The following is a 53,013-nucleotide window of genomic DNA, read 5'->3' on the forward strand; positions in this document are numbered from 1 at the left end:
CCCCTACCTCACAATGATCCTGATCCATCGGTGTCTCTTTGGTCTCCCCTATTACTGTCTTCCGCTCGTTGCGGGTCCAAGTATGCCCTCTGTTCTCTGAAAGGAAGTGGTTCAGAGTGGGAGTGGAGAGGAGAATAGGGCAAATTTAGGAGAGTGGGAAGGGAGGGGGGGGGGAGCTAGATAGAGTTATATTTCTAGCTACACCTCATAGAAGTGATGCAAAGTTTAATCAAACTTCACTCAGTAAAGGAGGAAAGGTTGTGAATGTGTATGATCCAAGGGATTTGGTTTAGAGTTTTTTTGGCAAAAGTGATATAAAAAGTTTGAATCCATTTTCTTTAAAAAGCAAAAGAAATTTAAAATTTTATCCTAATATCAAGCCTTTTAGTGCTCAAAGCTTTTTTAATTTTTAAGTCTATATTATCCTTTATTGGATATAACTTAACTTTAAAAAAGGAGCTTGTATTGGTTTTTAATAAAAAACAATTTCTTAAATCTGAAATTACTAGACTGGCTAATAAGGGAATGATTGAAAGAGTTCAAGAACAAACAATTTTAGAGAGTTATAATCTTAAAGAAAACTCTAAATTCTCCCTGTTTTTAAGCTTTTCTTTGCTTTTTATTGGACTTTCCTTTATTTTACTCATTGCTCATAATTGGAAAGAAATTCCCAATATCCTTAAAACCCTTTTACTCCTTGTTGCACTTTTTGGCACACACTATGGTATTTTTTATACCAAGAGCTCAAGTGTTAAGCAAAGTTTTGGGATTTTAAGTGGTTTTGTCTTACTTGGAAATATTGCTTTACTTTCACAAATCTACCATTTAGGTGATGACACTGCCCTAGCATTTTTAAGTGTTGGGATTGTGCTTTTAGTGCTTGCTTTTTCTCTTAAATCCTTTGTTATTTATCTACAAGCATATATCTTTGCAGGAATTGGATATCTTTTGGATTATCGCTTTGGCATTAACTTTGAAACCTTGAAACTCAATTTGGCTAACTCATTAATTTTTCTAATTTTGCTAGGTTTTATTGCCCAAAGTGGTATCTTTTTTAAGCTCTCACGCATTGGCTCTAGACTACTTGCTCTTATGAATTTTATATTATTAGAGATTTATGCTGCTAAATTTTTAGGCTCATTTAGTGCAGTTTGGATTCCTTTGATATTTTTAGGATTTCATGTAAAGACTTATGAACTCTATGCTTACTTATTCTTAGCTTTTGGTTTAGTATTATTTATGCTTAATCCTACTCCTATAGATCCGTGGATAATTTGTGCTCAAATTTTCTTAGCTTTATTATGTGCTGCAAATCTTTACCTTAAGCATTATTTCCTAGGTATTGTAACTCTAGGTATTTTAATTTGGTATGGATTTGTTGGTTATGCAGGGTTTGAACTTCTTAAAAATCTCCATTTGATTTTCTTACTCTTCTTAGGGATTTATTGTATTAAAGAAAACTATAAAATCTTAGGAGTCCTTATCTTAGTCATAAGCATTGTTTATACCTATATTGAATTGATTGAAAATTACATAACCACAAGTGTAATTTTCTTACTTTTTGGGTTAGGGTTGCTTTATTATTCAAGGAAAAAAAATGCTAAAAACGCTTAAGATAAAATGGCCTTTTGTCGCTTGTGTATTACAATTTGCTTTAATTGGAGCAATGTTTGCTTGGGCTTATGCACCAATAGCCTTTGGAGTAGAGGTTAAAGTTATTGCTCAAGGCTATGATCCTAAAGATTTACTTGCTGGAGATTTTGTGCGACTAGACTATGGAGTAAAATCTCCCCCTAATTTTAATTTAGAGGATTTTACACAAGGAGTTTTTGTATGCCTTAAAGAGGCAGAATCTCATCTCTTTACGTTTGATGAAGTTTTACCCAAATTGCCTAAAAATAAACTTTGCATCAAAATAAAACCCCCTCAATATCATAGAGATTTTATTCCTTTGGTAGAGATAGAAAAATACTTCGCTCCAAAAAAAGAAGCTCAAGAAATTCAAAATTTACTTACCAATCCCAACAATCGAGCTATTGTAACTTTAAAAATCTTTCAAGAAAAGGCAAGAATTATAGATTTAAAAGTAGAATCTATAAAGAAGTGATTAATGACAAATGTTAGAGAGACTAGAATTATTTCTCTTGGCTTTTAATCTTCATCATAAGACAATTTGTGCCATTGCTTATATGCTTGTTTGATTTTGAAGAAGAGAATTAATAGATTATAAAACTTACACTCAAATTCATTAAAGAAATCTCCCCCTAAGATTGGCAATCAATCACAATTTATGTTGTGGATCAAAATTCTTATAGAGATTTCTTTTTTAAAAAAGGTTTTTCCTTACTTTTTTATTGCTTGGACTTTGTGCTAGATGTGTAAATGGATTTTCTCCTACTTTGCACCCCTATAGAGAAACTTTTAAAAATATCTATTTCTTCCCAAAACAATATATTTTTGTTGTGTAGTGCTTGGCTTTGAAATGATTAAATGTATGCTTGAAATTTTCAGATTGCCCTACTTTTAAAGATGTTTTAAACTCATATTTAAGCGTATAAAGTGGGAAGAAAAAGTTTAAAATTTTATTTTTAGGAATTTTAGGATTACGATAAGCCTCAATAACATAGATACACTTGCCTATCTCCCTGTGTCCAATATTTGTAACCACACCATCGACAAAAAAAGCGGGAGCATATTCTAATGGCTTATTTATCGCATAAGAAACAGAGGTTTTATAAAGATACTCCGAGGAGTAATAATACATCAATACAGGAATAACAAAAAAGATAATCAAAGCAATAAATTTTATAAATTGAGGGATAAAAAACCTTGCCCTCATACTTAAACATCCTAAGAAATACACACAAATAAAAACAATATAAAGCACACCAAAGACTAAAAATTCATAATAAGTCAAAACTGAAAACATGCCAAGAAAAAATTCCTTGGCATTAGCAATTGCTTGGTGTAAGATTTCCAATTCTTTATCCTATTGGCTACTTGCCCTTTTCTTATCCTTACCATCAATCCAAAGATTTGGCACTACACCACTGGGTGTAAGAAAAATTTGTGCATCCTTATTCACCTTAAGAGCTTCATTAAATTTGCCTTGAACTTCAATTTGCCTAAGCTCTAAAAGCCTTTGTGTTAAACTGTCTGCAATTGTTTTATTTGCCTTACTTTGAGCATTTGCCTCAATCAAAATCGCATCTGCCACACCTTGAGCTTTTACACGATTAGCTTCTGCCTCTCCTCGTGCAAGAGCCGCAACTTTTTCAGCCTCTTGTTTAGCTTTTTCTACCTCATATCTCACACGTTCAGATTCTTGGCGAGCAATTTGAACTTTTTCAATTTGCTCTTTAATATTTCCTGGCAATACAATTTCACGCAATTGCACAGAATCAAGTCTTACAGGAGAGTTTGGAAGACGTGAAATCTCCTCTTGAATATTTGTGCTAATAAGCTGAGCAATTTCATTTCTCTTGATTGGAAGCTCTTCAGCTGGATAGCGACCCACAACACTTCTAACCACATCTCGCACTACAGGGTTAATAATCTTTTGTTCCCAAGAAAGTCCATAGGTTGCAATTGTTTGAGGGACTTGAGCAGGATTGAGTGAATACTGCACAGTAAGCTCAATAGAAACTGAAAGGCCTCTTGAATCCATTACAGAGATCGCATCATTGCGGATAATTCCTTGATTTCTTCCTACAATCCCCATATCCTCAGTGCGAGAAAAATTAATAATCCTTACACGTGTATCTACAATAATTACATCTTGCAAAATTGGCACAAAGAAATGAAATCCTGGTTGAAGTGGCGTATCATCGTATTTTCCAGCTGTAACTTTAATCCCCACTTCTCCTGATTTGATCACTACAAAAGGACGAGCAAGAAGCAAGATTAAAACCACGATAATTCCTACAATCCCCCATACAATCCCCTTACTGTTTAAAAATCCACCATGGTTGTTATTATGAGATTGTTTAGGTTGGATTCTTGGAGATTCTCCTTGAGAATTTTTAGATCTTTTCTTTAAATGTTCATTTAAATCAATTGGCATTTTTTACTCCTTAATATAAGTTAAATAATGACTGAATCGCTCATCTTCCCCATGCACAAGTGCAAAAAACTTGTCTTGCAAATAGGGGGTGATATGTCTTTGTTTTCCAATCTTTCTAAAATCAAGCTCATTGATAGGCACAATCTCAGCAGCAGTTCCTACAAAAAATGCTTCATCAGCACTATAGATTTCATCGCGTGTAATATGACGTTGTCTCACTTCAATCCCTTCAGACTTTGCTAAAGCCATTACACTCTCTTGCGTAATAGATTTAAGTGTATTGTCCCAAGGTGGAGTAATTAAAACATCATTTTTCACAATAAAAATACACTCTCCACTTCCCTCAGCGACCATTCCACTTTCATCAAGCAATAAGCACTCTTGAAATCCACACATATGTGCCTCATAACGAGCCATTTGGGAATTAAGATAATTTGCAGCAACTTTAGCCTTAGATAGAGATGAGTTGATACTATTGCGTCTAAAAGAACTGGTTTTCACTCTAATTCCCTGCTCTAAACTATCTCCTCCTAAGTAATTCCCCCACTCCCAACAGGCTACAATCACATGGACAGGTGCATTCCAATGAGCAATTCCCATACTTCCATAACCTAAATAAATCAAAGGACGCAAATACACACTTATTTTTCCATCAAATGCATTTGCATTAAGAATATCAATCTGGGCATTATTTAGCTCATCAGCATCAAAGGGGCAATCAATTGCAACAATCTTTGCAGAATCAAGTAATCTTTGTGTATGGTCTTTAAGTCGAAAAATTGCTAAACCTCTTTTTGTCGGATATGCTCTTACTCCCTCAAATACAGAATTTCCATAATGTAATGTATGACTTAGAACATGTGTGGTTGCATCTTTCCAAGCAACTAATTCTCCATCTTTCCATATCCATTGTGATTCATTCATTTTTTCACCTATTTACTTTTTTAGAAATTTTATCAAAACTCTTTAAGCTCTTCACTTTTTTGCAAAAGTTCAAAATATTGCTCCATCTTAAGCTCATACTCTTTTTTATATTCTTCAAGTTCATTAGCAATACACACAATCCCTCTTTGTTCATAAATCTTTGGATCACTTAATTCTAGTTCAAGCTTTGCAATCACTGCTTCAAGTCCTTCAATCTGACTTGGCAAACTCTCTAATGCTCTTTGATCTTTATAACTAAGTTTAGTTTGAGTTTTGATCTTTTTTTCTTTATTCTCTTTTTGGATTTCTTTTTCTATCAAACTATACTCTAAGAGCTCTTGTTTCTCTTCTAACAATTGGCTATAACTTTCATAACGCTCAACAACTCTTCCCTCTCCTTCAAAAACAAAAAGCTTTTGAGCAATCTTGTCTACAAAATAACGATCGTGACTCACAAAAAGAATGCATCCCTCAAAACTATTAAGATACTCTTCTAAAATATTAATAGTATTGATGTCCAAGTCATTAGTAGGCTCATCTAAAATCAAACAATCATACTCTTTGGTAAAAAGTAATGCTAAAGCTACTCTATTCTTCTCTCCACCGCTAAGTTCTGAGATTTTTTGAGTTAAAAACTCTTTAGGAAAAAGAAAGTTTTTAAGATAACCATAGATATGCATATTTTTTCCTCACACATCTACCCTATCTCCACCATTGGGACAAAACGTTTCTAAAAGATCTTTACTTTCATCTAGCATAGCTCGATGCTGATCAAAATATCCCACTCTAATCTCGCCCCTCTTAAGCTCACCGCTATCACACTTACTCTCTCCAAGCAATACTTTAAGCAAAGAACTTTTTCCACTTCCATTTTTCCCCACAATAGCAATTTTGTCTTTTTGTCGGATTATAAAGCTTAAATTATGAAAGAGTTTCTTATTTCCCAAGGTCTTACTGATATGATGTGCTTCAAAAAGTATTTTTTTATGATTTTTGCCCTCTTCTTGATTGAATGTCTTTCTTTCTCTCTCTAACTCCAAACGCATTTTATGGATAATAGAAGGATTGCTTTTAGCCTCCTCTCTCATTTGTATAATTCGCTTTTTTCTTCCCTCATTGCGCTTTAGTCTTGCCTTTACCCCTCGTCTTAACCACTCTTCTTCATTTTTTAAAAGCTTAAGAAGTACTTCATGCTCTTTGCTTAAAGCCCTAAGAAGCTCTTCTTTTTTAGTCAAATAAGAGCTATATCCACCCTCAAAGCTACTAAGCTTTGCATTTTCAACCTCCACAACCCTTGTAGCAAGATTTTCAATAAAATAGCGATCATGGCTGATAAAGACTAAAGAGCTCTTAAGAGCTAAGAGTTTTTGCTCTAAAAACTCTACCATTTCTACATCAAGATGATTGGTTGGTTCATCAAGAAGCAAAATATCACATTGTTTAAAAAGGATTGTTGAGAGAGCTACACGTTTTTGCTCTCCTCCACTGAGCGAATGCACATCGCGTGAAACAAGTTCTTCAAGCCCAAAATGCTCAATCACCTCTTTTACTCTTGCTTGCAAGTCCCACGCATTATGCCTATCAATATAGGCACTAAGACTTGCATACTCATCAAGAAGTTTTTTATCCTGAGGGGATTTTTGCAATAAAATACCAATCTCTTCAAAACGAGTATGAGCACTTTTAAGCTTATGCAAACTTAGCTCAATAGCTTCATAAACACTAAGATTGTGAGGAAAACTAGGAATCTGAGGTAAATAAGAAATGAGTGTATTGCCCTCAATCACCCTCTCTCCACTGTCTTGCTCACACTGTGCGCAAATAAGCTTGAGTAAAGTGCTTTTTCCACTCCCATTTTTCCCCACAATAGCTATACGTTCCCCCTCTTTAATACTTAAAGAAATTTGATGAAGAATATGTTTATGCTCATAAGTTTTACTCACCTCAAGAAGAGAAAGAAGTGCCATTAGGGATTAAGCTCCTTGTAATGTTTCTTATAAACCTCTTGCATTTGCACCTGAATGCTTTCATACCAATCACTTCCCTTCTCTGGTGTAAAAGCTTCAAGTGCAATGACTTTTGCTTTTTTAGCACAGCTTTGGAAAGGTGAAGTGCTATAAATCTTAGCAGAGTTGACCAAAACAATAGGCTGAACTTTGAGATTAAATTTTTCAGTAATGAGCTTTGCACCACTTTTAAAAGGTAAGAATTTGCTCTCATCTTTACATCTTGTTCCCTCTGGAAAAATCACTAAAGGACGATTTTGTGCAAGTTTTATCTTAGCCTCTTTAAGGAGATAGATTAAACTGCTTTTATCTTCTCGATCAATTAAAATCATCTCAGGTCCTCTCAGGGCATAACCATAAAATGGAATTTCTCCAAGTTGTTTTTTAGCAATCCAGCAAATATTTCTAGGGTGTAAGGACTCCAAAAAAATAATATCTGCAACAGATTGATGATTGAGCATTAAAATATCTGCACTCTCATCAAATGCCCCCATAACCTCAATTTCAAAACGATTGAAAGGAAAAAATAAGCGACACCAAGTGCGAGCAAGTCTAGCATTATCTTTCTTATGAAAAAATTTTATAAAAAACACGATCACTGCTAAGCCAACCGCAATTGTAATCGTGGCGTAGATCCCTCTTAATTTATTGACAAGCATCTTTTTTAATCCATCCTATTCTCATATTTCCTAAATCAATCTTATAAAACTCTCCACGTTCACCAATGACTTTCACTCTTGAATTTTTAGCAAGATTTTCCATTATTGTTGAATTTGATGTAGGCAAAATCGCAATGGGACTATCTTGCACAAGAGTAAGTGTTTTTTTATTTTCAAACTCTAACAAGATATACATCACAATCCCCAATACAAAAAGAAATAAAATATAAAACACAATCCTGTTTTTTCTAAAATAGAATGCCATAAGCAACAAAATTAGAGCAATCAATGCTAAAAGAATATTGCTAAAAATCAAAAATGTATTCTTAGGCACCAAATCTGATTGAGTGCTGACACGATCCATTTTTACACTAATAGGAAAGGAAATCTCCTCATAGCGTAAATCTTGAAGATTAAAATAAGTTACCTTAAGTCTTGGAATAGCATTAGGAATCACGGCATAATACATTCCGCTTTGCACCTCGCCACTATTGATATCTCCATTAAACCCTTGCTTAATCGCTTGGGGGATATTAAAATCTTCAATATTCCCTCCTCGAACACCTAAATCAAAAACAACAATATTATTCCATTCATCATATTTTTTAGCTTTGACATTACTGATAGTCAGTTTCTTAGCAACCACATCACTATAAAATTCCCCCCCAAGCTCAATAGCCTCAAACCCAATACCCCTAGCAATCCCCTCATCTGTATAACTCCCATCATCAGAGAGTGCTAAAATTTTAAGCGTAGGGAGTGTAAATTGTGGGGATTTGATTTTAAATATAAAAGTATTCTCATAAGCATCACTGTCCCCTTTTTGCCAAGGAGATTGGGGGTTTAAAAGCTCAACTCCCTTTGCAAGTTTTATATTTGTATTAGGGATAAACTCAACCTCAAGTAAAGAGGCATTATCAAAAAGCAAAAGCTCATATTTAACCTCTAATTTTTCTCCAACATAAATTCCTCGATCTTGGATTTTGGGTGGAATAAGCTTAAGATAGATAATTTTTGGATGCCCTGCTCCCCAAAGTATTGCCAAAAATAAAGAGAAGATAAAAAAGACTCTCACAGCAATGCTCCAAGCATAGCTAGTCCATCTACTCCACCCACAATATATTCTATAGCTCTTTCAGGATGAGGCATAAGACCAAAAATATTTTTACCCTTATTGCAAATCCCAGCAATTCTATCCACAGAACCATTGACATCATAGGTATAGCGCAAAAGGATTTGATCATTATCTTGCAATCTTTTTAACCCCTCTTGATTGATAAAATAATTTCCATCAGCATGAGCAATAGGGAGGGTAATTTTCTCTCCAACCTTATAGGAGGAAAGAAAGTCATTTTGTGTGCTGACTACTTCAAGCTCTATATTTTTTGCAATAAATCTCAATCCCTTATTGCGATGGAGTACCCCATCAAGCAATCCTGCCTCTGTAAGGATTTGAAACCCATTACAAATGCCTAGCACTTTCCCCCCTTTATCAGCAAAATCTCTAACTGCCCCCATAATATTTGCAACTTTTGCAATTGCACCACTTCTAAGATAGTCCCCATAGCTAAATCCCCCTGCAAAAACTACAAGATCTACACCTTGAGGCAAAGATGTATCACTGTGCCAGACATATTCAACCTTTGCACCTAATTTTTCATAAGCATATCCCATATCCAAATCACAATTTGTCCCTGGGAATCGTAATATTGCAACACTCATAACTTAATCACATAATCTTCAATCACGGTATTGGCTAAAAGCTCTTCACACATTCTCTCAACCTTTGCTCTAATCTCTTGGGTATCATTTTCAGAAAATTCAAGAAAAATACTTTTTCCCATTTTAATCTCTGTAAGTGTATCAAACCCCATTGTATGCAGAGCTTGAGTGATCGCCTTAGCTTGAGGATCAAGCACTCCATTTTTTAGCATAATTTGTACTTCTACCCTCATTGCTTGCCTCCTCTAATACGATAAAGAACTTCTTCATAGGCACTTTTAACATCACCTAAATCTTGACGAAAAACATCTTTATCTAGCTTTTTTCCTGTATGTTTATCCCATAATCTAAGATTATCAGGGCTAAGTTCATCACCCAAAATAATCTCCCCCCTCTCATCAAATCCAAACTCTAACTTGAAATCTACAAGCACCAAATCTCTTTGTATAAAATACTCACTTAAAATTCTATTAATACTCTTACCTAGTTCTCTCAGAGTTTCTAATACTTCTTTATTTTGCACAGCACCTAAAATCAAGCAATGATCATCATTGAGCAATGGGTCTCCCAGTGCATCATCTTTATAATAAAACTCCACGATTGCAAAAGGCAAAGTCTTACCTTCCTCTATTCCAAGCCTTTGACTCAAAGATCCTGTAGCAATATTTCGCACAACAACTTCTAAGGGAATCATTTTCATTTTTCTACAAAGCATAATATGATTTTCTATAAGCTTAATATAATGTGTGGCAATTCCCTTGTCTTCGAGCAAGGTAAATAATGCTTGAGAAATCAAACAATTAAGTTCCCCCTTACCTTTTTGTTCCCCCTTTTTTAAAGCGTTAAATGCAGTTAAATCATCTTTAAACTCTGCTAGAACACAACCTTCCTCATTAGCCTTATAAAGCTTCTTTCCTTTTCCTTCATAAATGAGCATACCTTCTCCTTAATACTCTTAGGACCTATTGTTTGATAACACTCCATGCCTTTAGGGTATCAATCCCTACTTTAAGTTGATTGTCGTTATTAATATCCTCCTGTGTAATGGTTTTTTCTTTGCTGGGAGACTTTTGTTTATCTTTCTTATTTTCTTTTTGATCAATTTTTTCTAGCTCATTTTCAAGATGCACCCTTAAGTCAGATTCTTTAATTTCAAATCCACTCTTTTGGGATTGGGGAACCTTTCCATAAGAAGCTTGAATATCAGGTTTTACGCCCACAGCCTGAATTGTTCTTCCACTAGGTAAATAATATTTTGCTGTTGTAAGTTTGAGAGCATCAGTTTTTCCAAGCTCAAGCACAATTTGCACACTTCCTTTTCCAAAACTCTGCTCCCCCACAAGCACTGCTCGCTTATGATCTTGCAGTGCCCCTGCAACAATCTCACTTGCACTTGCACTTCCACCATTAATCAATACAACAAGTGGGATCGTAGCATAAGGAGCTTTTCCATCCACTTTAAACTCAATATTTTCATTTTTATTTCTTCCCTTTTGAGAAACAACAACACCTTCTTTAATAAAAAGTTCAGAGAGTGCAACAGCTTGATTGAGTAAACCTCCAGGATTATTTCTAAGATCAAGAATAATCCCATCAATCTTTCCAGCTTTTTTAAGAAATTTTTGCACGCTTGAAGCTACATTCTTATCAAAGGAAGTTACACGTAAATAATAAAAATTCGTCCCATCAATCTTGCGTCCAAATACAGAATCAATCTTAATATTATCTCTCTTGAGGTTAAAAATAAGTGGCTTACTCTCATTTTTACGATAAATTGTAAGTTCAAGAGAAGTTCCAGCTTTTCCTCTCATAATATTTACTGCATCATCAATACTCATATTTAAAGTATTTTTATCATTAATTTTTAAAATTACATCCCCTGCTTTAATCCCTACTTTATCTGCTGGAGAATCATCAAGCGGTGCAATAACTGTCAAGGCTCCATCTTTCATCCCAAGAGTAATTCCAATTCCACCAAACTCACCATTAGTTTGAGTTTGCAAATCTCTAAATTTTTTCTCATCAAGATAAGCTGAATGTGCATCAAGATTGTTCAATAAACCTTCAATAGCTTTATCTACGATTTTATCAAGCTCAACCTCATCGACATAACTTGTCTCGACAAGATTAATGACCTTGCGCAATTTCTTATAAGGCTCAAGTCGATTTTGAGATTGTTGCTCTTTTTGATCTTTTTGCTCTACTGCATATAATCCTACAGCAATGCACAATGCTAAAATTAGGCTTCCAAATCCTAAAAACTTTAAATGATTTTTCATTTTTCCCTCATCATTAAAAATGTTAATCGATTAATTTTACACTAAAAAAGTCAGTAAACTCCACTTCAATCATTGAGATCTGTGATTAAAACAACTCTGCATTAAAATCTCATAAATTCATACTTATTTCTTGTGTTGCTTAGTCTAAAAGATAGACCAACTCAATATTTATTTTTCTAATGTTTTATATTTTTAATCAAAATAAATACAAGGAATATAGGTTTAAATTCTAAACTCTTAGCGAAATATTATAAGGTAAATTTATAGTAAATAACTAAACTTATATAATGCCAAAATTATTAGAGTATAAAAATTTTAGCACTCAGATAATTTAAATGAAAAAAGGAGAAATTATGAATATTTTTGAAAAAATGACTAATCAACTCAGAGAGACTCTTGATTCTTCATTTCTTCTTGCGTTACATGCCAAAAATCAAGAGATTGTCCCTCTTCACCTTATCTGGTCACTTGTAGTTAATCATCAATCTATTCTTAATCAAGCATTTAATAAAATGGATTTTGACAAAACTGCATTAGAACTAGAACTTAAAAGCGCAGTAGATAGACTTCCTAAAAGCTCAAATGTAAGCAAAGAAACCCTTCAAATCTCAAGAGAACTCAGTAATAGCTTAGATACAGCTTTAGCACTAGCAACACAACAAGGGGATCAATTCCTTTCTGTGGATACCTATATCATCTCCACATTACAAAACGATGAGAAGATTAAATCTCTTTTTTCTGCCTATCTTGATATCTTAGAAGTGAAAAAAACATTAGAAAGTATTCGTGGAGGGACAAAAATTCAAAATCAAAATGATGATGAACTCTTAGAATCATTGCAAAAATTTGGAATTGATCTTACACAAAAAGCATTGGAAAACACTTTAGATCCCGTCATTGGAAGAGATGAAGAGATTCAAAGAATGATGCAAATCCTCATTAGAAAAACCAAAAATAATCCTATTCTTCTAGGAGAGCCAGGGGTAGGAAAAACTGCTGTAGTCGAAGGATTAGCACAAAGAATAGTGAGTAATGATGTGCCTACAAGCCTACAAAATAAACGTGTGATTTCACTTGATATGAGCACTCTTGTTGCAGGTGCAAAATATCGGGGAGAGTTTGAAGAGCGTCTTAAAAAAGTCATTGAAGAGGTTAAAAAAGCAGGAAACATTATTCTTTTTATTGATGAAATTCACACTATTGTAGGAGCAGGAGCAAGTGAAGGAAGTATGGATGCAGCTAATATTTTAAAACCTGCTCTTGCAAGAGGAGAACTTCATACCATTGGTGCCACAACACTTAAAGAATATAGAAAATATTTTGAAAAAGACGCAGCACTTGTAAGGAGATTTCAACCCATTGATGTAGCTGAACCCAGTGTCAATGAGGCATTACAAATCCTAAGAGGAATCAAGGAAAAGTTAGAAGCCCATCACAATGTGAGCATTACTGATAGTGCACTTGTAGCTGCTGCAAAACTTTCAGACCGTTATATCTCTAATCGCTTCTTGCCTGATAAGGCGATTGATCTTATTGATGAGGGAGCAGCGGAATTAAAAATGCAAATTGAATCTGAACCCAATGAGCTTAGTAAGGTTAAACGCAACATCCAACGCTTAGAGGTAGAAAAACAGGCCCTCAATATGGAAGGGGGGAATACTGAACGATTGGCAGAAATACAAAAGGAACTTAGTAATGAGCAAGAGAAACAAACTTTGCTTCAAAGTCAATTTGATAATGAAAAAGCAGTATTTAAAGAGATTGCAACTCTAAGAAGCCAAATTGATAGCCTTAAACGCGAATCTGAACTTGCCAAAAGAAATGGTGACTACAACAAAGCAGCAGAAATTGATTATGGAAAAGTGCCAGAATGTGAGGAGAAAATCAAATCCTTAGAACTCAAATGGAAAGGAATGCAAGAGAATGGGACTTTACTTAAAAATGCTGTAAGTGAAGAGGTCATTGCAGGGATTGTAAGTCGATGGAGCGGAATTCCTGTGCAAAAGATGCTCCAAAGTGAAAAAGAAAAGATTCTTAAAGTCCAAGAAGAATTGCAAAAGAGTGTAGTAGGACAAGAAGAAGCACTTAGAGCAATCTCTCGTGTCATTAAACGCAATAAAGCAGGATTAAGTGAGCTTAATCGCCCTATTGGAAGCTTTCTCTTCTTAGGAAGCACAGGGGTAGGAAAAACCCAAAGTGCTAAATCACTTGCAAAATTTCTCTTTGATAGTGAAAAAAATCTTATCCGTATTGATATGAGTGAGTATATGGAAAAACACGCTGTCTCTCGTCTAGTTGGAGCACCTCCAGGGTATGTAGGATATGAAGAAGGAGGGCAACTCACAGAAGCCGTGCGACGCAAACCCTATAGTGTTGTACTTTTTGATGAGATCGAAAAAGCACATCCTGATGTTTTCAATCTTTTGCTTCAAGTCCTTGATGATGGACGATTAACTGATAACAAAGGAGTTGTGGTTGATTTTAGAAATACAATCATCATTCTTACAAGCAATATTGGAAGCGATAAGATTATAGAAATCACCAATAAGGCAGAGAGGGAAAAGGCCGTCCAAGAGTGTCTTAAATCCTACTTTAAGCCTGAATTTCTCAATCGATTAGATGATATTGTGATTTTTAATCCTTTAGATTTGCAAGGGATTGTCAAAATTGTAGATATTATGTTTGCTCAAGTGGCTAAAAAAGCTCAAGAGAGGGGAATTTATATTGAGCTTACACAAGAAGCAAAGGAGCAAATTGCTCAAGCAGGATTTGATCCAATCTATGGTGCTAGACCCCTTAAAAGAGCTGTATATGAAAGGGTTGAAGACAAGCTTGCAGAACTTATTTTAGAAGACAAGGTTAAAGAAGGAAATAAGGTAATTTTCAAAAGTAATGGAGAGGTGGAGGTGGAGTAAAAACCCTAATCTCTCACCATTATTTTGAGTTTTTTAAGGATTCTAAAGATTTTGGGATAATAATAAGTGAGCCTAGAAGTTCGAGGAAGGTTATTTGTATAATTCAGCAGCAAAGAATAAGGTTCTCCTACATTTTTAGATCCTCTCAAAAGCACATCTTCCAAAGACATAAATAGTGTGTCTTTTAATCATTGACTTAAGAATCTTTTCATCTCATTGCTCAAATCTTTTTGTTGCATAAACTCATCTATTCTGAAATCATCATTGCACAAGAGCAACCAAAGCGACAGTATTTCACCTTTAAAGCATCTCCTCATTGAAAGCTTTGAGCAAATGTTACTAATAGAATAGGTGCCATCTTCTAATCACTTTTAAAATATTCTTTTGCTATTTTAAGGCTCTCATCCGTACTTCTATCATCTACCAAAATAATTTATAAATTTGATAAGTTTGATTGATAACAGAATTAAAGCAATCTCTCAAATAAGGCTTTGATTTCAATGGAGGGAGAAATTAAGGGGCTGTATTTCTTTTCCTTTAATTCTTGATTATAAGTTATAGCTTAGCCTCATTCCATTAAAATCTCTGAGAGAAATTATTTCAAGAACTCTTTGTAAATATCTTTTAATCTTGGAGAAAAGGCGATAAAGAAATTATTTTTTAGATCTTCTTTTCCATAACGTAAAATCTCTTGAGTTTTGGTATCGTATAGAAATCCACCAACACTACGTAATATCGCATCTCCTGCGGCAGTATCCCACTCTTTTGATCCATTAAATCTTGGATAAATATCTGCAATCCCTAAGCTCAAAGCACAAAACTTTATACTTGAACCAATAGCCATTTTTCTAAGTTGATATTGTTTAAAAAAATTCACCCCAGTATCAGTACTATGAAATTTACTATCACAGCCAATAAATTGCGATCGTGGATATTGATGATAATAAAATCTCTGAAGCTTTTCCCATGCAGGAGAGAGAGAGAAATATTTTATCTCCTCTCCTTTTAACCCCCAAAATCCAATCTCTCCTCCTGCATAAAGCTTCTTCATCGCAGGAATATAAATAACACCAAAAATTGGAATATCTTTTTTCATCAATGCTATATTGACACTAAAGTGATTATTTTGCGCAATAAAATCCTTTGTCCCATCTAGGGGGTCTACTAGCCAATAGTATTCACCTCTCTGTCTCTCTTGTAGTGAAATAAACCTTTCTTCACTGCACACAGGAAAAGTAGATTTTAGAGATTCTAAAATAAAGTCATTGCTTTCTAAATCTGCTTGAGTGATTGGAGAAAAATCATTCTTGAGTACATAATCTATATTTGTCTTATAGTATTTGAGTATTTTCTCTCCAGCAATTATAGCAATAGCAATAGTTTCAGCAAATAATTTTTTCATTTTCCATAATCTCTAAATCTTTGACACAATCTATTTCACCCCATTCTCCATAAATAAATACAGGCTGAGCATTATTGAAACGATAAATAAGGTGTTGTAGAAAGCTTGTCATATACATTTTTTCAAAATTACATCCATCATAGATTGCCTCTCTATTCATTGCCTCATATTCTTTAATAACTCTTTTTAAAAAAGTATGAGAAAACTTAAAAAGACCAATATATTGCCCCTCCACTTCTTTAATACTTTTGGGTTTCTTTCCTAGCTCAATAATTTTTCCATCAACAACTTTAAGTGTTTCTGCATCATTGAGTGGATTTTCAAATCTTTTCTCCCATAGCCTCTGCCAATCCAAATCTACAACAACACAAAATTCACCTTGTGCTTGAGATAATTTTTTCACAATGTTAGGATGATAAATAATATCTGCATAAGAAATAATCAAATCTTGACCCTCTTTTATACAAGAATGCAAAAAATCCAATGCACAAAAAAAAGTGCTCACCATATTTGTGGTTACATATTTCTCATTGTAGTAAATATCAACTATATTCTGATTTGCAAGATGAGAGGCAAGCACATCAAAAAGATAACCACCAACAACTGCAATTTTTTTTATTCCTGCTTCTTTCAAAGATTCAATCTCATAATCAATAATTTTCTTTCCATTACATTCCACCATACATTTGGGCTTATTTTGTGTCAATGGCATTAATCTTGATCCAAAACCTGCTGCCAGTATCAATGCATTCATTTTATATTCTCCAAAAATTTTTTAAACACTCTTGAGGTCGAGTTTGTCATTTCTTTTTCTCGCTCTAAATGCCACATCATTCCAAAAATAGGTAGAGCTTTGTGTGAAAAGGCCTCAATTCCGCCATCCTTGCTAATTGCCTGACTTTCTAACTCATCTCCAAGATATGAGATTTTATAATGATGATAGGAATTTACTCTATCATATCCTCCATCACTCCACATAATACTATGTTCCCTCATATGCCCATCAGTCTTAAAAAGTATAGAATTAAAATAATGTGCAATCATTTGTGCTCCGCGACAAACCCCCAAAAGTGGAATAGCACAAGAAGAGCAAAACTCTATTACCTCTTTCTCATAATTATCACGAATCAAAGAGCTAGATTCATCACTAAAAAGACTCAAATCATTCCCACCACTTAAAATTACTCCATTTAAGATTGGGGCATACTCGCTCAATGGAATTGCATAGCTCAAGGGAATGGGAAGAATATTTCTTTTTTTAAAAAACTCACCCCAATCACAAGCTAAAATCTCACGTCTTTCTTTATAACTCTCTTGGATTGCAAGCCGCTGGGTAATAGCAATAATTCTTTTTTTCATCTAAAAAATAGGGAAGATTTTTTGATTAAGACAATCAATGTGAAGACGTTTTGCTTTTTTATAAATTGCAAATTTTTCTTCCCCTACTCCAATGACTGCAGGAAGTCCAAGTTCTGAGCAGCGAATAGCCATATGCGAATTTGCCCCACCATAGCAGGTTACAAGCCCTGCAATCCCTTTAGTAAAAAGATAGTCATAACCAGGATCTGCTGCATCAATTAATACAATCTTGCCTTGCAATTCCCTATCAAAAGCCACATCTGCAACAATTGTTTCAAATGTGACAAAGTTGGGTAAAACTACAGAAGTAGAAAAGCAAAATACATCATCACCTCTAAGAATAAGAGGTGGGAGCTTGATTGCACAAGTTGCAAGATAATCTTGTTCATTACTTTTAATTTGATGCAAAAAACGTTCTCTTGGATTTTCTTTATAAAGTGTAGAGTGCAGACTTAAAATCTCTTTAATATCAAGATGCGCCATTTTCCCTAATGGAATCTGATAATATCCACCAATCTCTCCAATAATCTCAATTGCTTTTGAAAGCATCTTTGTAAATTCAAATTTTGAACTCTCTCTTCCTTCAATTGCTGTTCTCATAAAAACAAACAAATCATTTGCAGTAATTCGAAGGCCATTTTTTTCTAATGCCAAATCGATTTTCTTGATTTGCCCCTCTTCAAAAATAATTCCACCCATCTTAGAATTTGGAGCTTCAACTTCAAAATCTCCAAAATATTTTTCAAAATCCTCATCATAACGAGGGGATAAAATATCATAAGTCCCTGCACGCAAATGTCCATATTTTTGTAAAAACTCTTCTTTGCTTAATCTTGCTCTATCATATGAGAGTTGTTTGCTAATAGTATTGAGTGATTCTAAAAATTGCTTTTTTTGCTCAGAGCAAATCAAGCCCTCCACAACCATGGAATTCAAAATCTGCATTGCTACAAATGCTGCCCTTGCTATCCCTGCAAAAGGGAGTGTTCCAAATCTTTTGCAATCTTCAATCAACCAATAAAGTAAATCTAACTTACTCATATCAGTCTCTATAAGCTTACAATATCGCTTTTGCAAAATCTCAATCTTCTTCATATCCTCAAGATACAAGCCTGATGTAGAAGAGATGATATTGTTTGTCAAATCAAGCAGTGCATTTTTGAGAGTAGAAATCTCTTGATGGTTAAAACCTTGTTCTAGCAAACCCTCAAGTTTATATTCACTGGAAAAATCAAAACAAGAAAAAACAATTTCAAACTCAACTTTATCATGTAAATATGGAGATTTCTCAAGCAGTAATAAATAATAATTGGCAAGTTTTGAGGCAAGAGTGTCATTAATTTTTGCAGGAATGAAAGAATTAAAAGAAAGCTGAACATCAATATAGGGAATCCCAAAAAATGAATGCATTAATTGATGGGAATGTAAATCTCTGTAACCATAATTTTTTCTCTGATAAGCCCAAATATTGTCTGTGATAATTTCTTTATATAAACTTAATGCCAATCGCTTGGGTCGTAAGCCAATAATTTCTGCAGGATTCCAATCTGGCATCACACCAAAAATTTTTTTCTCACCCAATACACCATGATTGATCTTTGAAAGCATATTAATCCGTTTTGAAAGCCTATCTAAATCATTTTTACTAATCTGATGAAATAAATCCATCTTATTAGCAATAACCAATGGTCTCACTTGAAGACAATAGAGGTTTTCTACCCCTTCTTCATTGAGAGCAAAAGCAAATTCGACATCCAAGAATGAATATTCATAAATCTCTTCAAGTTCTCTAATCATTTGAATAATTTGACTGAGATGATTAACTGAGGTAAACTCATAATCCCTAAAAATAAAAGAAGATACACTTTCTGTATTTTCACCAGCAGTAATAGAGGAAGTCGATCCACTTCTATCGTATTCGATACAAAAATAAGGTGAGAGGTTTTCTTTATCTACGCTAAATGCCACTCCACAAGAGCAAATATTTGAGAGCATAGGCTGAATAAGAATCTCACCCCCATCTCCACTCTCCTCATTGGTCATTGAAGATGCAACCCTACTGATGGCTTCTTGTAATTGAGCAGTATCGCCTGTATTAATATGAGGTAAACTTAAAAATGCTCCAGCATTTGAACAATTTTGAGTATCTTCAGCATTTGAAGAGCTTCGAATAATCACCTCTTCTCCCAAAGCTGTAATGTCTTGAAGTCTCTTTTGCCAATCTTGAGATACTTTTAAAACTACGCTAGGTAAAACTCTAGCAGATTGAAGGAGTCCATATAAATTGACTAGATTCTGTGCTTTTGTTCCAAATTGGAGTTTCATTTTGCCCTTTTTACAGTCCAAGCTCTGATTTTATAAGGAACAATAATTTTATCCATAGTAGAAATTTTCTCTTGAATCATTTTTAAAATTTTCCTCCATCTTTCATCTCCTGCCTGAGCTTGAATATCATTAACAGAATGCCAAGCACCTAAGTAACGCTCTTTACTCATTACTTCTTGATAATCACATTCCATAAAAAAGCAATCTTTAAAATCACCAGTAGAGATTAAAATCTCTTCCCATTTCTTGACGTTTTGTTTTCCACTACTTACTCTTGAGAGCTCGGGTACAATACTTTTAATCTCTTTTTCAATCTCATCAAAAATAGATCCTTCTTCAATATGGCGAGGATTCCAAATTGCCGTAAAATATCCACCACTTTTTAGAATTCGTGCAAACTCGGGGAGAGATTTTTTGGGATCTGTCCAATGAAAAGAACTTGCCATTATCACCCAATCCGCACAACCATCAGGTAGAAAAGTTTCCTCACCACTTCCTTTTTTCCAATCTACAGACAAACCTTTTGTATAGGCAATTCCCTCATTTCTCATATTATCATTAGGTTCAACTGCAGTAACAGAAAGTCCCAATTGTCCCAACATGGCAGTCATTTTTCCAGTTCCTGCACCTACTTCAATAACTTTCAGGGGGGGGGGGATATTCCCATCACTAACACATAAAATTAATTTCTCTAAAAGCATCTGACTGTATGCTGGTCTATTGTGGTAGTGTTTTGCTACCTGTGTAAAATCACCTTGCTTCACCTAAATCTCCTAAATTTCTACTATTCTCTTCGTTGCGCACTCCAAGAACGTATCATATATTTAATTTTAAAATCTTGAAAAAGAGCCTTTTAATTTTATCAACAATTTTTTCAAAAAGCTCCCTACCTTCTTGAGTATCCAAATCCCAATATGGATTTTAACACTTTGCCATGCACAAAATAAGCATCAAATGCAGAGTTAAATGCAAAAACAAAGTACTAACTTTAAAGTTATTTTATGTATTAAAAAACACTCTAGAATAATGATACTATACTATCTTCTCATCTTAACTAAAAATCACGTATTTAATTAAAAATTAATATAAAATTACACCTGAACATATTCTTAAATAAGCTAAACCAAAAAATAAGGATCAATCATAATGCAACTTAATAAGATGATAAGAAAAAATGCAAAAACAATAATAAAGTACATCACACAAAATCGCTTTGCCACATTTGCTAATTGCTATTTTAAACTACCTCAAAGCTATTCTTTTTTTATTGTAGGTGCGCATGGTGTTGGTCTTCATTCTTTGCTTTATTATATTTCTTTGTGCAAAACAAAATATTCCAAAAATGTGTATCCTATGCCGATACATATTTTATCAAGAAGATTTGATCTCTTTGGACATTTCACTTCTCTGAGATTTTACAGCAAGATGTATCCTATTATTTCGCAAGAGCAAATTGGACAATGGGGAATTACCTTTGATAATAAAATACCTGGGGGAGAAAGATGGGTTAAAACAAATCTCACAAAAAAGGCTCCTGCTATTATCATTGTTAGAGATCCTATACTAACTCTTACCTCAGTAATAAATCACGAAGTTTTTACAAAATTACATTCTAATCTACCTATACATATAGATCAAATTTATATGTACGCTCTCGAACATATTGAAGCTTCATTTAGTCTTAAAAAAAATATGCAATACCTAAACAATAAAATTAGTAAATATTGTTTTGTAGATTGCTCAGATCTTATGGGTGAGAAAACTTATCCAACAATGCAAAAAATTGCTGAGTTTCTAGATCTTTCTATTTCATTTTCTGAGTCTTTTCTCTGTTCAATCAATTCTCCTATTCAAAGATATTTTGCAAATCCAATCATTTATCAAGATCAAGAACTATATCTCTCTTCCTTCCCTCATTTTTTTCGCATTATGTCTTATCCTCATTATACCTGTCCAAACTACTGCAATGATTTGGGCTATACCTATCAGCAACCCTATAAAAGTAATATTTTGCCCAAAGAAACACTTTTTCTTTTTTCTAAAGAAAAGATTGTATTGACATCAGAGTTACAAACGATTCTTGAAAACTATTTGAATGGCTACAAAAGTATTATAGAAGAGTATGAAAAGCTCAAAACAAACTCACAAACCATAATCAAACTAATCCAAAAGCATAATCACATAGAGCAAATTCAAGCACTTCTCAGAGATCAAGTTTCACTCATCCCTCAAGAAATCCTAACAAAATGGAAAGTTTATGATGAATTTTCTAAAATCAAAGGCTAAATGATGTTAAAAAATTTTTTTAAAAGAGAGTTTTTCAATCCAGTAGCTCTATGCAAAAGTCCAGAACTCCTTCCTCCACTTTTTCACACCTATTTTTACAGGGTGGGAAAAAAACTCAAATTACTTTCACACCCAAAAAATCCTTTTAAAGACATACAAATTTGCTCAAAAGATTTTAATAAAATAGCCTATGATCTCTTAGGGGGGGGGGTAAACTCACCTCTTATGATGGGAAGATATGGATATACCGAGTGCATAACAATGCGAGATGTTTTACTTTTTGAAAAACATATTCTCAAATCACTGCGCTCAGTTTATATGACACTTTGCAAAAATGCTGGATTTTTCCCCAAAAATCTACAAAGTCAATCAGAAATTTACACAGAACTAAAAAAATTTACAAATATTATGCAAGAGGCAACTTCAAATTGCGATGTTTTTGGTACTTGGTCTGGCGGACTATCATTTGAAGATTATTTCATTAAATCTTTTTGCCATTCTCAAGCCATTATTACTGAGCTCGACTTTTTTAGACCCCAAATAGAATCTACCATACCTTTTTCTTATGCTTTTAAAGACACAACCGTACTTGTTGTCCACCCTTTTGAAGAAACCATTAAAGCCCAATATCAAAATCGTGATAAACTTTTTGCCAATAAAAAAGTTCTTCCACATTTCAATCTCAAGACTTTTAAAGCAATCCAAACCATCAATGAAGAAACAGACTCACGTTTTAAAACTTGGTTTGAAGCACTTGATTATATGACACAAGAAATTAATAAAATTGATTTTGATATTGCTTTAATTGGATGTGGAGCCTATGGTTTTCCTTTAGCATCAAATATTAAGAAAATGGGAAAAATTGCTTTGCACTGTGGTGGGGCTACGCAGCTCTTTTTTGGGATTAAGGGAAGACGATGGGAAGAGGAGCAAAAGGAGATTGGCTTAAGTTTTTTTAATGAGTTTTGGGTGCGACCTAATAAAGAGGAAATCATCAAAAACTCTTCAGAAATTGAAGGAAGCTGTTATTGGTGAGATTTAAAAAAATCAACCAAGATCTCAAGATTTTTTTCTAGCTTTCCCTCTCTATTATCTAGAGTAAGATCAGCCTGTGGATTATCTATTTCTATATCTAGTCCAACTACATCTTTGACCTTACCGCTATACAACCCTTTTTGATTTCTTCTCTTGAGCTCTGTCATATCACACTGAATATAAACTTCAAAATATTTTTTAATATACTCACGATTAAATTCATAATTTTCTTTAAACATAGAAATGCTTGAAGCAATCACAATTAACCCTTGACTAGAGAGCATTTCACATAACATTGCTCTTTTTTTGGCTACTTCAATTCTAGAGGATTTATCATAGCCAAATGCACCAATAATCTTACGAAACTCATCACCATCAAGATAAACAAGATTATCCACTTCTTCACTCTTGAGCTTTGTATAGAGCAATCTACCCAATGTGCTTTTCCCACTCCCTGCTAAACCCATCAACCAAATCACCATAAATTCTCCTCGTATCATTATATTAATTTTGAATTATTTAGGTTAGAATCATAGCTTAACTTAAACTCACAACTAGCATAAAGGAAAAATTTATGAAAGTTCTTATATTAGCTGGTGGACTGGGTACACGATTGTCAGAAGAGACAGAATTACGACCCAAACCAATGATAGAAATTGGTGGTAGGCCAATTTTATGGCATATTATGAAAATCTATAGTTACTATGGATTTAATGACTTTATTATCCTCACAGGATATAAAAGTCATATTATCAAAGACTATTTTCTCAATTATTATACACGTTACAGCGATATCACAATCGATATGAAGAGTAATGATATAGAGATCCATAAAATGCACTATGAACCTTGGAAAGTAACAATGCTCTATACTGGACAAGAAAGTATGACTGGGAGTCGTATTGCTCAAGCTAAAGAATATATAGGGGATGAAAGCTTTATGCTAACCTATGGTGATGGGGTAAGCGATGTAGATATTTCTGCGCTTCTTAAGTTTCATCGCTCACATGGAAAGGCTATCACAATGACTTCTATTTTACCTGAGGGCAAATTTGGCGCACTCGACATCAATCCAACAACAGATCAAATTCAAACATTTACCGAAAAACCTAAAGGCGATACTCACAGCAATGATTCTGGCTGGATTAATGGAGGATTCTTTGTTTGTGAGCCTAAGGTATTTGATTACGTTCAGGGGGGGGGGGCAGAGAAGAATCTTATTTTTGAACAAGAACCACTTAGAAATCTAGCAAAAGATGGTGAGCTTTATGCCTACAAGCACCATGGATTTTGGAAATGTATGGACACACTTAGAGATAAAAATGAACTTATAGAAATGTGGTTTGCACGCAAGGCCCCTTGGGCAAAATGGTTGAGATAATGTTTGAAGAAATTTATAAAGACAAAAAAGTTTTTCTGACTGGTCACACTGGTTTCAAAGGAACTTGGCTTGCTTTATGGCTTCAAAAACTTGGAGCCAAAGTCTATGGCTACTCTCTTTCTCCGTATTCTACACCCAATCATTTCTCCTTACTCCAAGACCAATGCATTCATTCCTATATCGCTGATATTAATGATGCCCATACTTTAGATAAAACCCTAAAAGAAGTGGAACCTGACATTATCTTTCATCTTGCAGCACAACCACTTGTAAGAGAAAGCTATCAAGATCCACAATACACCTTTCAAACCAATATTCTCGGGATATTTAATCTACTTCAATCATCTAGAAATCTTAAAAATCTCAAAGCTATTATCAACATTACCACAGATAAAGTTTATGAAAACAAAGAACAAATTTGGGCATATCGCGAAAATGATGCACTTGGAGGATATGATCCCTATAGTGCAAGCAAAGCTTGTAGTGAGATACTTACCGATTCTATGCGCAGAAGCTTTTTTAATCCCAAAGAATTTGGTATATCACACCAAGTACTTATCGCTACAGCAAGATCTGGAAATGTCATAGGCGGGGGAGATTGGAGCAAGGATCGTCTTATTGTTGACCTCGTACTGAGCACAACTACTCATCAGCCAGCCATTATAAGATCTCCTCGAGCTACACGACCTTGGCAACATGTCTTAGAACCACTATACGGTTATCTCCTGCTTGGCCAAAAACTTTTGCAAAGAAAAGTAAAATATGCTTCAGCATTTAATTTTGGTCCAAAATCTGAAGATAATTTAGAAGTAGAAAAAATTATTCATATAGCAAAATTTCAATGGAAAGATATAACCTATTCTATTCAAGACAATAATCCTAATAATCCTCATGAATCTGAGCTTCTAATGCTTGATGCCACTAAAGCTCAAAAACTTCTAAAATGGTATACACTTTGGAGTGCTCAAGAAGCAATAGAAAAAACAATTCAATGGTATAAAAACTTCTATGTCAATCAACGCATTATGACTCATCAACAGCTTGATGAATATATCACATATATACAAGGAAAACAATGAGTCGCTTTAGTTTCACTTCAGCTCCACTTAAAGGTGTATATATCATAGAACCAAAGCCTATTAAAGATAGTCGGGGATACTTTGAGAGATATTTTTGTACTAAAGATTTTTTAGAAATTGGACTAAATAAACCTATTGTGCAAATTAATCATTCTTATACCAAGGGGATTGGCTCCATTAGAGGACTGCACTATCAAACTCCCCCACATACAGAAATCAAAATTATCAGATGTCTTAAAGGAAAGATCTATGATGTAGCTGTGGATATCAGAGAAAACTCTCCAACCTTTTGCCAATATTTTGGCATAGAACTCAGTGAAGAGAACGGGAAATATCTCTATATCCCAGAGGGATTTGCACATGGATTCCAAACACTTAGCGATGAGGCTGAGATCCTATATCTTGTAACTTCCGCATTTAATGCAGAATCTGATAGTGGACTAAACGCCTTAGACCCTGTACTTGCAATAAAGTGGCCACTACCTATTGGACATATCTCAGAAAAAGATAAAAATGCTTCATATATCAATCAAGAATTCAAGGGTATAAAATGCTAAAGCTTCTAATCACAGGAGCAACAGGGTTTGTAGGAACTCATTTTACTCAAAAACTCTACGACAAATACGACATTACGGCAATTGTTCGCTCAACAAGCAATGTAGAAAAAATCCAAGATTATTGTACTCTCTATGTTCATAATGGGAATATGCAAGATCTTCTAGAATTTTGTAGCTCTCAAAATTTTGATGGAATTATTCATTTAGCTACTTTATGGATTTCTCAGCACTCATTAGAAGATATTGAAAGTTTAATTAGCAATAATATCACATTTGGCGTACAGATACTGGAAGTTGCCAAACAAGTAAAAATACCTTTTTTTATTAATACATCAAGTTTTGGACTGTATTGCAACTCCATAAATTATCGCCCTTCAAGCCTTTATGCTGCGACAAAAAAAGCATTTGAAGATATTATCAGCTATTATGCTTTAACATCCACAACCATATTTTCACATATTTTAATCTACAACACTTATGGACCAAATGATAATGAAAAACGACTTTTTTCGCTACTATTTCAAATTGCACAAACTGGAGAAGAGCTCAAAATGAGTGATGGAAACCAAATTGTTGATATCACTCATATTGATGACATTATTTCCGCATTTGACTGTCTTATCCAGCAGATTTCACTTCATCCAATAAAACACAAAGATAAAATATATGCCTTGAAAAATCCTACTAGAAGAACACTCAAAGAAATAGTCAAGATATTTGAGAAAGTTTATGGAAAGAAACTCAATATTATCTGGGGTGCACGAGAACCCAGAGAACTTGAGATTACCCTACCTTGGGAGGGGGGTAATGAATTACAAGGGTGGGAACCTAAAATCTCTTTAGAATCTGGTATCAAATGTTTCCAAACTGGTGTGCCAATAAAAAGAAGGAGAGAAGGGGGGGGGGTAAAAGATAAGATTTTTTGCCATACTTTTTATTCAAAAAGAGTTGTGGTTGCATCATGAAAATTCTAGTTACTGGTGCTACAGGATTTATCGGTAAAAATCTCATCAAATATCTTTCTTCTACATACCAAATTATAGCTCTTGTCCAAGATTCAAGCGATATTTCCATGATTAGACAATATTGCACACCATATCGATATAGTAAAAAGTTAGAAGATTTAATTGATTTTATAAAAAATGAACGATTTGATGGAGTAGTCCATTTAGCAACATACTATCAACCCTCACACTCTATAGAAGATCTTGATAAAATGCTTCATGCAAATATTCTCTTTGGCACTTATCTCCTTGAAGCTCTAAATCATTGTCCTCCTAAATTTTTTATTAATACAATGACCTTCAGTCAATTTGCTAATTCAAGCTCATATTCTCCAGCAGGATTATATGATGCAACAAAACAAGCATTTTGCGATATTATACGTTTCTACTCAACGAAACTTTCAACAATTTTTTGCAATCTACTCCTTTACAATACTTATGGTAGCAACGATACTCGTCCAAAAATTTTTAACCTATGGAGTAAAATTGCAAAAACTCAAGAAAGCTTTGAAATGAGCTTGGGAGAGCAAAAAATTGACATAAGTCATATTGATGATGTTATTGAAGGTTTTTCAACTTTAATTAATCTTTGCAGTCAAAACAAAATAAATAATCTCTCCACCTTTACTTTGGAAAATAAACGATACAGCTTAAGAGAACTTGCAGAGATTTTTGCCCAAATCACAAAAAGCACCTTACCTATTATTTGGGGTGCAAAACCCTATCGGGATAATGAAATTATGAATCCTATCTCTTCTAAAAATTCGGGCTTGCAAAAGCTCCCAAATTGGAAACCTAAGGTTTCTCTACATAAAGGCATAAAAGATGTCTTTGCAAAATAAAATTGTAATTCTTGGTGCTGGGATTGCTGGCATTTCTACTGCTTACCACATCCAAAAAGCACAACCCAACAGAGAAGTAATTATTTATGAAAAAACCAATGATTGGGGAGGATTATGTGGTGGTTTTTTTGTCTCCTCACACCTAGGAGACTTTTGGTTTGATAACGCTGTACATCTTTCTTTTGCTTCAGAAGAATATGTTCAAAAGATTTTCCACACTTCATCAAAACCCATTAAACATATTCCAATTTGCATGAATTACTCAAAGGGTATTTGGCTTAAACACCCAGCACAAAACAATCTTTTTCCTCTAAGTATTGAAGAAAAGGTGCTTGCACTCAAAGATATGATTGACAATAAAAATGATAGAAATGGGGAAAGTATTAATAATTTTGAACAATGGCTTAGAGCACAATATGGTGATTACTTTACAGAAAATTTTCCAATGAAATATACGAGAAAATATTGGACGACTGAAGCCAAAAATCTAAGCACAACATGGGTAGGATCACGATTTTATACACCAAAACTTGATGAAATCTTACAGGGAGCCATGAGTGATAACACTCCCAATACATACTATGCACAAGAAATGCGATACCCTAAAGAAGGTCAATATCGCTCTTTTTTTAAATCACTTGCAAATCAAGTAAATATTGCTTACAACAAAGAAGCAATCAAAATTGACACACATAATAAGGTTATCACCTTTTCAGACAATAGCACTCAATCATATACTACTTTAATCTCTACCCTCCCTATTCCCATACTTGTCAATATGATTGAGCAAACACCAAAAAGTATTTTAGAGGATGCCTCCTATCTTAAGGCTACATCTGTTGGTATTGTTTCTCTTGGTTTTTCTCGTGTAAATATTCCAAAAAATCTGTGGTTTTATATCTATGATGAAGATAAGTTATTTGCTCGTGTCTATAGCCCTTCTTTAAAAAGTCCTGCAAATGCTCCAAAGGGATGTTCAAGTTTGCAAGCAGAAATCTATTTTTCAGAGTTTAAACCCTTAGAAAAACTTACCCACAACCAAAAAAATATTCAAAAGTTTTGCATCGAGCATGTGATCAACTCTTTTGTCGATATGGGAATTTGTGATAAAGATGACATAATCTGTCAAGACTTTCGTATTCTTCCTTATGGTAATGTAATCTTCACGCACGATATGGAAAAATATCGTCATAGAGTATTGGAATATATCAAAAATGAAGGGATATTTTCTTGTGGAAGATTTGGAGAATGGGATTATCTTTGGAGCAATCAAAGTTTTATGAGTGGGAAAAAAATTACTGACCAAATCACAAAAACACTCTTCAATACCAAAATATCCTAGATACAGAAATAAGATCTAATAGGATATTTTTATCATAAAATACCGATCATAATTTTAAAATCAAGGCAATATATGAATAGCTTTAATATACCTATTTTACTGACAACATATAAACGTCATGACACTACACTTAAAGTTTTAGAAGTAATTAAAACTATTCAGGCATCAAAACTCTACATTTCATCTAATCACTGGAAAAACGATAATGAAAAAAATATAATCCTATCACTAAGAGAGAAGATTCAAAATTCTATTGACTGGGACTGTCAAATTCATATGATTATCAGATCAAAACATCTCAGTATTAAAGATTCTATCTCATCGGCCATTGATATTCTGTTTCAAAATGAGGATATGGGCATTATTCTTGAAGATGATATTGTTCCTAATCAAAGCTTTTTTAGGTATTGCCATGAATTACTTTTAAAATACAAAGATAATCCTAATATTTTCACAATAAGTGGTTGGAGTGGTTTGGATTTCAATACGAAAGCAAAAGCAACACTGAGTGAAGATTATTATTTTTCAAAATATAATCATATTTGGGGATGGGCAACTTGGAAGAGAGCATGGCAACTCTACAAAGGAGAGTTTCAAAATTTTGAACAAGAATTTTCTCAATTAAAATTTGATACACAATTAGAAAAGCAAACATGGTATCAAATCTTCTCACTTTGTAATCAGGGTAAAATAGATACATGGGATCATTATTGGACATATACAATATGGAAAAATAATGGATTAAATATATATCCTAAAAACAATATGATCACAAATATTGGATTAAATCGCAGTGATGCAACTAATACAAAGGAATGGAGTAAGTATGCTCAAATGAAAACATATGAATTAAATTTTCCAATGCATCATCCAAAAACCATAGAGCGAAACATATTTTTAGATAAAAAAAACTTTATCATCACCACAAAAAATACACCTTTATGGCTTCTAATTATTAATAAAATTTATCGAACATTTTTTAAAAAAAATCTGAAAGAATTTCAAAAATATATGAGATAAATCAAATTTTATGATTAAAGAGATTCTATATAAAATTTTTTATTTTTTTGAATGGATATTTTCTACACTCTTTTTCTCCAAGCAAAAAAAATCCCTAATTGTCATTCGCACAGATGCTATTGGTGATTATATTTTGTTTCGTAATTTTTTAGCATCCCTGTATGAGCAATATGGAAAATTTACACTTGTAGGTAATATTGCCTTTCAAAATCTTGCTGAGCAATTAGACAATGAGTTTATTGATGAGTTTATCCCAATTAATCGTAGACTTTTTGCAAGAAATCTTTTATATCGTTTTAAACTTATAAAAAGAATACGCACAACTTCATATCAAACGCTCATTAATCCTATTTATAGTCGTGATCGCATAAGTGAAGATATTGCCAAGATCATCAATGCTCAAGAAAAGATTGCCTCACAAGGTGATTTATCCAATCTTCCTCCTACACTCAAAAAAAAATATGACAAAAACTACTCTCTACTTATTCCTGACACGGATGAAATTTTATTTGAATTTTATAGAAATCTTAATTTTTTTAAGACATTGATTAAGCCAAATATTCAGGTTGATTTTTATATGAGACTTCAAGATTTAAAAAAAAATTTATCCCAATATTCCCTTAGTACTCCTTATTCTGTCATATTTATAGGTGCTTCAGATCAGTTTAGAAAGTGGGGATTAGATAATTTTGTAGAAATCGGAAAATTTTTAAATCTAAACTTTAAGAATCATATTGTGATATGTGGAGGGGAAGAGGATATGCAAGGAGGGAAATATATCCAAGAAAAACTTGCAAGCTGTGGTATACAATCCACTAATTTATGTGGAAAAACAAGTCTTATAGACCTTGCTTTGATCTTAAATAATACGGACTTTTTAATCAGTAATGAAACATCTGCTGTGCATATCGCAATGGCTCTTCATTGCAGTAAGGTTTTTGTCATCAGCAATGGCAATCACTTCCATCGATTCTCGCCCTATCCTCAAGAACTTAGAGGGAATCATTATCATTTGATCCTCCATCCAAGTATTCAAAATTGTGTTGATCAATCAAGCTTTGCGGGAAAAAATAGCACTCTTGATATTAATGATATTGATGCCTCTATGCTAATAGATAAAATATTAAAAAAATATCCAATAGCCAATGATACGCACAAGGAATTTTCATGTTAAATTAAATTTAATTAATTATTTTCAATTTTTGCACTCTATTTGATATAAATAGAAAAAATATTTTAAGGATTTTTGTGAAGCCTACAACTTTTTCAATTATTACTATTGTTTATAATAATCTTGCATATATCAAAAAAACAATGGATTCTGTTATTAATCAAACCTATAAAGAGATTGAATATATTCTTATTGATGGGGGGAGCGTAGATGGTACAAAAGAAGCTATTTTTGAGTATATTGCCTCCTATGCGACAATCACACAAGAAACAATCAAACAAGACTCCTTTTATTTAGAAGCTACCGCCAAACTCTTCCCCACCTTTACTTTCAAGTTCCTTAGCGAAAAAGATAAGGGGATTTATGATGCGATGAATAAAGGAATTGCCCTAGCCACAAAAGAATGGATTAATTTTATGAATTGCGAGGATTGCTTTTATCATCTTGATATTTTAGAAAAAGTCGCAATGCAAAATCTCCAAAACTATAGTGTCATCTATGGTGATACAGAAATGATTGACAAAACTCACTCCTACATTCAGCACCCTTCCACACATTTTAAATCTCGTATACCCTTTTGTCACCAAAGTTCTTTTACTCGTACATCCGTGCATTCTCTCTTTGATACCTCATATAAAATCTGTGCAGATTATGCATTTTTTATAAATCTCTACAAATCAGGACATAAATTCAAAAAACTTCACTTCCCTATTGCCTCGTATTCTCTCAATGGAATCTCTGCTTCTCCCTCTTGGCAAATGTTTTATGAACAGTGCAGGATCACTTACACATTCAATAAGCTTTTCCCTCTTTATCTCGCATTGAAATGGATTCTATGGACACTCCCTAAAAGCAAAGTAAAAGGTCTTATTAAACGATGAAGCCATTTTTTTCTATCATTATTCCTGTTTTTAAGACAGAAGAGTATATTCAACGATGCATACAAAGCTGTCTCAATCAGACATTTAAGGATTTTGAGATAATTTGTATCGATGATTGTGGGGGAGATGGAAGTATCCAAATTGTCCAAAAATATCAAAATCTCAATCCTAAAATCACAATCCTTTACAATCCAACTAATCTTGGAGCTTTCCACTCAAGAGCAAGGGGTATACAACATGCACAAGGAGAATATTGTCTATTTATCGATAGTGATGATTTTATTGCAAATGATGCCCTTGAAATTCTCTATCAGACCATTGCAAAATCCCCCACAGATATCATTGCCTATCGCTTTTCATATTTTCCCAAAAGATTTTTCAAATTCTCTCCCCATCTTAAAAATTCCTCTCTTACTAACCCTGAAATCTATCAAACCCTCAACACCTCTACTATTTTTCAAAGTATTTGCAATAAATGCATTAAAACCTCTTATGCAAAGCTTGTTGCAAATAAACTCTCTTTTATTCATCCTCCTTTCTCTTGCTGTGAAGATGGGTTATTCTTCTTGATATTAAGCTTTGAGGTAGAAAGCTACCAAGCTCTTGATCAATCTCTGTATTTCTATCAGAATAATCCCTACTCCACCACAAGATCTATAGATCAAGCAAGTCTAGATAAAAAAATCCTCGATTTTAAAAATGGATTAAAAATCCTTCAAGAGATTACTCAAGCCTATCCTCAACACACCTCATTAATTTTAAAATATAGAGAGAAGATTATCAGTGCCTATATCCTAGAAGCAAGAAAATACACAAAAAAAGATCTTATCAAGATCCTAGAGATTTGTGATAAATCCACGATCTTCACTGCCCTCCCCTTTCCTACCTACCTCCTCTCGGCTATACTTAGCCTTAGAGCCTTTTACCGATGGCAGAGTCTAGCTAGGATAGGAATTTATCTTTTAACATTTGGAAAAATTAAATTATGAAAATCTCCTTTCAACTTGTGGGCAAATGCGATAATAGTAATCCTAGTTCTATTCCCTTAAAAGTGATTAAGCAGTGGGAGGCGGAAGGATTGATCAAATATTTAGGAGAGTGTGAAGATATCCGTCCTATTATCGCTCAAAGTTCATGCATCCTTTTACCTAGCTATCGTGAAGGAGTGCCTAGAGTTTTACTTGAGGCTATGAGCATGCAAAAACCCATTATTACCACAAATGTCAGTGGATGCAAAGAATGCATTAAATCTCCTCAAAAACATGGTGAAATATTTTTAGGAGAGAATGGAATAATGGCAGAGGCTAAAGATTCCCACTCTCTCTTTTATGCAATTAAAACTTTTCTCTCCCTCTCCCAAAGCCAAAAAGAAACAATGGGTAGAGCTGCAAGAGAGTATGCAATAGAGAGATTTGACATTTCAAAAACCATTCAAACCTACAAACAAAAAGTCAAACTCTACGCAAAGAAGGGAAAAAATCTTGTTTTTGTCTCCAATACAAGTTTTGGTATGAGTAATTTTAGACTTGAAGTTTTACAAGCTTTAAGAGATGAAGGGTATACCATTCACATTATTGCCCCCAAGGATTATTCAACCCAAACTCTGCTTGAAAATGGCTTGATCTTTCACCCGCTTAAGATCAACTCAAAGGGAATAAACCCTATAGAGGATTTTTCTACATTCTCCTGTATTTACAAACTTTTAAAACACATTAATCCCTCTTTAGTCTTTAACTATACAATTAAACCTGTCATTTATAGCTCACTCGCTTGCAATCTCCTTTCTCTTCCCAATATTGCTATTACCACCGGACTTGGCTACGTATTTATAGGGGGAGGACTTAAAAAAAGAGTTTTAAGAAGATTTGTGTGCATGCTTTATAAAATTGCATTACACAAAACTCAAGAGATATGGTTTTTAAATAATGATGATAGAGAAGTTTTCCTCTCTTATAACATCATCAAAAAAGAAAAATCTACCCTCTTAGATAGTGAAGGAGTGAATACCGCTCACTTCTACCCACAGGTTTTCAAGGAAAATGAAGACATTGTATTCACCCTTATTGCCCGAATGCTATGGGATAAAGGGGTGGGAGAGCTTATAGAGTGTATAAAAGACCTCAATCAGAAATAGGCATAAAATCCGCTCTCTTCCCAAAATACTCAAAAGGGATACCATAAAAAAATCCTTGAATAGGCGTTACTGCATTTCTTAACGAAGTGTTTTTATATGAATATCCCAAATTAATCAAAGAATATCCCATACTCTCAATAAGAGTTGGAAAAATATTGAAATGGGATGTATGATTAAAATTGTGCTCAAAATTTTTAGCAAAATGATCTTTAATATTTGTAAGCACCACCAATGGCACAAGACCTTCTCCAACATAGGGCTTTTTACCACTTGTACCATGTGTTAATCCCTCCACATCTTCTAGATTCTGTCCGTGGTCTGAAGTGTAAATAATGAGTGTTGGCTTATTGATAGCAAGATTAAAAAATTCTCTCCAAAAATTATCACTTTGAAAAACAATTGATTTTAAATATCTTTTTCTTAAAGGGGTCGCATTTTGATATGTGGATAGAGCAAAGTCAACTTTTTGATCCTCAGAAAAATCTTTATATGGAAAGTGGGATCCTCTTTTGATAATCAATGTAAAAGTCTTTGCACTGCCATTAAGGTAACAAAGTTGCTTCCATATATCAGCATCCTTGAATACCGAATTGGAAATATTAAAATCAATCATTTCTCTTTCTTTACTATCAAAATAATCATGTCCCACTCCCCTTCCTTGATTATCGTATAAATAGGTTGTATATCCCGCCTTTCTAGCATAATCCCAAATCAAAGGATTGTTATAAAAATCACTCGATAATCTCTCAAATCTTGCTCCTTTGCGTAACAATATATTACTTGTTGCCGATGCATTTGCATAGGAAGTTGCACATCCATAATTAAACACATTCCAATGATGATAATCTCTTATCCTCAAAAATGGTGAATAATCCCATCTCACACTTTCATCAACAATTAAAATGATATTTTGATACTCACTTTTCTTCAATCTAGACAGTCCTTGTCTTTGGTACTTATAAGTGTGTGGATTTTTAATAGAATCATAAAAATATGCAAGAGAAAGCCCATAGAGTGAAACTGGTGCTGGAAGCTTATTTGTCCCAGCTCCTGATCTTAGAATACAGGTAAAAAAAACAAGTCCAATCAAAGAGAGGAAAAGAAGCAGTGAGAGACAAGAGGAAATAAGCTTTATTCTAGAGCAATTGAGGTGAGTAGGGGGGGGGGGTAATAGATAAACACCAATCCATAGCATCAAAATTCTTAAACAGGCTTGCAAAATCTGCATTTTATACATTTGTATTGCATCAAATAAATTGGCTTTTGATTGATAAAGCAAGAGAAATTCTTGAAATTCAATAACTTTGCCAGATGTATAAAAATATACATCAAAAATCAAAGTCGATAAGGAAAGGCTTATGCAGAATAAAAGCTTATATCCTCTAAAACTTCGCACAGAAAAAAGAATGCATAAAAACAAAATAATCTCAGCACAAAGCAATGTAAAACTTTTAAAAAAAGAAAAAGCTTGAATATTTGTATGCTGAAGCTTTGCCCAAATACTTGGATTTTCCATAAAGACAAATATCAGGATACAAAAGATAGAAAAAATCCATCTTTTCTCAAATGTAAAAAATCTCACCCCATTTTCCCATATACTAATTGATATACCTCTTTAATCCCCTCTTTTAATGGAATACTTGGCTTCCAACCTAATGAAGTGAGTTTGGAAGTATCAAGAAGCTTTTGCATTGTCCCATCAAGTTTGGAGTGATCAAAAACAATCTCCCCTCTATACCCCACAATTTCTTTAATCATTAATGCAAGATCAGCAATTGTAATATCCTCACCATACCCAATATTAATGTGTGTGTTTCTAATCTCATTGCCCTCACACAAATCTTTAAAATCTATATTTTGCATAATATACACACACGCCCTTGCCATATCTTTGGAGTGTAGAAATTCTCGCCGTGGATTCCCGCTTCCCCATAGCACTACTTGCTCTGAACTAATGTGATGCTTTTGCAATAAATCTAAATCCCCCACTTCTCTTTTAACCTCATCATTCCTTCCCTCACTCAAAAGTTTGGCCAGATGGATTTTTTTAAGCAATGCAGGAAGAACATGAGAGTTTTGCAAATCAAAATTATCATTCTCTCCATAAAGATTAGTCGGCATCACTGAGAGAAAATTTGTGCCATATTGAAGATTATAGCTTTCACACATTTTTAACCCTGCAATTTTAGCAATTGCATAGGGTTCATTGGTGTATTCTAGCTCACTGCTAAGAAGAGCATTCTCTCTCATAGGTTGTGGAGCATTTTTAGGATAGATACAACTTGATCCCAAAAAAAGAAGTTTTTTCACCCCATATTTATAAGCAGAATGAATGACAGCATTTTGGATGGCTAGATTTTGGTAAATAAAATCCGCTCTATAAATATTATTTGCATAAATTCCCCCTACTTTGGCTGCACATAAAAACACATAATCAAACTTCTCTTGAGAGAAAAATTCATCTACTTTGGCTTGATCGCTTAAATCTAGCTCACTATGAGTGCGCACAAAGAGATTAGTATAACCCCTCTCTTGGAGTTCTTGATAAATTGCAGAGCCTACAAGCCCACGATGCCCAGCAATAAAAATTTTAGAATCTTTCTTCATCTCTCACCTCTTTAAGTTTAAATCCATAATGGTTTTTTTTTGGGGGGGGGGGATAGCAAATAGTTTGCACAGGATCATCAATCCATTCTTGGGGAAAGCCATGCAAATAAGAATCATAAGCAATATTTAAAATGCTTAATAGGAGAGCAAGGCTGTTGAATCAAAGTGTAAAACTTGCTTTTGAGCTTATTTTTTACATTGAGCATAACAAGACCAACTTTATTCAAAATGTCTCATAATCTTATGCCCACCCTCTTGTAAGTAGCGATCTTTTTTTATCAATGCAAGATCAGAGCTCATCATATCTTCTATAATATCTTGAAGAGTATATTTTGGCTCCCATCCTAGCTCTCTCTTAGCTTTTTGGGGATTTCCCAACAAAAAATCCACTTCTGTTGGGCGGAAGTATTTGGAAGATACACTTACAACCTCTCGCCCAACTTCAAGCTGATATTCTGGATGAGCACAAGAAGCAATATATCCCCTCTCCTCTACCCCCTTTCCTTTAAACTCAATGCTTATGCCAATATAGCTAAATGCCATTCTCACAAATTCTCTTACCTCTGTGCTAATGCCTGTAGCAATACAAAAATCTTGAGGCTTATCTTGTTGTAAAATCAACCACATTGCCTCTACATAATCTTTTGCATGTCCCCAATCACGTTTAGCTGAAAGATTTCCTAAATAGAGCTTATCTTGAAGCCCTAAGGCAATTTTACTCACAGCCCTTATAATCTTTCGAGTTACAAATGTCTCTCCACGAATAGGGCTTTCGTGATTAAATAAAATTCCATTACAAGCAAAAAAGTTATAAGCTTCTCGATAATTGACCGTAATCCAATAAGAATATAACTTTGCGCAAGCATAAGGAGAGCGAGGATAAAAAGGGGTTTTTTCATTTTGAGGCACTTCTTGAACAAGTCCATAGAGCTCACTTGTAGAAGCTTGATAAATTTTTGTTTTCTTCCCAAGTCCTAGGATTCTTACTGCCTCTAAAATCCTAAGCGTACCAATCCCATCTGCATTTGCCACATACTCTGGTTCTTCAAAGCTTACAGCTACATGACTCATTGCTGCAAGATTGTAAATTTCATCAGGTTGAACTTCTTGAATGATGCGAATAAGGTTTGTACTATCTGTGAGATCTCCATGGTGGAGGATAAATCTAATATTGCTTTCATGAGGATCTTGGTAGAGATGATCGATGCGATCTGTATTAAATAATGAGGTTCTACGCTTAATTCCATGCACCTCATAGCCCTTATCCAATAAAAACTCTGCTAAATATGCACCATCTTGTCCTGTAATCCCTGTGATTAATGCCTTTTTCATATCCCTTCCTTTCTAAATTAAATTGAATATTAATTTTGCCATTTTTTATACCCGATGATAATCATCCTCAATTCTTATAATATCATCTTCTCCTACATACTCCCCCACTTGCACCTCTATCATCACAAGCTCTATGGATCCTGGATTTTCTAAACGATGAGGAGTCCCCATAGGAATGTAAGTGGATTGATTCTTTGATAAAAAAATCTCCTCTTCTCCAACTCTTATACGTGCAGAACCGCTCACAATAATCCAATGCTCATTGCGATGGAAGTGTTTTTGAAGACTGAGTCTTTCTGAAGGAAGCACGATAATCTTTTTAATCTTGTAATTTCCACTCTCTTCAAGCACTTCATAGCTTCCCCAAGGACGATAAGTAAGGGGGTGAGTAAGAGTTGAAGGATGAGAGAAACTTTTAAGAGTATTAACAATTTCTTTAACCTCTTGGGTTCTACCATTTTTTGCTATAAGCAGGGCATCTTTTGTGTCAATGATTGTAAAATCTTGCACACCAATGGTTGCAATGGGTTTTTGAGCAATAATAAAATTATCTGCACTATCTTTACCATAATGCTCACTTGTCGCAATATTTCCATTGCTATCTGCACTAAATTCCTCTTTAAGACTATCAAAACTTCCTACATCATTCCAATCAAATTCCCCTTGCACCATTGCAATTTTTTGAGTTTTTTCCATCAGCGCATAATCAATGCTGATTTTTTCTATTTTTTGCATATGTTCTAGCCAAAGATAATTATATTCTTTGTGTGCACTCTTAAATACTGCCTTCACTTCATCAAGAATCTGAGGGCAATATCTTTGACACTCCTCTAAGAGGATTTGAGCCTTAAAACAAAACATTCCACTATTCCAAAAATACTCTTTGCTCTTAAAATACTCTTGTGCCTTTAAAGTATTGGGTTTCTCATAAAACCCCTTAACCTCTTCTTGAACACAGCGGATATATCCATATCCACTGTGAGGACAAGTAGGCATGATCCCAAAAGTTACAATCTTTTCCTCTTGCGCTAAAGCAATGGCCTTTTGCACACTCAGACTAAAGAGAGCAATATTATTAATAATATGATCACTAGGAAGAATAAAAACAATTTCATCTGGCTTTACGCTCAAGGCTGAGAGTATCACTGTTGCTGCAGTATCTCTTGGAGTATCCTCAAGCAAATAATTACTAATAGGGATCTGCAAATCTTTGGCTTCTTGCTGAATAAGAAAATAATGCTCCTTATTTGCAATCACGCCAATCTCTCCATAAAGCCCCAATCTTTGCAAAACCTCTTGTGAGCGCTTAAGAGTTTTTTGAAAAAGCGTTTGATGAGAAAATAAAGGAACAAATTGTTTAGGCAATGAATCACGTGAAAGAGGCCAAAGCCTAGTCCCTGATCCTCCACACATAATAAAGATTTTCATCATTCCTCCAAAGTTTTATCTCTTAGAAAAAATGTATTAAAAGTTTTTGCAAACACTTCATACCCCCTCTCACTCAAAAAACACCCAAGCTCTGATTGAAAGAACTCATTTATCCCCCCCCCCCCCCGTGGATTCTACAAGTAAAATTTTTGGACGATATTTAGCCCAATCATTGCTCCTTAAGACTTCAAAATCCAATCCCTCAACATCAATACTCATAAAATCTATACCCTGCCCTTGAGGCAGATACTCATCTAGAATACTCTTTAAAGATCTGATTTGAATTTGTATTTTTTTCATTAGAGTGTATTCTCTCTTATTGAGAATATCTTCCACACGACTTTGATCAAAAGTGTTTAATGCTGGTTCATTAAAAATATAATAAGTTAACTCTTCCTTATCTTTTCCAACAGGAATTTCTAAATTCATATCTCTTGGGCGATACTTTGCAAAAATTTTCATAGAGTTAGGCATCGCATCAAGATTAATCCCTCTCCACCCCCTTTTATAAAATAAATAAGTATTTGAAAATCTAAAAGGGTGATGAGCACCCACATCAACATAAAACCCTCTTTTTTGATTTTCCAAAATTCTTTGCAAGATCAAGTCTTCCCCTTCTTGTGAATAGCTTTTGATTGCATAGAGTTTGAAAATATTTTTTATGAATGTATAAAACCTTCTAACAAAGGGTAATTTTTTAAGTAAAGATCGCATAAATTCTCCTTGTTTGAAAGCTTTGTTTTAAGATAAAATTCTCTTAAAATTCTATCCTAAAAGATTGAAAAATGGCAAAAACTATCGCAATTATTGGTCTTGGCTATGTAGGATTGCCTTTGGCAATTGAATTTGGCAAAAAGTATCCTACACTTGGATTTGATATTAATACCACTCGCATACAAGAACTTAATGCGCAATATGATAAAACCTATCAAGTCGATACTGCGAGTTTTCACTCCTCTAAATTCCTTAGTTTTCACGATGATATCAAGGCACTCAAAAGTGCACAAATCTACATCATCACCGTTCCAACACCTCTTGATGAATACAAAAATCCTGATATTTCCTATCTGCTTAATGCCTCTAAGATGATTGCCCCCTTACTTAAGCCTCAAGATATTGTCATTTATGAATCCACCACATATCCCACCTGCACACTTAAAGATTGTGTGCCACTCCTTGAGCAATACTCTCTGCTTAAATTTAATCAAGACTTTTTTGTAGGCTATTCTCCAGAGCGTATTAACCCTGGAGATAACACACATAAACTTCCTGAAATTAAAAAAATTACAAGTGGAAGTACACCTAAAATTGCTCAAGAAATTGATGCACTCTATGCCTCTATTATCACAGCTGGCACTTACCTAGCCCCTAGCATAGAAGTAGCAGAAATGTCAAAAGTGATTGAAAATGCTCAAAGAGATCTTAATATTGCCTTTGTCAATGAAATTGCTTTAATTTGCGACAAGCTGGGAATACAGACCCAAGAAGTGCTTAAGGCTGCAAGCACAAAATGGAATTTTCTGCCCTTTAAGCCTGGTCTTGTGGGAGGACATTGTATCAGTATTGACCCCTATTATCTCACACACAAAGCCCACAAATTAGGTTATCATCCTCGTGTGATCTCTGCTGGAAGATTGGTTAATGATGCAATGCCAAACTTTATCGCTCAAAAGCTCATTAAACTTCTCATTGCCAAAGATATTAAAATCTTAGGATCTAAAATTCTTATCCTTGGTGTAACTTTCAAGGAAAATTGCAATGATATTCGCAACTCAAAAATTTTTGAGGTGATTGATGAGCTTATAGAGTATGGGTGTGAAACCACCCTGCTTGATCCCTTAGCAATCCCCCAAGAAGTAGCAAAGCTTACTTCCGCTCCACTTTACTCTAATCTTTCTCAAGTGCATCAAAAATTTGATGGAGTGCTTGCAAGTGTAGCCCATAAAGAGTTTATAAACCTTGATCTCTCTTTACACACTCACGTTCATAGTGTCATTTATGATCTTAAGGGTGTATTAGAATCTGCACACGCAAGACTATAATATGCTCTTTAACTCTTACATCTTTATTTTTGCTTTTTTACCTTTTATGCTTATAGGCTTTTACACTTTAAAGAAATTGGAGTATTTTAGAGCCTCTAAGCTTTTCTTAGTGCTTGGTAGTCTTTTTTTCTATGGATATTGGAAACTCTCTTATTTACCCATCTTATTACTTTCTATGGGAATAAATTATGCTCTAGCTTATAAAATCAACCATTCTTATGGGGGGGGGGGCAAAGAGAACCTTAATCGTTGGAATTATTTTTAATCTCTTATTGTTAGGAGGGTTTAAATACACTGATTTTATTTTGAGCAATCTTAACTCTCTAGGAACATCCTTTCCTCTTCCTCATATTCTTCTGCCTCTTGCACTCTCTTTTATTACATTTCAACAAATTGCTTTTTTAATTGATACTTATAAATCAGAAAAAAATAAACCTATTGATTGGCTAGATTACTCCTTATTTATTACATTTTTTCCTCAACTTATTGCTGGTCCAATTGTGCATCATAAAGAGATGATGCCTCAATTTGCTTCTTTGCTTAAAAAAGGAAAGGAACTTATAGATTGGGAGAGATTTGCTAGAGGATTATTTATCTTTAGCATTGGATTATTCAAAAAGGTCGTCATTGCTGATGGATTTAGTGTATGGGCAGACAATGGATTTGCTTATGTGCAAAAAGGAGGAGTTTTAAATTTCTTTGAATCTTGGGCAACCTCTCTCTCTTATACACTTCAACTCTACTTTGATTTTAGTGGATATTGTGATATGGCCATAGGCATTGCTTTGTTTTTTGGAATTACTTTGCCCCTTAATTTTAATTCTCCTTATAAGGCTGGCAATATTAAAGAGTTTTGGAAAAGATGGCATATGACATTAGGAAGATTTCTCACTCAATATCTCTATATTCCTCTAGGGGGAAATCGGAGGGGATTATTCAGAGAATTAAGCAATATCTTTATTGTTTTTACCCTAAGTGGAATATGGCATGGGGCTGGATGGGGATTTATCATTTGGGGAATTTTACATGCAATAGCAATGGTGCTTCACAGAATTTACTCTTTTATCCTTAAGAAAGTATTTGGGATAGAAGAAATAAGAAGTAAGATTTATACAGCAATATGCTGGATCATTACTTTTAATTTTATCAACCTCTCTTGGGTGTTTTTTAGAAGCGAGAATGTCAGTGGAGCAATGAATTTACTTAAAGGAATGGCGGGGGGGGGAGGGGTAATGTTGCCAGAAAAATTACAGAGTTTGTATATTAAACATTTTTTGCTTTCAGGCAATCAATTCTTTGTGGGGGTTACTCATCTCATAAATTTTTCATTATTTATTACATTATCTATTGCAATGATTAAGTTTCAAAACAATAAACATAGTATTCATTCTTTATTTTATTCATATTTTATGGGTTGTATTTTTATGCTTAGCTTATGTTTTTTATCAAAAATACAGATTTTTATATATTTTAATTTTTAGGATTTGATTTGAAGTATTTTGTATCTTTTTTTATTGGTGCTATTAGTATTATAGTCATTCTATTTTTCACAAGCTTAGTCCTCGACCCCTATGGTTTAAAAAGTACTAAAAATAAAAGAATGGAGAATTTAACTTCTGAAGAAAGCTTCTTGTATCCATTAAAAATTCATTCTAATGCATACTATCTTATAGGCACCTCAAGGACGCTTGCCTTCAATATAGAACAAATAGAAAAAAATTTAAACAAGAAAACATACAGCCTTGGTATTAGTGGATCCAATATAGAGCAATGGCTCTTTCTGATTAAAAAAATAAAAGAAAAAAAATCAAGTATTATTTTAGGTATTGATCTTTTTTCTTTCAATCAAACACAAATTCAAGAAAATATGAAGACCCAAGATCTTCTAGATCAAACTTTTAGTGACTTTAATTTATTTAAAAAATATTTTTACTTTTTGAATGCTAATTTTATTCAAACAAGCTTCAACACAATTCTAAGAGATCTCTTTCTTTCAAAAACACATCTTTTCAATACACAGAATTCAAACAATATTCAAACAACATTTAAAATTCGTACTGCACCTTATCAAAATTTTCAATTAGCAAAATCTTATTTTGCAGAACTTATAAAGTATTTAGATTCCAAAGATATTGTCATTGTTTTTCCAGAATACTGGAAGTACTATCTGTACTATTCCCAGCAACAAACTCTTAACCATCTATCTCTTTTGGAGGAATATATTCAAATTATAAAAACTCTTGCAACACAAACAAAGGCACAAATATGGATTTTTGGAGGGATAAATCCAATAACAATGCAAGAAAAAAACTTTGATTATGATTATTGGCATTTTAAGCCAAAGGTTGCAGAACTTATTATTGATAAGATTTTTAATCAAATTCCGATGATGATAGATTTTGGATTCAGAATCGACTCAGAGAATGCTGAAAAGCAAATGCAAAGATGGAAAGAGGCTATTCTTAAATATCAAGAGTAAATAGGAGTAAGTTTTCAAAAAGTGACTCAACTTGTTTTTAACATACTATTAATAAAGTTTTTCAAAGACCTATGCTTTCAACTCTTATATCTTTATTTTTGCTTTTTTACCTTTTATGCTTATAGGCTTTTACACTTTAGAGCTTGCAATACTTGAGCAATATGATAAAACTATAACATTCTTAAACTGCATTAATGCATGCACTCCGCCAAATAAAAAACAGCGATTATACCTGCATCTGAAATAAAGTGCGCAATTAAAAAAAGGGGGGGGGCTCTTCCCATTAAATTATAGATTTTACACCCTAAAATAAAATTCTCAATATTTTAGTTATGGTCAAAATATACTCTCTTGGAGTGGTAAATTTTTATCATATCCCACCCTCCAAACCTTACCTAAAAATCCCTTATCAAAAATTCCCACAGGCTTTAACTAATATTTAATTGCCCATATCAAAAAGAAAGAGGTAATTAAAAAAGCAAAACATAGATGGGAAAGAAAGCTTAAGAAATTTAATGGAGTTAATCCCAATTCAATCGATGAATATGGATCACTTATATATCATGAGGGCAGTTTTCTTAATAGTAATATAAAATATGACTATATCCATGATGATTTTTGTATATCCTCTTATTTTTTAGAGCAATATCAAAAACTCTTAAAGTTTTGCAATGAGAATGATATTAAGATTATTTTCACATATCCGCCTATGATTAAAGATAAGGATTACAAACTCAATCAATTCAAATTTTTAGAAAATATGGCAAATTTTAAAGCAAATCTTTTAAAGTATAAAATCCCTATTCAAGGTATTCCTCAAAACTTTCAATTTGAAATCAAAGACTTTTATGATTCTCCTCATCATCTCAATACACAAGGTGCAAAAAAATACACAAAAGAGCTCATTAAAATCCTAAATCAATCTTAAGTTATAATTCATAAAAATCTAAAATTAGGAAAATTAATATGAATAAGCATATTAAAAAAATCTCAAACTATGCGATGATTGGAGGGTTTAGTGCACTTGCACTTGTTGCTTTAAGTGGATGTGATACCCAAAAGCCAAAGTCAGAGGAAAATGTTTCTCAAACCTTGCAAGACAGCAAGAAAAAGGGGGCTTTTGTCATCTTGGAAGAACAAAAAGATGGGACATATAAAGTCCTTGAAGAGTATCCCAGTGAGCAAACAAGAGTGATTGTAAGGGATAAAAATGGGCAAGAAAGAATCCTCTCTCAAGAAGAGATTGATGCGCTCATTAAAGCTGAAGAAACAAAAATCAATAATGGCACAAGTGAGCTAACAAACGCTTCTGGTGGTGGGCTTGGATTAGGTGGAGCACTTTTGGCAAGTGCAGCGGGTGCGATCTTGGGAAGTTATATTGGAAACAAACTTTTCAATAACCCCACCTATCAGCAAAATCAAATGCGAAACTACAAATCCCCCCAAGCCTATGAACGAAGTAAAAACAGCTTCTCTAATCCCTCTTCAAATCTTAGATCCACTCCTTCTAATAATGGAAAAAGTGGATTTTTTGGAAAAACTACCAATTCACAAACACCATCTTATGGAGGTTAAAAATGCATATCATACAAACAAAGCCCCTAGAGGCTCAAACACTTGAAAATCTTGGATGTTCATGGCATACCGATCCTGATGAAAGTGCTTATATCAGTAACGAGATTATAGAAATCACACAGCAAGAAGCTGATGCATTCTATGAGGCAGGAAATGAGCTTTATGATATGTATGTAGAGGCAGCAGAATATGTGATAGAAAAAGATTTATTCTTTGAGCTAGACATCCCCCCAAGCCTGATTGAGCCCATTAAGCAAAGCTTTGAGCAGGAGGTGCATTGGCATATTTATGGAAGATTTGACTTCGCAGGTGGGCTTGATGGAACTCCAATCAAACTTCTTGAATTTAATGCTGATACCCCTACAATGCTCTATGAGAGTGCGATTATTCAATGGGCAGTGCTTAAGGCCAATGGAATGAATGAGGATTTACAATTTAACAATATCTTTGAAGCTATCGGTGAAAATTTTCAAAGAATGATCACTTTGGGTGAGGATATTTCAGGATTTTCTGAAGTTTATGAGGGGTGGAAGATCCTTTTTTCTAGTATTAGGGGCAGTAATGAGGAAGAGAGGACAACAAGATTTCTCCAAGAGATTGCAACCTCTTATGGATTTGAAACTGATTTTTGCTATGTCGATGAAGCGATTTTAAGTGGAAATGAGGGTTTATTTTATAATGATAGAAACTTTGAGTTTTGGTTTAAACTTGTGCCTTGGGAAGATATTGCCATAGAAGAGCCTGAAATGGGTGAATTGATGAAAGAAATGATGAATAATAAAAATACAATCTTCCTCAATCCTGCCTATACCCTACTTTTTCAAAGCAAGCGAATGCTCAAAATTCTCTGGGATCTCTTCCCCAATCATCCCCTGCTTCTAGAAAGCTCTTATCAACCCTTATCAGGAAAAAAACAGGTAAGAAAAAGAGCTTTTGGACGAGAGGGGGCAAATGTGGAAATTCTCTCCCCTACTCTTGAGATTCTAGAGAGCAAAGATGGGATTTATCACAACCATAAAGAACTCTACCAAGAATACTACCCTCTTAATTCTCATAATGGAAGCTTCTATCAGCCTAATGTCTTTTTTGCTTATGAGAGTTGTGGTCTAGGATTTCGTAAGGGTGGAGGAATTATTGATAATTATTCAAAATTTGTCAGTCATAAAATAAGAGAATGAAATGAATACACAATCATCTCATAAGTCCAAAGAAAGAAATGGTAGGGAGGGGGGGGGGTAAGCACCCCTTCTTCTCACTGATTGTCCTCTCTTATAATAAAGAGACTTTCATAGAAAAGTGTTTGCAAAGCTGTATCAACCAGACTTTTAAAAATATTGAAATCATTATTGTTGATGACTATAGCTCTGATAAGACTATTTCTATTTTAGAAAAATACCAAACAATCAAGTATCTTTCAATCATAAAAAACACCGCCAATTATGGAGCATTTGCCTCAAGAGTAATTGGAGAACAACAAGCAAAAGGGGAATATATTATCCATATTGATGGTGATGATTTTATAAGAACCACAATGTGTGAGAGACTTTATGAACATTGTAAAACAAAGCAGAAAGATATTATTGCTTGTGGATGGATTAATTATTAGATTTGATGGAAAAGAGAGAAAATGCTACAGCCCACTTGGCGAATATCCTGCCAAAGCTTTGGCTACAAAAATAGGTTTAGCCACATTTGTCTTCAAAAAAGGAGTAATCAAGAAAGCAAACCATCTATTCTCACAACTATTTCCCCAAAGTCTCCCCCACCTCAACAATATTGAAGACGCTCTAAAGCCCTTTGCTATCACTCTACTCTCAGAGACATATTTGGGCATTGAGGATTGCCTCTATTTTGTCCAAAATAATCCCCAATCCATGACGGCTAATTGTAATAATCCTCATAAGAATAAAAAAATGGTGCAAGATATTTATCTAGTTTCTCACTCTATGCTAAGAATATTAGAGTCTGCAGATCTCTCAGAAAAAGAGAAAAAACAAATCAAGAAAAAAATAAAAGTTCTCATTGCCACAAATATTTGTGCCTACTCATACATTTACTATCACTCTAAAGCCTATTCCAATCAATCCTTTGCATATCCTATAAACTTCCTAAAATCACTCTATTACACAAGATCTCTGAAAATTTTTTCCAAAACTCTTATAAGAGTTTTTGTATATTCCCTCACATTGGGATTAGTTAGACTATAATCTTTCAAAAACAAAAATACACAAGGATAAATTAATGTTATCATTCCCACAAGAGCAAAGGGGGGGGGGGGGCACCTTTCTTTTCAATCATTCTCCCAACATATAATCGCAAATCATGTATTGCAAGAATGGTAGATTCTGTTCTGCAACAAAGTTTTAAAAATTTTGAACTAATTATTATAGATGATGGGAGTACTGATGGTACTTTTGAGATGCTTAAGGAAAAATACAAAGATAAGCGTGTTAGACTTTTAAGGCAAGAAAATGGTGGGGTTTCTAGTGCAAGAAATCTAGGTATCTCTTTGGCTAAGGGAGAGTATGTTACTTTTGTAGATAGTGATGATTATTTATTGAATGGATTTTTTTGGGACGCTTATTATACTCTACAACGACCACAACCCTACAAACCCGATCTTCTTGTCTATCCAAATATAGTCTTAACCTCAGAAAAAATAATCTATGCTGATTTTTTTCTAACAAACTCCTCTTTAGAATATACCTCTACCCTACTCTATAAACAAGAAGATTTTTTAAAAGCTTTTTGTCTTATGTTTGGGAATCCACAAGCATGTGCAAAATTTTTTAAAAGAAAAATAATTAATCATTTCAGGAAACACATCTCTTATGGCGAAGACCTTGCTTTTGTAATCAGTTTTTTATTGAAATCATCTTATATTCAGGTGAAAAATCAACAATATTATGTATATGTTGTTTTAAACAGTGGGTTATCGCGAGGTGAATTAAGTATAAATAAAAAAATCGATGGATTACTTTTGGGCTTTCTTTCTTTAAAATGTAGTTTCAATCAAACAAAAAGGCTTATTGCCTACAATTATATTAAACACCTCCGTTTTTATATTCTAAAAATTGATCGTAAAACTATCAAAAAAGAACAAGTCCTAACAATCAAAACAATATGTGAATTAGCACGAAGAGTTGCACCAAGCACAGTAGATTATCTAGAAATTTTTCTGCTTGAAAAAAGCCTTGAATCTGTAATAATCAGATATCTTCTTGCATATATCTACAAAAAATATCCAAAAGCACATAAGCTTCAATCGGTATTTAGAAAAATCAGAAATTTTTTATGAACTATGTTTGCCACAAATTTCAATTTTTCGATCACATCTTTGCACTGTACTTAATCTGTGTGCAATGATAAGCAAGGTCTTATCCTTACTGAGTTCATAAATCTCATCCATAATCTGAGCTTCCGTTTCATTGTCAAGAGCACTTGTAGCCTCATCAAGCACTAAAATCTCAGGATTATCATAAATTGCTCGAGCAATCCCAATTCTCTGTCTTTGCCCCCCACTAAGCTTAATTCCACCATCTCCTACTTTGGTGTATATACCCTCATTCTCCTGTAAAAAGTCATAAATTTTTGCAATTTTACAAGCCTTAATAATTCTTTGCTCATCATATTCTGAGCCAAAAGCAATATTTTGTGCTACATTCCCATCAAAGAGATAAATTTGTTGAGGAATATAGCCAATTTTTTTTCTCCAAGATTTAATATTCTCTTGAGTGAGAGGAATACTATCAATAAGAATCTTTCCCTCACTCGGTTGATAAAATCCTGTAATGATATCTACAAGAGTGCTTTTTCCTGCTCCACTTGGTCCTACAAAAGCAATTTTTTCTCCTTTTGCGATCTTTAAATTCAAATTCTTAATAATGGGTTGATGAGCAATATAGGAAAAAGAAACATTCTGTAAAACAATTTCTTTATCAAAATTGATTTCTTCATTCCCTTCTGCTTGAGGAATATCTTTAAGCTCTTCATAAACAATTTCTAAAGATTTAGAATAAACCTTCATCGAGTTGTAATAAATTAAAATCTTATTCACTGAAGGCAAAACCTTATAAAGTGCCAAAGCATACATTGACATAATAGGCAACACAGCACTTGCATCTTCATACCGATACAAAATGTAAGCGACACAGGCAATTAAAATTACAAACCCAAAAGATTCTAAGAGGTTTTTGGGTAATTCTAATAAAGTTTGAGTTGTCATCTCTATTCTTGCTCGATTGTATCCCTTATCTAAAAAATCTTCCTCAAGCCTAGATTGAGCATCTTTAATTTTGATAATCTTAAAGTTTCCAAAACTATTAGAAAGAAGTCCTAGAAATCCACCTTCAATTTTTACCTTCTCCTCACCCTTTCTCTTAATAATCTTTGAAATCGTTTGTGTGATCAAAAAAACTTTAAATGAAAGAATACAGGTGAGCACTAAGGTCATTTTCCAACTGACAATCAAAAGAATGGAATAAAGAAAAGTGATGGTAAAAATTTCAGAATAAAGAAGAAGAAAATTACGTATATAATGAGAGGCACTCATAGCATCTGTAATAATTCCTCTTCTTAGAATGTCTGAGTTTTTATTCACAAAATTCAAAAGATTTGATCTTAAAATCTTTTGAAATAGCTTAAAAGCAAGATCATGATATTTACGATATGCAAAAAGATTAATTAAATAGTTGTAAAAAGTGTTATAAACAAGTCTAAAAAGATAAAAAATAATTAATCCTGCACTAAAAGCAAACATAAAGGTCTGTGTGCTAGAAAATCCAAAAAACTTATAAATCATAGAGCCATATTGATTTTCTAAAAGCAAAGAAGGGTTGGAAGCAAAAGTAATAAAGGGCATAATAATCCCTATTCCAAAGGTTTCAATCAGAGAACTTAAAATTGTCATCACAAACAACATAATTAAAGAAATCTTATCTTTCTTAGTTGTCAAAAATCTTAATTTAGAAAAATCGCCCTGTTGTTTCATCATCTTATCTTTTGCTTTGTTTTGGATCATTATATCTTAGTTATTAAAGTAAAGTCACTCCTACCCATTTCCAAAAAGAATCTACCCCTCAAAGAAAAAAACTTATCACATCTCCAAATACATTCGTTCTATTTGGCCTTCTTTTTCATTCTACGCTTAATAAAGGCAACAATAGGATGCAAAAACAAAAGCCTTGCATAAAGTCCATACACAAGGTACAAACAAGCACAAAGAGGCAGGGCATATAATAAGTTTCTTCCTGCTAGGAAAAACTCTAACTTTTCAAAAATATTAGTGCTTTTACAGGAGGCCTGATTATACATTAATTCAATCTGGTCTTTTGACGGTGCATCAAGAAAAAAATAACAAAAATAAAATTTTCTCATATGACGCAAATAGTTATATGCAAAATAAGATTGATACTCTTTATGCTGACCTAAACAACGATAACCCTCAAGAAGATTCTTAACTTTCTGCACTGAAGTAAGCATACCTCGACTTAAACTCTCTGTATTATTATCATAGACATAGAACTTCTTTGGACTTGTTACAATCTTGCAAGCAACAAGATAGGCTTGAAGGTCAAAAAGCATATCCTCTCCATAAGCAATGTTCTCATTGCAAGAGATATGATTATTTTTGATTAAATCTTTGTTAAAAATCTTCGCACATGCCATTGAGTTTCCTCCTAATAAGCAAAAATCTTTTACAAAATCTTGGCCACAACTCACAATCACTTCACTTTCTCCATATTTTTGATCAAACCAAAATAAGGGAATTTCATGTTGAGTATTTTTTCTTAAAATATATCCACCATAAACTAGAATATCACAGAGATGTTGGCTTATGTTTTCAAAAATATCCTCAAAAAAATTATCCAATAAATAATCATCACTATCAACAAAAGTAAGATATTTTCCTTGAGCCAAAGTGATCCCTAGATTTCTCGCACTTGAAACACCACCATTGTGTTTTCTTATAATAGATATCCGTTTGTCATTATATGCTTGATTAAGCATCTCTAAAGTGTTATCTGTACTTCCATCATCAATAATAATGAGTTCAAAATCTGTAAAACTCTGTTTTAAGATAGAATCAATCATCCTTGTAATGCAAGCTTTGCGATTATATGTTGGAAGAATAACTGAGAGAAATGGCGAATCTTGCATTACCTCAGCCTCTGTATTAAAATAAGAATTTTTTTAATATATCTAGCTACTTGGTGATATTTTTTTCTTAAATATGATAATTTACATAAACCTAATTTTTTTTCTAATTGTTTTACCCTTCTTAAATACTCTTTTTCATTTTCATATCCCAATGCACACTCATAAAGAAAATAATAAGGGGGTGAAAATTTGCACAATAAATGATTGGTTTTATAAAATAAATAGATAGCCTCAAAAATATCTAGAAGATCATAACTTCTAAAGCTCTTGTATTTTTGCATAATGCTATTTTTTCTCTGACGATAATAATAGGGCTTCCCACAATAAAGAGCAAATTGCTTACAAAATGGAAAAATCATATATAAAAATCCCTCATCTTCATAAATCCTTCCTTCCAAAAATCTAACTTTAGACCTTTTGATCAAAGACATAGAAAATAAACATCTCCAAACTGCCCCGCCAATGGCAATATTATGAGAATTTGGAATTAAAACTTTGGGGGCTTTGCTTGCCTTACTGCAAGTAGAATATTCTCCAAAATAAACAATTTGCTCATTGCAAACAATCTCTACATCAAGATCTTGAGCAATCCTCACCATCTCTTCAATAAAGCTTAAATCAATATAATCATCACTATCAATAAAATAAATATAACTCCCCCTAGCTCTTTGCAAACCAAGATTTCTTGCTCTAGAAAGTCCTCCATTTTCTGTGGTGACTAGCTCCACTCTGCAATCACTTAAATACTCTCTAGCAATTTGTTCACTCTCATCAGTGCTTCCATCATTGATTAAAATAATTTGTAGATTTTTATAGCTTTGGTGAATGACTGAATCTAAGCACTCCTTTAAAAATGGAGCTACATTATAGATTGGAACAATTACACTAATTAATGAAGTTTGACCCATCTTAAGTTCCTAGCGCAAAACTCTCTGGAGTCTCTCTGCCCTATTGCTGAAGCAATTCTTGAAGAAAGATAAAAAATTAAAAAGATAAAACGGGGGG

The 53,013-nt window shown here is 33.7% G+C and carries 49 protein-coding genes and 1 pseudogene; 25 read left to right on the forward strand and 25 right to left on the reverse strand.

Annotated elements, in window-relative coordinates:
* Positions 1–465 precede the first annotated feature (465 nt).
* Complete coding sequence (locus CQA62_RS05850) at positions 466–1,614, forward strand: DUF2157 domain-containing protein (RefSeq protein ID WP_126498342.1); 1,149 nt, start codon at positions 466–468, stop codon at positions 1,612–1,614.
* Positions 1,598–2,107: a GDYXXLXY domain-containing protein gene (locus tag CQA62_RS05855; RefSeq protein ID WP_104724757.1), complete on the forward strand. Its 510-nt coding sequence runs from the start codon at positions 1,598–1,600 to the stop codon at positions 2,105–2,107. The genes CQA62_RS05850 and CQA62_RS05855 overlap by 17 nt, the downstream gene beginning before the upstream one ends.
* A gap of 324 nt (positions 2,108–2,431) precedes the next feature.
* Here the strand turns inward: CQA62_RS05855 and CQA62_RS05860 are convergent, their stop codons facing one another.
* The 10 genes and pseudogenes from CQA62_RS05860 to CQA62_RS05905 all read right to left on the reverse strand — a co-directional run bounded on the left by CQA62_RS05860 (position 2,432) and on the right by CQA62_RS05905 (position 11,653).
* Positions 2,432–2,980, reverse strand: coding sequence for a DUF2393 family protein (locus CQA62_RS05860; RefSeq protein WP_104724758.1), 549 nt, complete (start codon positions 2,978–2,980; stop codon positions 2,432–2,434).
* Positions 2,981–2,989: 9 nt separating this feature from the next.
* A complete protein-coding gene (locus tag CQA62_RS05865) occupies positions 2,990–4,063 on the reverse strand; it encodes a prohibitin family protein (RefSeq protein WP_104724759.1) in 1,074 nt (357 codons plus the stop codon).
* Positions 4,064–4,066: 3 nt separating this feature from the next.
* Entirely contained in the window at positions 4,067–4,987 is a 921-nt protein-coding gene (locus tag CQA62_RS05870; RefSeq protein WP_104724760.1) for a branched-chain amino acid transaminase, read from the reverse strand.
* 32 nt (positions 4,988–5,019) lie between these two features.
* Positions 5,020–6,954: pseudogene (gene abc-f, locus CQA62_RS05875) on the reverse strand (ribosomal protection-like ABC-F family protein).
* Positions 6,954–7,652 carry a lysophospholipid acyltransferase family protein gene (locus CQA62_RS05880; protein ID WP_104724761.1) on the reverse strand — a complete coding sequence of 233 codons (699 nt, stop codon included), beginning with the start codon at positions 7,650–7,652 and terminating at the stop codon, positions 6,954–6,956. The pseudogene abc-f and the gene CQA62_RS05880 overlap by 1 nt, the downstream one beginning before the upstream one ends.
* On the reverse strand, positions 7,639–8,727 hold the full coding sequence (locus CQA62_RS05885) for an SH3 domain-containing protein (protein ID WP_104724762.1): 1,089 nt from the start codon (positions 8,725–8,727) through the stop codon (positions 7,639–7,641). Before CQA62_RS05885 ends, CQA62_RS05880 begins: the two co-directional genes overlap by 14 nt.
* Complete coding sequence (gene purQ / locus CQA62_RS05890) at positions 8,724–9,374, reverse strand: phosphoribosylformylglycinamidine synthase subunit PurQ (RefSeq protein WP_104724763.1); 651 nt, start codon at positions 9,372–9,374, stop codon at positions 8,724–8,726. Before purQ ends, CQA62_RS05885 begins: the two co-directional genes overlap by 4 nt.
* Positions 9,371–9,607 (reverse strand): phosphoribosylformylglycinamidine synthase subunit PurS, encoded by a 237-nt coding sequence (gene purS, locus CQA62_RS05895; protein WP_104724764.1) that lies wholly within the window; start codon positions 9,605–9,607, stop codon positions 9,371–9,373. Before purS ends, purQ begins: the two co-directional genes overlap by 4 nt.
* Positions 9,604–10,311, reverse strand: coding sequence for a phosphoribosylaminoimidazolesuccinocarboxamide synthase (gene purC, locus CQA62_RS05900; protein ID WP_104724765.1), 708 nt, complete (start codon positions 10,309–10,311; stop codon positions 9,604–9,606). The genes purS and purC overlap by 4 nt, the downstream gene beginning before the upstream one ends.
* A gap of 25 nt (positions 10,312–10,336) precedes the next feature.
* Positions 10,337–11,653, reverse strand: a complete 1,317-nt coding sequence (locus CQA62_RS05905; RefSeq protein ID WP_115585134.1) for a S41 family peptidase — start codon at positions 11,651–11,653, stop codon at positions 10,337–10,339.
* A gap of 353 nt (positions 11,654–12,006) precedes the next feature.
* On the opposite strand from CQA62_RS05905, the gene CQA62_RS05910 reads away from it, so the two are divergent.
* Complete coding sequence (locus tag CQA62_RS05910) at positions 12,007–14,568, forward strand: ATP-dependent Clp protease ATP-binding subunit (protein WP_104724767.1); 2,562 nt, start codon at positions 12,007–12,009, stop codon at positions 14,566–14,568.
* Between the two features lie 361 nt (positions 14,569–14,929).
* On the opposite strand, the gene CQA62_RS07090 is transcribed toward CQA62_RS05910, so the two are convergent.
* The 6 genes from CQA62_RS07090 to CQA62_RS05935 form a co-directional block, all read right to left on the reverse strand.
* Positions 14,930–14,995: a hypothetical protein gene (locus tag CQA62_RS07090; RefSeq protein WP_408609843.1), complete on the reverse strand. Its 66-nt coding sequence runs from the start codon at positions 14,993–14,995 to the stop codon at positions 14,930–14,932.
* 168 nt (positions 14,996–15,163) lie between these two features.
* On the reverse strand, positions 15,164–15,970 hold the full coding sequence (locus tag CQA62_RS05915) for a 3'(2'),5'-bisphosphate nucleotidase CysQ family protein (RefSeq protein WP_104724768.1): 807 nt from the start codon (positions 15,968–15,970) through the stop codon (positions 15,164–15,166).
* Positions 15,951–16,724: a phosphocholine cytidylyltransferase family protein gene (locus CQA62_RS05920; protein WP_104724769.1), complete on the reverse strand. Its 774-nt coding sequence runs from the start codon at positions 16,722–16,724 to the stop codon at positions 15,951–15,953. The genes CQA62_RS05915 and CQA62_RS05920 overlap by 20 nt, the downstream gene beginning before the upstream one ends.
* Positions 16,721–17,329, reverse strand: coding sequence for a gamma-glutamyl-CDP-amidate hydrolase (locus CQA62_RS05925; RefSeq protein ID WP_104724770.1), 609 nt, complete (start codon positions 17,327–17,329; stop codon positions 16,721–16,723). The genes CQA62_RS05920 and CQA62_RS05925 overlap by 4 nt, the downstream gene beginning before the upstream one ends.
* A complete protein-coding gene (locus CQA62_RS05930; protein WP_104724771.1) occupies positions 17,330–19,654 on the reverse strand; it encodes a PEP-utilizing enzyme in 2,325 nt (774 codons plus the stop codon).
* Positions 19,651–20,418, reverse strand: a complete 768-nt coding sequence (locus CQA62_RS05935; protein ID WP_104724772.1) for a class I SAM-dependent methyltransferase — start codon at positions 20,416–20,418, stop codon at positions 19,651–19,653. The genes CQA62_RS05930 and CQA62_RS05935 overlap by 4 nt, the downstream gene beginning before the upstream one ends.
* Before the next feature lie 382 nt (positions 20,419–20,800).
* Here CQA62_RS05935 and CQA62_RS05940 point away from each other — a divergent pair, with 382 nt between their 5' ends.
* On the forward strand, positions 20,801–21,940 hold the full coding sequence (locus CQA62_RS05940; RefSeq protein WP_104724773.1) for a hypothetical protein: 1,140 nt from the start codon (positions 20,801–20,803) through the stop codon (positions 21,938–21,940).
* Positions 21,941–21,943: 3 nt separating this feature from the next.
* Positions 21,944–22,975, forward strand: a complete 1,032-nt coding sequence (locus CQA62_RS05945; RefSeq protein ID WP_115585135.1) for a hypothetical protein — start codon at positions 21,944–21,946, stop codon at positions 22,973–22,975.
* On the opposite strand, the gene CQA62_RS05950 is transcribed toward CQA62_RS05945, so the two are convergent.
* A complete protein-coding gene (locus CQA62_RS05950) occupies positions 22,966–23,457 on the reverse strand; it encodes an adenylyl-sulfate kinase (RefSeq protein ID WP_408609840.1) in 492 nt (163 codons plus the stop codon). The genes CQA62_RS05945 and CQA62_RS05950 overlap by 10 nt on opposite strands.
* 92 nt (positions 23,458–23,549) lie before the next feature.
* Here CQA62_RS05950 and rfbF point away from each other — a divergent pair, with 92 nt between their 5' ends.
* From rfbF to CQA62_RS06005, 11 genes are all read left to right on the forward strand, one after another.
* A complete protein-coding gene (gene rfbF, locus CQA62_RS05955; RefSeq protein WP_104724777.1) occupies positions 23,550–24,356 on the forward strand; it encodes a glucose-1-phosphate cytidylyltransferase in 807 nt (268 codons plus the stop codon).
* The gene (rfbG, locus tag CQA62_RS05960) at positions 24,356–25,435 is read left to right on the forward strand and encodes a CDP-glucose 4,6-dehydratase (protein ID WP_104724778.1); all 1,080 of its coding nucleotides are present in this window, start codon (positions 24,356–24,358) and stop codon (positions 25,433–25,435) included. Before rfbF ends, rfbG begins: the two co-directional genes overlap by 1 nt.
* Positions 25,432–25,992 carry a dTDP-4-dehydrorhamnose 3,5-epimerase gene (rfbC, locus tag CQA62_RS05965; protein ID WP_104724779.1) on the forward strand — a complete coding sequence of 187 codons (561 nt, stop codon included), beginning with the start codon at positions 25,432–25,434 and terminating at the stop codon, positions 25,990–25,992. The genes rfbG and rfbC overlap by 4 nt, the downstream gene beginning before the upstream one ends.
* On the forward strand, positions 25,986–26,957 hold the full coding sequence (locus CQA62_RS05970) for an NAD-dependent epimerase/dehydratase family protein (RefSeq protein ID WP_104724780.1): 972 nt from the start codon (positions 25,986–25,988) through the stop codon (positions 26,955–26,957). Before rfbC ends, CQA62_RS05970 begins: the two co-directional genes overlap by 7 nt.
* Complete coding sequence (locus CQA62_RS05975; protein ID WP_104724781.1) at positions 26,954–27,838, forward strand: NAD-dependent epimerase/dehydratase family protein; 885 nt, start codon at positions 26,954–26,956, stop codon at positions 27,836–27,838. Before CQA62_RS05970 ends, CQA62_RS05975 begins: the two co-directional genes overlap by 4 nt.
* Positions 27,822–29,180, forward strand: a complete 1,359-nt coding sequence (locus tag CQA62_RS05980; RefSeq protein ID WP_104724782.1) for a protoporphyrinogen/coproporphyrinogen oxidase — start codon at positions 27,822–27,824, stop codon at positions 29,178–29,180. Before CQA62_RS05975 ends, CQA62_RS05980 begins: the two co-directional genes overlap by 17 nt.
* A gap of 72 nt (positions 29,181–29,252) precedes the next feature.
* The gene (locus CQA62_RS05985; protein ID WP_104724783.1) at positions 29,253–30,200 is read left to right on the forward strand and encodes a methyltransferase FkbM; all 948 of its coding nucleotides are present in this window, start codon (positions 29,253–29,255) and stop codon (positions 30,198–30,200) included.
* Positions 30,201–30,210: 10 nt separating this feature from the next.
* Positions 30,211–31,374: a glycosyltransferase family 9 protein gene (locus tag CQA62_RS05990; RefSeq protein ID WP_104724784.1), complete on the forward strand. Its 1,164-nt coding sequence runs from the start codon at positions 30,211–30,213 to the stop codon at positions 31,372–31,374.
* 74 nt (positions 31,375–31,448) lie between these two features.
* Positions 31,449–32,252 carry a glycosyltransferase family 2 protein gene (locus CQA62_RS05995; RefSeq protein WP_158653696.1) on the forward strand — a complete coding sequence of 268 codons (804 nt, stop codon included), beginning with the start codon at positions 31,449–31,451 and terminating at the stop codon, positions 32,250–32,252.
* Entirely contained in the window at positions 32,249–33,241 is a 993-nt protein-coding gene (locus tag CQA62_RS06000) for a glycosyltransferase family 2 protein (protein WP_104724786.1), read from the forward strand. The genes CQA62_RS05995 and CQA62_RS06000 overlap by 4 nt, the downstream gene beginning before the upstream one ends.
* Complete coding sequence (locus CQA62_RS06005; RefSeq protein ID WP_104724787.1) at positions 33,238–34,386, forward strand: glycosyltransferase; 1,149 nt, start codon at positions 33,238–33,240, stop codon at positions 34,384–34,386. The genes CQA62_RS06000 and CQA62_RS06005 overlap by 4 nt, the downstream gene beginning before the upstream one ends.
* Here the strand turns inward: CQA62_RS06005 and CQA62_RS06010 are convergent.
* The 5 genes from CQA62_RS06010 to CQA62_RS06030 form a co-directional block, all read right to left on the reverse strand.
* Positions 34,373–35,968, reverse strand: a complete 1,596-nt coding sequence (locus tag CQA62_RS06010) for a sulfatase-like hydrolase/transferase (RefSeq protein ID WP_104724788.1) — start codon at positions 35,966–35,968, stop codon at positions 34,373–34,375. The two genes, CQA62_RS06005 and CQA62_RS06010, sit on opposite strands and share 14 nt — an antisense overlap.
* The gene (locus tag CQA62_RS06015) at positions 35,965–36,993 is read right to left on the reverse strand and encodes a GDP-L-fucose synthase family protein (RefSeq protein ID WP_104724789.1); all 1,029 of its coding nucleotides are present in this window, start codon (positions 36,991–36,993) and stop codon (positions 35,965–35,967) included. Before CQA62_RS06015 ends, CQA62_RS06010 begins: the two co-directional genes overlap by 4 nt.
* A gap of 219 nt (positions 36,994–37,212) precedes the next feature.
* Positions 37,213–38,325: a GDP-mannose 4,6-dehydratase gene (gene gmd, locus CQA62_RS06020; RefSeq protein WP_104724790.1), complete on the reverse strand. Its 1,113-nt coding sequence runs from the start codon at positions 38,323–38,325 to the stop codon at positions 37,213–37,215.
* A 45-nt stretch (positions 38,326–38,370) separates the two neighbouring features.
* Complete coding sequence (locus CQA62_RS06025) at positions 38,371–39,753, reverse strand: mannose-1-phosphate guanylyltransferase/mannose-6-phosphate isomerase (protein WP_104724791.1); 1,383 nt, start codon at positions 39,751–39,753, stop codon at positions 38,371–38,373.
* Positions 39,754–39,858: 105 nt separating this feature from the next.
* Positions 39,859–40,467, reverse strand: a complete 609-nt coding sequence (locus tag CQA62_RS06030) for an FkbM family methyltransferase (RefSeq protein WP_249033693.1) — start codon at positions 40,465–40,467, stop codon at positions 39,859–39,861.
* Positions 40,468–40,538: 71 nt separating this feature from the next.
* Between CQA62_RS06030 and CQA62_RS06035 the strand changes: the two genes are divergently transcribed.
* The 9 genes from CQA62_RS06035 (at position 40,539) to CQA62_RS06075 (ending at position 49,147) form a co-directional block, all read left to right on the forward strand.
* Positions 40,539–41,795, forward strand: coding sequence for a nucleotide sugar dehydrogenase (locus CQA62_RS06035; RefSeq protein WP_104724792.1), 1,257 nt, complete (start codon positions 40,539–40,541; stop codon positions 41,793–41,795).
* Positions 41,796–42,013: 218 nt separating this feature from the next.
* Positions 42,014–43,276: an MBOAT family O-acyltransferase gene (locus CQA62_RS06040; RefSeq protein WP_346217456.1), complete on the forward strand. Its 1,263-nt coding sequence runs from the start codon at positions 42,014–42,016 to the stop codon at positions 43,274–43,276.
* Positions 43,277–43,284: 8 nt separating this feature from the next.
* Positions 43,285–44,274: a hypothetical protein gene (locus CQA62_RS06045; protein WP_104724794.1), complete on the forward strand. Its 990-nt coding sequence runs from the start codon at positions 43,285–43,287 to the stop codon at positions 44,272–44,274.
* Positions 44,275–45,034: 760 nt separating this feature from the next.
* Positions 45,035–45,202 carry a hypothetical protein gene (locus tag CQA62_RS06890; protein ID WP_158653697.1) on the forward strand — a complete coding sequence of 56 codons (168 nt, stop codon included), beginning with the start codon at positions 45,035–45,037 and terminating at the stop codon, positions 45,200–45,202.
* Positions 45,203–45,240: 38 nt separating this feature from the next.
* A complete protein-coding gene (locus CQA62_RS06055) occupies positions 45,241–45,849 on the forward strand; it encodes a UPF0323 family lipoprotein (RefSeq protein ID WP_104724796.1) in 609 nt (202 codons plus the stop codon).
* Positions 45,850–45,851: 2 nt separating this feature from the next.
* Positions 45,852–47,027, forward strand: a complete 1,176-nt coding sequence (locus CQA62_RS06060) for a glutathionylspermidine synthase family protein (RefSeq protein WP_104724797.1) — start codon at positions 45,852–45,854, stop codon at positions 47,025–47,027.
* A gap of 38 nt (positions 47,028–47,065) precedes the next feature.
* Positions 47,066–47,455, forward strand: a complete 390-nt coding sequence (locus tag CQA62_RS06065) for a glycosyltransferase family 2 protein (RefSeq protein WP_115585136.1) — start codon at positions 47,066–47,068, stop codon at positions 47,453–47,455.
* The gene (locus tag CQA62_RS06070) at positions 47,397–48,056 is read left to right on the forward strand and encodes a hypothetical protein (RefSeq protein WP_126498344.1); all 660 of its coding nucleotides are present in this window, start codon (positions 47,397–47,399) and stop codon (positions 48,054–48,056) included. The genes CQA62_RS06065 and CQA62_RS06070 overlap by 59 nt, the downstream gene beginning before the upstream one ends.
* An 89-nt stretch (positions 48,057–48,145) precedes the next feature.
* Positions 48,146–49,147: a glycosyltransferase family 2 protein gene (locus CQA62_RS06075; protein ID WP_282956591.1), complete on the forward strand. Its 1,002-nt coding sequence runs from the start codon at positions 48,146–48,148 to the stop codon at positions 49,145–49,147.
* On the opposite strand, the gene CQA62_RS06080 is transcribed toward CQA62_RS06075, so the two are convergent.
* From CQA62_RS06080 to CQA62_RS06090, 3 genes are all read right to left on the reverse strand, one after another.
* Entirely contained in the window at positions 49,142–50,839 is a 1,698-nt protein-coding gene (locus tag CQA62_RS06080; RefSeq protein WP_104724805.1) for an ABC transporter ATP-binding protein, read from the reverse strand. The genes CQA62_RS06075 and CQA62_RS06080 overlap by 6 nt on opposite strands.
* Before the next feature lie 128 nt (positions 50,840–50,967).
* Positions 50,968–52,008, reverse strand: coding sequence for a glycosyltransferase family 2 protein (locus CQA62_RS06085; RefSeq protein WP_115585138.1), 1,041 nt, complete (start codon positions 52,006–52,008; stop codon positions 50,968–50,970).
* The gene (locus tag CQA62_RS06090; protein ID WP_104724803.1) at positions 52,008–52,916 is read right to left on the reverse strand and encodes a glycosyltransferase family 2 protein; all 909 of its coding nucleotides are present in this window, start codon (positions 52,914–52,916) and stop codon (positions 52,008–52,010) included. Before CQA62_RS06090 ends, CQA62_RS06085 begins: the two co-directional genes overlap by 1 nt.
* Between the last annotated feature and the right edge of the window lie 97 nt (positions 52,917–53,013).

The organism is Helicobacter cholecystus (genome assembly GCF_003364215.1).
GTDB lineage: Bacteria > Campylobacterota > Campylobacteria > Campylobacterales > Helicobacteraceae > Helicobacter_G > Helicobacter_G cholecystus.

Excerpts from the sequence above, each read along its gene's own strand:
- CQA62_RS06070 (WP_126498344.1), top strand. The coding sequence starts at position 47,397 with ATGAACATTGTAAAACAAAGCAGAAAGATATTATTGCTTGTGGATGGA.
- CQA62_RS05970 (WP_104724780.1), top strand. The coding sequence starts at position 25,986 with ATGCTAAAGCTTCTAATCACAGGAGCAACAGGGTTTGTAGGAACTCAT.
- CQA62_RS06060 (WP_104724797.1), top strand. The coding sequence starts at position 45,852 with ATGCATATCATACAAACAAAGCCCCTAGAGGCTCAAACACTTGAAAAT.
- CQA62_RS05910 (WP_104724767.1), top strand. The coding sequence starts at position 12,007 with ATGAATATTTTTGAAAAAATGACTAATCAACTCAGAGAGACTCTTGAT.
- CQA62_RS06030 (WP_249033693.1), bottom strand. The coding sequence starts at position 40,467 with ATGCGATCTTTACTTAAAAAATTACCCTTTGTTAGAAGGTTTTATACA.
- CQA62_RS05925 (WP_104724770.1), bottom strand. The coding sequence starts at position 17,329 with ATGAAAAAAAGAATTATTGCTATTACCCAGCGGCTTGCAATCCAAGAG.
- CQA62_RS05905 (WP_115585134.1), bottom strand. The coding sequence starts at position 11,653 with ATGAAAAATCATTTAAAGTTTTTAGGATTTGGAAGCCTAATTTTAGCA.
- purS (WP_104724764.1), bottom strand. The coding sequence starts at position 9,607 with ATGAGGGTAGAAGTACAAATTATGCTAAAAAATGGAGTGCTTGATCCT.
- CQA62_RS06090 (WP_104724803.1), bottom strand. The coding sequence starts at position 52,916 with ATGGGTCAAACTTCATTAATTAGTGTAATTGTTCCAATCTATAATGTA.
- CQA62_RS06005 (WP_104724787.1), top strand. The coding sequence starts at position 33,238 with ATGAAAATCTCCTTTCAACTTGTGGGCAAATGCGATAATAGTAATCCT.
- CQA62_RS05920 (WP_104724769.1), bottom strand. The coding sequence starts at position 16,724 with ATGAATGCATTGATACTGGCAGCAGGTTTTGGATCAAGATTAATGCCA.
- CQA62_RS06025 (WP_104724791.1), bottom strand. The coding sequence starts at position 39,753 with ATGAAAATCTTTATTATGTGTGGAGGATCAGGGACTAGGCTTTGGCCT.
- CQA62_RS06080 (WP_104724805.1), bottom strand. The coding sequence starts at position 50,839 with ATGAAACAACAGGGCGATTTTTCTAAATTAAGATTTTTGACAACTAAG.
- gmd (WP_104724790.1), bottom strand. The coding sequence starts at position 38,325 with ATGAAAAAGGCATTAATCACAGGGATTACAGGACAAGATGGTGCATAT.
- CQA62_RS05945 (WP_115585135.1), top strand. The coding sequence starts at position 21,944 with ATGTTAAAAAATTTTTTTAAAAGAGAGTTTTTCAATCCAGTAGCTCTA.
- CQA62_RS05940 (WP_104724773.1), top strand. The coding sequence starts at position 20,801 with ATGCAACTTAATAAGATGATAAGAAAAAATGCAAAAACAATAATAAAG.
- CQA62_RS05930 (WP_104724771.1), bottom strand. The coding sequence starts at position 19,654 with ATGAAACTCCAATTTGGAACAAAAGCACAGAATCTAGTCAATTTATAT.
- rfbF (WP_104724777.1), top strand. The coding sequence starts at position 23,550 with ATGAAAGTTCTTATATTAGCTGGTGGACTGGGTACACGATTGTCAGAA.
- CQA62_RS06040 (WP_346217456.1), top strand. The coding sequence starts at position 42,014 with ATGGGGGGGGGGGCAAAGAGAACCTTAATCGTTGGAATTATTTTTAAT.
- CQA62_RS05985 (WP_104724783.1), top strand. The coding sequence starts at position 29,253 with ATGAATAGCTTTAATATACCTATTTTACTGACAACATATAAACGTCAT.
- CQA62_RS05855 (WP_104724757.1), top strand. The coding sequence starts at position 1,598 with ATGCTAAAAACGCTTAAGATAAAATGGCCTTTTGTCGCTTGTGTATTA.
- purQ (WP_104724763.1), bottom strand. The coding sequence starts at position 9,374 with ATGAGTGTTGCAATATTACGATTCCCAGGGACAAATTGTGATTTGGAT.
- CQA62_RS06055 (WP_104724796.1), top strand. The coding sequence starts at position 45,241 with ATGAATAAGCATATTAAAAAAATCTCAAACTATGCGATGATTGGAGGG.
- rfbG (WP_104724778.1), top strand. The coding sequence starts at position 24,356 with ATGTTTGAAGAAATTTATAAAGACAAAAAAGTTTTTCTGACTGGTCAC.
- CQA62_RS05980 (WP_104724782.1), top strand. The coding sequence starts at position 27,822 with ATGTCTTTGCAAAATAAAATTGTAATTCTTGGTGCTGGGATTGCTGGC.
- CQA62_RS05990 (WP_104724784.1), top strand. The coding sequence starts at position 30,211 with ATGATTAAAGAGATTCTATATAAAATTTTTTATTTTTTTGAATGGATA.
- CQA62_RS05870 (WP_104724760.1), bottom strand. The coding sequence starts at position 4,987 with ATGAATGAATCACAATGGATATGGAAAGATGGAGAATTAGTTGCTTGG.
- CQA62_RS06065 (WP_115585136.1), top strand. The coding sequence starts at position 47,066 with ATGGTAGGGAGGGGGGGGGGTAAGCACCCCTTCTTCTCACTGATTGTC.
- CQA62_RS06890 (WP_158653697.1), top strand. The coding sequence starts at position 45,035 with ATGGCAAATTTTAAAGCAAATCTTTTAAAGTATAAAATCCCTATTCAA.
- rfbC (WP_104724779.1), top strand. The coding sequence starts at position 25,432 with ATGAGTCGCTTTAGTTTCACTTCAGCTCCACTTAAAGGTGTATATATC.
- CQA62_RS05950 (WP_408609840.1), bottom strand. The coding sequence starts at position 23,457 with ATGGTGATTTGGTTGATGGGTTTAGCAGGGAGTGGGAAAAGCACATTG.
- CQA62_RS05915 (WP_104724768.1), bottom strand. The coding sequence starts at position 15,970 with ATGAAAAAATTATTTGCTGAAACTATTGCTATTGCTATAATTGCTGGA.
- CQA62_RS05975 (WP_104724781.1), top strand. The coding sequence starts at position 26,954 with ATGAAAATTCTAGTTACTGGTGCTACAGGATTTATCGGTAAAAATCTC.
- CQA62_RS06085 (WP_115585138.1), bottom strand. The coding sequence starts at position 52,008 with ATGCAAGATTCGCCATTTCTCTCAGTTATTCTTCCAACATATAATCGC.
- CQA62_RS06000 (WP_104724786.1), top strand. The coding sequence starts at position 32,249 with ATGAAGCCATTTTTTTCTATCATTATTCCTGTTTTTAAGACAGAAGAG.
- CQA62_RS06015 (WP_104724789.1), bottom strand. The coding sequence starts at position 36,993 with ATGAAGAAAGATTCTAAAATTTTTATTGCTGGGCATCGTGGGCTTGTA.
- CQA62_RS06035 (WP_104724792.1), top strand. The coding sequence starts at position 40,539 with ATGGCAAAAACTATCGCAATTATTGGTCTTGGCTATGTAGGATTGCCT.
- purC (WP_104724765.1), bottom strand. The coding sequence starts at position 10,311 with ATGCTCATTTATGAAGGAAAAGGAAAGAAGCTTTATAAGGCTAATGAG.
- CQA62_RS05865 (WP_104724759.1), bottom strand. The coding sequence starts at position 4,063 with ATGCCAATTGATTTAAATGAACATTTAAAGAAAAGATCTAAAAATTCT.
- CQA62_RS05880 (WP_104724761.1), bottom strand. The coding sequence starts at position 7,652 with ATGCTTGTCAATAAATTAAGAGGGATCTACGCCACGATTACAATTGCG.